This is a genomic window from Streptomyces sp. NPDC057137 (assembly GCF_042670825.1).
Lineage (GTDB): Bacteria > Actinomycetota > Actinomycetes > Streptomycetales > Streptomycetaceae > Streptomyces.
On sequence record NZ_JBHUUW010000016.1, the window covers coordinates 34,244 to 91,914 of the forward strand.

The window sequence follows — 57,671 nt, forward strand, 5'->3', positions numbered from 1 at the left end:
GAGTGTGGCCGCGCAGCGGTTCACCAACCTCAGCACCAGTCACCGGATCCCAGATCCGCACCGTCCCGTCGTTGCCGCCCGCAGCGAGCAGAGTGCGTCCGTCAGGCGCGGTAAACGCCACCACCGCAAACACGCCACCGATGTGACCACGCAGCGGTTCACCAAAAGCAGTACCAGTCAGAGGATCCCAGATCCGCACCGCACCATCGTCGCCGCCGGCAGCGAGCAGAGTGCGTCCGTCAGGCATGAGGAACGCCACCACCGCACGCACCCCACGAGTGTGACCATGCAGAGTCAGGTGCAGGGGGTTGGTGTTGAGCCGAGCCCAGGTGACTGACCAGGTGGGAAGGGTGTCGTCCGGCTCGCCATGTGACCGGTCGAAAGATCCAGTGGTTTGTGCGGTGGCGACTTCTCGGAGGCCACGGCGATCGCCTTGGCTGTTCGTGACGGCCATATGCTGCGAGGCCACCGCGCCGGCGATGGCTGGCGGGAGGGTAATTCGTCCGAAGGCGTGAGTCATGACCTGGCTGGTGATGCTAGTGGAATCAAGGCGGTCCAGCACACGGGTGCGTTGTGCGAGATATTCCCATGCCGGAAGTTTTCCTTGAGCCGCGTGAGCGGGTAGATGATAGATGACATAGGGGTTGAGTTCCGCTTTGGGCAGGCGAAAGTCACCATCGACGGTCAGGGCTTCCGTGATTTGTTGGTGGAGGTGCTCACGCTTCTCTCCAGCTGAGTTGAAGTGCTCAATAAAGGTTCGGTGGGCGAGCCGGTAGACGGTCTGCCCAGCCTCGGCGTCAAGCATGAGATAGGGCGCCGCATCTGCGGTCAAGTCATGAATTACCTCGTCGTTGATCGTCACGCCCATAGGAGCCACAGCAGCGGCGACCGTCGCCCAGATTCCGTCCCGGAGTGACAGCCCACGTCCTTGCGCGAGCGCCAAGGCATGGAGCAGGGGTCGAAAGGCTGGGTTACGCATCGAGAGCCTTTGTGCCGCGCGAGCAAAGAGATGTCTGTGGCTGCTATTGCGCAGGGATGTCAAGTCGTCGAGGAGGTCCGAGTCGTGGATAACCTCGTGTACAGCCAAGCGGGCATAGAGGAATTCCCGGCCACTGTCACCGAGTTCGGATGCTGCCATTGTGATCTGCTGGGATGACGCCGTGAGCCTGCCGAGTTTCTCTGCCGTCTCCAGTTTGCGGCGGACGTAGCGAACCATCGCTAGTGAATCGCGGTTTACGCTCACTACCGACTTTGCGAGGTCGGAGTCCGCGCCGTTCATGTCGAGTGCGTCAAGGAGATCCCCGTCCACTTGCGGCGGGAGATCGGGCCCCTCCTTGGTAGAACGGCGCGTTCCGATTACAACTCGCGTGCCAGGGACTTCGGCGAGACGACGGATGATCTGGTCGGCGATCACCAGCGGCGCGTGGGCCTCGTCAAGCGCGTCCAGCAAAACCCCGAAGGGCAGCGCGCGTTGTGCTAGCCCGCCGAGAAGCCACTCGATCTGCTCGTTCAGAAGCAGATCACGGGGTATCTCCCTGAGTTGAGCAGCGAGCGCGATGCGTGCGATCAGTTCTTGGGGGGTGGCACCGGATAAGTGGATGACAGCGTCGAAAGGATCGCTGGGACAGGGGACGCCCGCTGGAAGCGGTTGGAGGTGGCCGGTGCGGAGGAGGATGCTCCTAAGCTTGGGGCGGGTGTGGAGCAGGATGTGCCCCAAAAGCGCGGACTTACCTGAACCTGCGGTGCCAGTAACCACCAACATTCCGTCGGCACCGGTGTCAAGCCAACGCAGGATGGTGTCGCGCTCCTCCTCGCGCCCCTCGAAATACCAAGCGAGTTCGCCGAGTTCAGCACCCGTTGCCTTGGGGATGAAGTGACGTTGCTCGTCTGGCGGCAGCTGGTCGATGACCGCCTGGATCTCGGCGAGCACGTCGAGCGTTGTGGTGACTGCTCCGGCCGCTGCAGGGACAATCCTATGGAGCAGAGCTCGTCCCATTTTAGTGTGGGGCACGACCGGGCAACCGCGGAGGTTCCGTTGGAGTTCATCGCCGAGAGCCCGTAGATCAATGGTGCTGTCTGCCGCGAAAGTAGTGCCAAGGACAGTCTCCAAGGCGTGCCGGAAGGCACCAAGGTTCGCGTTCCCGTCCTCGGAGGTCGACACGAGCAGGAAGTTGCGCGGACCGTTACCCTTCAGCAACGCACGGGCGCTGAGGAGTTCAATAAAGCGGCCTGACTTGCAGGCATCGATGACCACGATGGCCCATGTTCCTTCTGCATCCGGGTGGTTCTGCCGAGCCGTCAGGTAGCTGAGGAAATCATCCGGTGAGATGCCGCTGTGGATAAGCGGGCGCGGACTGCCAGCGTGGGCGAGGAGGGCCATGTCCTCGCCGTCGCTCTCGCCATGGCTAATCCAGTAGAGGAAGGTGTTGCCATTGCTGGATGGGGTGGCCCATTCGCTCAGACGTTCCTGAACAGCGTCGGCGGTGCGTTCGCTCCCGATGACTTTCCAAGGACTCGGACTGGGCGCAAAGGCGGCGAGGGCCGCAGTGACAGCCTCGACTTCCTCAGCTGTATGCAAGGGCCGGTGGTATTTGTAGTCACTAATGTCGACGGGGAAAAACTCCAGCGGAGGGGGTGTCGGCATCAGGCGGCCTCAGCCCAAGTCCTCTGGCGCGAGGGCCAGGACCAGCTGGGTCACCGGGGCACTGCCGCCAGCGTCCAAGCGCACACGGTACAGGCCTATGTCCGACAGAATGATCTGGGCGGCCAGTTCGCCGTCGCGGCCCGATAGTCGCGGTCGAGCAATCGATCTGCCTGTCGCGACGTCCTCGACGCGACATGTCACCCCCGCCGGCGAGGGTCGACCGGTTACCCGCAGCATCCATGGTTGCTCGGCCATCACTCCCTCCTCAGGCAGGATCAAACCCAGATCGCCACTGCCCATTGGGGCCCCGAGGTGTTCGTCATGCTCGGTCAGCACTGCGTGGACGTAGCGGAGTGCTGTGCTGTTCTTGGCCAGGGCTCCGTGCTGGACTGGCAGATAGGTCGTGGAGTTGGGCGTGCTAGTCGATGCCGCGTCGCGGTAGACGGTGCCGTCGCCTGTTCTGTCTTGCCGGATCGGCACACCGTCGGCGTCCCGCCTCAGCATTCCGTCGCCGTGCGCCCGGAAGGCTTCGTACTGGGCATGGACGATGCCGTTGTCTATACGCAGACTCTGGACCGTGGGCTGGGCGATGCCGATCACAGCCCGGTGCCCAGGCAGTCCCGGGGCAGTCGTGCGGATGCGCTCCTGGAACTCCAGCGCACGGGCCGCCAGTTCCTTACTGCCTCCGATCGCTTCGACGATCTCGGGCGAGAGCCGCGCGATCTCCAATCCCTCGTCGAGGCAACGATAGCTGGGCAACAGGTCATGCACGCCCGGCAACGTGGCCGCCAGTGCCTGCATCCGTCGTGGCGGGAGAGCCGGCAAGGGCTTGGCGCGGTCGCCATTGAGGATGACCACGGCCTGGGCGGCACCGAGGAAGGGCGTGCCTAGGCTGATGACCGCGCGCGTATCAGGGATGAGGTCGGGTTCGCGGGCCAAGGCCGCGCGTGTAAGCAGACCGCCCATCGAGTGCGCCACAAAGACGAGACGAGGGGGACGGTCCTCGCATAGAGCCCGAAGATTCGCGCTTGCCTCGACTTGGAGGCACCACTGCAGAAGATGCTTTCGGGCCGCTGCCGCCAGCAACGCCCCGTTGTGCTCGACTGGCAAGCGCCAGTCATACGGGAAAGCCAGCACCGCTTCCGGGGCGGCAGCGGCCTCCGTAATGGTCCCCAGCAAGTCCGAGTACGGCTCAATTCCCCGCAGGAAGGGGGCCCAGGCAGGCCGGGTCAGCAGGCGAGTGGCGGACACTCTGCCAGTTCTGCCCTCCAGCTCCTCTTCCGTGACATGGAGACCTTGCAGGCCGTCCCCACGCCGCCATGCCCGTTCCAACACCCCGACGTCCAGCCCCCACAGCAGGTTTCCCGTCTTGGCATCTCGTAGTTCACTGCCCATGATTCCAGGGACGACGATCACCGCATCCTGGGTGACGTCTGGACTCACCGACGGCCGCGGGCTCCACACGCGTTCGCTCCCCGACTGGGAACCCTGCCAACTACTCATGGTCAATAACCATATCGACCATGAGTAGCGGGGAGGGTGCGATCGACTGGACTGGGCCAGTGGGGAACCAGCGCAGGACCAACTCGTAGACGCCGAGGCACGGTTCAAGTACCAGGCGTAGCGCCGCAGGATGACGCTTCGCCTTACTTTCGGAAGAGGAACCGATCAGACTGTGCAGCAGGTGTCCCAGGCCACAGTTCGATGTCCGAAGATTTTGCTCGCGATCGGAGTGGCATCCGGCCAGCGAGGCTCAGCCATGGTCGGCCGCTTGGCATCCTCAACCGGCTGGAGTCCGGTCGAACGCCGTTGGTCCTACTCTGGCACGCCTTGCGAGTGAAGCGGCCGTATGACGTGAGCACGGTCACCTGTCATGCGCAGCCATTCAAGTCATGCACCAGTCTGAATCGCAACCGCCGCCACCTTCATCGTCGGGCCACGATTCAGCTTGATCGGCCGGTATAGCGTCCGCGAGGGGCAAGCCGAAGCGGGTGAGGTTGGCCGCGTCCCTGCCGATGGCCTCACGGCGCACGTTCAAGACCGCTTCGAGCTGAACTGACTTGGCGAACAGCTCTGGTTCATTCCTACGTTGCTGCTTCCAGGCTTCGACGGTCCGAAACGGACAGAAGAAGCAAGCACTCTTGGGTGGGACGGGCAGCCCGGCTTCGGCAATTATGTGCTCGCAGTCGGATCTGCGCAGACCGAGATCGAGCAGTGGGTACTCGATCTCCTCGTATGGCTCTTTTCTACGTCTGTTGGCGCGATGAATCTCGTCGAGCGAGATCCCGATGCCGACAGTCGCTGGATCCCGCACGGTAGCTCCGTATTCCCGAAGCCACCGCCCGATGACCTTGATCTTGAAATCTGCTGTACAGGACCTACGGCCCGGCGCCCCATTGGCCATGCGCACGGGGACGGGGATCGAGCGCGTATCCGGACGGTTGAGCCTCTGCCAGAGGGTCTCCGTGGCGCCATCGCGCCGGCGACGATGCAGCTGCTGGAGGTCGAGGCCGGCGCCTACGGCGTATGGCACTGCGACGTCACGGATATACGCCAAGGTCGCGGGGTGCTCGCTATCGTCCCCGACGTTGGCGAACAGGAAAGTCGAGTAGTCAATGTGCCCTTGGGCAGCGAGGACGAGGAGGGCCGTCGACTGAACGCCGCCCCCGAACGAGATGACTCTCAAGTTCTCACGTCCCCGTTTGGGACCCTCTCCATCGGAGGCAGAGGCGACGGATGATCGGTTAGGCGGGCGTTCGCATTGGGGCATGACAGGGAGACTCCGGGGGACGCTTGATCGAAGCACGAGAGACTCTATTGACTCAGACTCCGAGGTCAAGTGTTACTCTCATGATGGCTGAAGCGCCACCCCAACGCGGAAAGGTGTGACCCCGATGGAGGCCGAGCATCGGACGGGAGCGGCTAACCTCAGCGCTTGGGCCGGATCACCACGGACAGCCCCTCCGCGAGCGCCTGGGATACAAACTGCGCAGCTTCCGCCTCTTCACCTGGCTGGAAGGTCTGCGACAGAGGCAACGGCTTGTTCGGCGGCGACGACGGATGCGTCGTCTTACGGCCGCGCGGCTTTTGTGGTGCGTGGCCGCCGGCTCTGACTCGCTCGACATCTTCTGCTCTGACATCACGCCCGCGACGGGCGGCATCGTTCAGGACCGTTTCCAGGAGCCAGAGAGGGGATCCTGACAGTGAAAGGTCAGGCTCGGCAATGGTCTTCCGGTTACGCCAACGAGAGATGGTCTGCTCATCAACATGGCAGACCACAGCGACCTCCTTGATGCCTAGGATCACGGGTAAGCGGGACTTGTCGTCGACCTCGTACCCGTCAGGCTGGCGTTCTCGGTATGCACGCAACCGATCGCTAGTTGCCACGCGGCCCGAGTGTCCGTCGAGACGCAGGACGGTAGCGAGCAACCAGTACGGATTTCCAGAGGCAAGAAGGTCTGGCTCCGGGAGGGTCCCTTCGGTACGCCAGAGCTGCGAGGTCTGCCGCTTGACGTCGTAGAGTGCGGCAATCTCGGTATGGCCGAGCAGGTATGGGGTACGCGCCGCAGCCATGCCCTGCACCCTTTCGATAGTCGCGGCAACCAGTACCAGGCGGGCTAAAGGTAACGCTCCTGGCCCCCAGTATCAGCTGGCCTCGCCGAGATCTGGCACTAACACCTCTTTGGACCCACAGTCGCATCGCCATGGGTACAGGACTGCGTCACATGACCTGTCGACCTTGCCGAATCTCCCACGGGCCGATGGGCACGAGATGGATCTCGTCAAAGTAACGCAGCCACTCGGCGATTGTCTCTGTGAACCTACGGGCCCGCTCCTCCGTGCAACCGACACTGCCCATCAGTTCTCGCTGGACATCGTCCATATTGAGACGTCCCGCCTCAACGAGGCGCTGGACTTCAGGAATAGCCCGGAGTCGGGACAGGACGACATTGCCAAACGCCTGCTCACCCAACCCTGGAGCCACGTCGAGGGCCGCGAGATCCCGAAGGATCCCGGCAAGTACATCGCGGCCAATCTTGCCGTGTCGTCCGTTGTACACGCCATAAAGCCTTGTCGGATTTCTGGTCTCTGGCAGCCATGGAATCGGGCGTTCGTCATGGCCAGCGACGAGCACTCGCGGAGCTTCCTCGTCTGCTTGGAAGAGGTCAGCCTGTTTCCTGATCTGATGCGCAAGGTCTATCGTACCGGGGACCCCCGTGTCCTTGATAACACGGAGCAAACGCTGCACTTCGGGGTGCGCCGTACTGGTTTCGATCAACAGCTCGATGTTCGAGTCGGGAATAAGGCCTGTGGCCTTACCCGTGAGGTTCGCCGACCCAATCAGGCATACATCATCAGCAGCGTAGAGCTTGGCGTGCAAGTTGTGACACAACGCGATGGAAACGCGTCCGTCGGCCGCTGCCAGGTCTGCGATTTCCGGATCCGAGACACCTGCAGCGACTTCGGCGACCGACCAGCGAGTGACACACTGAATGTCCTGTACGTGGCTTGGGATAGCAGCGAGGGCAGCCTCAAAAACGCCCTTCTTTATAAATGGGGCAGCCAGGACGACCCGCTGAGTCGCACAGGCAAGCACCTGCTCGATCTGCCGCCAGATGTGGTCCTCCCTCACTCTTCGTCCTCGTCGTCTGCGTCACTGGCGCCGAGGAACTCACTGGCGATTCGACCCCAGTCCTGGCGCATCTGCTTGGCACGCTTGCGAGGCAGTTCCGGCTGTTCGTCCTCGAAGCGCGCCCAGGAAAAGAGAAGGAGCTTGAAAGCGCTGGCTGCGCTGGCGAGACGCTCGGCGAGCTGCTCTCGCGTGGCACCCTCGATGTCGGAGTCGAGCACCGCGATCAAGTCGCTGTAGACAGCGTGGTCCATGTTCAGGGCAACCTGCAGCACACCCGGGATGTACTCGACGTTGAAGAATGACGGAGAGTCAGGGTTCCGGCTGGTGATCAAGCGAACGTGTTTGCCTTGCGACATGGTCTCTTCGGTGATCCGCCTTGCGTCCACCGGAGTGTAATGATGTGTCTCCACAAGGCTTTTAAGCTGCAGCTCCTTGCTCTCCTCCGTGGTGATCTCTTCGGAGAGCTTGGTCGTCAGACTCGGCTGAGTCTCACGACTGCGGCGCTTGACCGCTTCTTCAACCTTGCTTTCAACCGCTTCATGCCGTTTGCGGCTTGTACCTGTCCCGAGGGTCTGTACATCCAAGTCTGATCGGAGTTTCCCGATCAGCTTCTCCCGAATATGGTAGACGATCTCGATGAGAGGAAGCCGTGGATTTCCCTCATCCCGCAGCTGCTCGCGGAACTCTTCCCAGGATAGTCCTGCAGCATCATCTCTCCAATTAAAGTTCGCCAGGCTGGAGAAGGTAGTGGCTGCCTGCTTGTTGTTGGTAACGCCGAAGACCTCGTCGAGGGCCGGAGGAAAATCGATTTCGATGCCCCACCATCGCTCAACCGGGCTAGAAGGGTTGACCCAGCCCGTGTCGAGGTCAAGTTCCCGGTCGGCACGGATCAGCGAAATACCGAGGTTCCTTCTCGCGTGCCTGCCCCAAGGCGTGTCACCAGGATTGAGACTCGACGAGATGGTGGTGGGCCACCGGGCACCCTCAACGTCGGGCCGACGCGCGGCATCTACCGCAATGGAGGAACGGACGAGGACGGGGTAATCCTTGCCGTCTGGAGCTCGAACCCAAAACCGTTCGACGCCGATCTCGCCAGCGTTCCCCCCTCCGTGGGCGCGGAACATCGGTCGCACGTCGAAGGGTTCGGGTGTTGCGCTCGGGGTCATTAGGTACAGCGGGTCGTTGATCCTCGCATACCGGCAGCCCGGCAGCTGAGCCCAACCTCGGGCGGGGACGAGCTTGATGCGCGTCCCCTTCGCGATCAGACGCCGGTAGATGCGTCCGATCAAGGCCTCCGTGTTGTTGAGCGTCGTTTCAGCGCCCCGCCACTGCACCCGCTCCAGCTCGCTCCACTGCACGAGGGTTCCGGTAGGGCCGAGACCCTCAGCCAGCGCCTGCCATTCGTCTGGGAGACTATCGGGCTTGGGTTCGGGTACCTCTTCAAGGCCCCCCGTGGCAATTTGCTTGAGGTCGAGATAGGTACGGAGTGCGTTATCGGGACCGTTCGTCCATGACCAGACATCAACCCGATCACACTGAGAGATGCTGGAGTTGGGCAGCCCGACGCCAAAACGCCCTATCCCGTTGCGACCCTGGCGGGTGCCAGCGCCAATACGCAGGGAGTGCCGAAGCGTCTCCGCGCCCATACCGCTGCCGTTGTCCAGAACAGCGATCTTCTCGATACGATGCCGCCCCCTCAATCCGGGCCGGTCGACGGCCTCCACGGCAAACAGCTCGACAAGTTCGGCGCCGGCCTCGATTCCGTTGTCGATCAATTCGGCGATGGCATGAGCCGTCGACTTATAGCCGCTGTCCTGCAGTGCCTTGACCGTTAGATCCGGCGTCACGATCGAGTACTTGGATGTCATGGGGCCTTCCACACGTCTTCCCAGTTGGTGAATGCGTCTGCCACGTCTCCGAAGCCCGGGAGTGTGGGATCAACAACGGTCACTACGTCGCAAGTCGGGGTGCCGCCGGCTTTGGGCCCGCGGATGACCCGTCCGACCATCTGGCTGTAGAGCACGAGGGAACGGGTGGGTCGTGCAATGACAGCAGCACTCGCCGCCGGAGCGTCGAATCCAGTTGTGAGAACACCGTAGTTGGACAAGACCATCGGCCGAGTACCGGTGCCCTTGAAACGGTTGATGACCCGATCGCGGTGCCGTGGTGAGGATTCGGCGGTGACCTGTTCGGCGTCGAGTCCGAATACGGACAGGATGGCGACCAGCAGTCGGCTGTGTTCGACGGAGGCGGCGAACAGCAGGATCCGGCGGTGATGCTGGCTCAGGTCGAGGATGGTGCTTACCACCTGCAGGTTCCACTGCACGTTGTCGGCGAGCCGCCCGATCAAAGCTTCGGGGATATCAAAGGATGCGGCCAGTGCCTGCTTGTCCCGCGTACTGAGCTGCATGCCGGAATCGGCAGCCACGGTGCGGAAGTCCGGCCGTGCGAGGTACCCCTGCTCAATGAGGGCGGTAACAGGGTTGTCGTAGCCGTCGATCTCCAGCATCACCTTCTGGCGTGCGAAGAAATCGGACAGCTTCTCGTCTTCGGAAATGTTGGCCCAGGTGCGGCCCGGGGTGGCTGTCAATCCCATCAAGCTAGCGTCGCTTCGTAGCGTGAGCGAATCGACAATCCTGCGGTAGGTAGGGGCGATGGCCTGATGGGCCTCATCGAAGACCGTGAGCGTGGCGGTTAGGGCTAGCCGGTCCAGGAAGGTTGGATCAGCCTTGGCGGCTGCGATGGCCTTGTCGAGACCGAGCACAACGATCCCGTCCTTCACGCCACCGAGATCGGTGGGGGCATCGCCCCACATCCGAAGGACGGTGATTTCACGGTTGCCGAGGGCGCCCCACGCCCGCTCGAATTCCAAGGCGGCCTGCTCCAGAAGCTCTCGGCCACGAGCCAGCCACACTACGACGGTCGGCTCACCATGTCGCAAATGGTCGCAGATAAGGTTCATGCCGGTGCGGGTCTTCCCGACGCCAGTCGGCAAATGCAGCACGGCCCGGCGTTCCCCGGAGTACAGCAGTCGCCGCACCTTGCTGGCAGCGAGCCGTTGGTGGGGGAACATCGCGTAGGCGGGCTGACTGCTGCTGCGGAAGGACACGGGGGCTTCGGGCGCCCTGTCGACGACCAGGCCGAGGAAGCCGAGGAGCGTACGGCGCTGTTCAAGCGACCACGGTTGCCCCTCAAGGAAGGTGCCCAGTTTCTCTGTACCTTCGAAACCGAGCCGGCCAGCGAGTTCGGCCCGCTTGGCATCGGGCATCAATTGCAGGAGCTGCGCTCTCTCCTCAGGGTTGCTGATCAGCTGTTCTGGCGACACGGCCGAGGCTGCAACCTTGCGGAGAGTCTCCTCGGTCCCGTTCCCGCCATGAAGCAGATCGAGCAGCTCGCAGGCGTGCTCACCGAGCAGTCTCCTCACATAGGCCACGGGAGCTGCGTCGAGGAGCGACTGAAACGCGATACCCGGAGAGCCGGTCATGGTGTTCCCTGACTCGTGCCTGCCTGACGAACGCCCGGAATTTCCCGCAACCTTGGTCCCTTGTCTCTGCGTGCGTCACATCACAGCGCGTAAGTGCGCCACGACCTGCACACAAACCCTAGTAGGGACCACGGACACTCGCAGGACCCTCGACGGAATCGGCAGCAGGGGCTCTCACCAGCCTAGGCGATCTGACCATCGGAGAACTCAACTCCATCTTCCCGGCGCCCGCTTCAGCTGTGGAGATCAGCCCCCACCCATGCGAACATTAGTTCTCAAGAGTGCACGCGACACGGGCACCGAACTGCACAAACCTGACCGGTTACCACGCCTGCATCCTCGCCCGGCTAGGATCTCGATGTACTACTGGTGGAATCCGTCGCACCAGACGACGACTTCCCCCAGCTCGGCGAACAGAGCGTTGCAAGGCGGGGTGGAACATGACAGAACAGGATCTTGATTCAGATCTGGCATACCTGGACTACAACGCGACCGCGCCGACACGACCCGAGGCCGTCGCGGCCACTCTTGACGCCATGCGCACCGTGGGAAACGCCTCAAGCACACACCGCTCAGGGCGCGATGCGGCACTGCGCGTCGATGTGGCCCGTCGTCAGGTGGCCGATCTACTCAACTGCTCTCCCGGAGAGATCGTCTTCACCTCCGGGGCCACCGAGGCGAACAATCTCGCCCTACGGGCAGCGTTCAGTGCGGGCGGGGCCCTCGTGACGAGCACGGTCGAACACCCCGCAGTACTGGAAACCGCAAGGGCCCTGACAAGCGACGCCCCCGAGTCCCTCGTGCTGCTATCGGTCGACGACGACGGCCTGGTGGATCTGGACGGCCTCCACCTCGCGCTCACCGCAAGTAGCGTAGCGATCGTTTCGTTGATGGCCGCCAACAACGAAACGGGCGTCCTGACGGACCTCGCCCCGATCGTCAAAGCTGCTCATGCGGCCGGCGCCCTGGTTCATACCGACGCGACTCAGATGGTCGGCAGGTTGCCCATCGACCTGCTGGAGAACGATGTGGATCTGCTGTCGCTGTCAGCTCACAAGTTCGGGGGGCCGCAGGGCGTCGGTGCGCTGTTTGTTCGCCGTGGCATTGCCCTGCCGTACCGCCCACTGATCTTCGGCGGCGGACAAGAGCGCGGCTGGCGGGCCGGAACCCTAAATGTCGCCGGTATCGCGGGTGCGGGTGCAGCAGCAGAAGCCTCCCGCCGCGACCTGATCAGCGATGGAACTCGAATCGCACAATTGCGTGACTCCCTGGAACGTGCGCTCGTTGAGCAGGTCGGCGATTGCCGGATCAACGGCGCCATCGGTCAACGCCTTCCTGGGGTTACGAGCATCACCTTCCACGGCGCACCGGCTGATGCAGTGCTCGCTGCCATGCCGGACGTGGCGGCCTCGGAGGGGAGCGCGTGCGCGGCCGGAGCGCCAACTCCCAGCCATGTACTCCTGGGTATGGGGCGCAGTCGGGAAGAAGCGGACTCCACGGTGCGGTTGTCCCTGGGGTACGCCACCACGGAGCACGATGTGGATCGGGCGGTGCCCTCCATCGTCCAGGCTGTACGGAAGGTGCGAAAGCTCCTGTCAGTCCCACTCTGATTTTACGCATGAGCCTTGAAATTCACCGAAAACTGAACGGACACGGAGAAATCCCGTATGTCAGATACTCGGCTCGCGGAAGCCGCTCACTCTTCCTTCGCGCGCCATGAGACGTTCGCGCCACGCTTTGGGTGGCTCCACAAGGCGTACATGCAGGTGAAGGACAACCCGGAGACGTTCCTCGCGGATGACGCTCCAGTGCAGCTCGGCGTCGGCAAGAACATGGTCTATTCCATGCGCTACTGGTCCCGGGCGTTCAAGCTCACCCGCGAGCATTACGGCGACGACACCAATTCGCGCGCCATGTTGTCGTTCCCGACGTGGGAGGCGCGGTGGCTGCTCGACGAAAAGGGAGCCGACCCCTATCTGGAAGAAACCGGTAGCCTGTGGTTGCTGCACTGGTGGCTCCTCTGCTCCCGGCCGGGTGCCAAGAGCTGGGCTCCGGCTTGGTATGTCGCTTTCCAGATCGCGCCGTTCTCCCGGTTCACAGCGGAGGATCTGACACAGCTGATCGTGCGTCACGTCAACCTGTCCTTCCCTGAAGGGCCGGTGGAAGCCTCCATCGCCAAGGACGTCGACTGCATCACCAAGATGTACGCCCCCGCGCCCCGGGGGAAGATCGGTGCCCCAGGCGCGCTTGAGGACTTGCTCGCCTGCCCCTTCCGTGAACTCGGGCTACTGGAGCAGGTTGGGCAGCGGGGCAAGATGGAATGGCAGTTCACCACCGGTGTTCGCACCTCTTTGCCAGCCCGGATCGTGGCGTACGCCTGCCTTGACTACGCGGCCCGCACGACCCGCGGTGCTGGCTCCATCTCGCTCGCCCGCCTCGCCAACGAACACGGGGGTCCCGGCCGCGCGTTCCGTATCCGCGAACCGGATATCGCCGCCGCCCTAGAGAAAGTCTCCGGTGATCACCCGGGGCTGCAGATCGTCCAGACGATCGGGCAGCAAAGCCTCGCGTTCTCTTCTGATCCGTTCGAGTTGGCCTGGGACGTCTTGGACGATCAGTACGACAGGGTCCGGTCACGGCCGGGGTTCCCCACCCGCGAGGAGTGGGCACGCGAGTACCCCAAGCTCGCGGACGCCGAGAAGCGCGAGCGAAAGAACCAGGACGCCGTCGAGCCACAGCTCGCCCTGACTGAGGAGAACGTGTGACCACCGCGACCCCCACGCGGCGCAGTGCCGCCGGCAAGACCCCTGGTGGCCCGCAGTTCCCCACTGGCATCGCCTTGGTCGGCTCTCAGATGCGCTCGACCAATCTGGAACGCGACGTCCAGACCGAGCTGCACTCTCTCTACATCGGCACGCGTGCAGTCGACGTGCTCGAACGCGTTACGAGTTCCCTCGGTAATTTGCGCCGTCCCCGGTCCTGGTCCTTCACCGGACCCTACGGTTCCGGCAAGTCCACCCTGACCAACCTCATCGATGCACTCCTTGGCCATGACAAGGTCCGCCGTACCGAAGCGGAGTCCCTGCTCGGCGCCACCAGCCCCAGCCTCGCCAAGCGTCTGCCCGCCGGCCGGGAGCAGCTCGCCCCGGCCGGCTTCCTCGGCGCCGTCGCCACAGCCCGCCGCGAGCCGCTCGTCGCGACGCTGACGCGGGCTCTCCACACCGCTGCCCAACGCCGCTGGAAGACCCGCCCGCCCAAGGCAGTCGCTGCAGCCCTTGCCGCCTGCACCGACCCCGCAACGACGTCGCCGCAGGACATCCTGAACGCCGTCGAGGCCCTGTGCGCGCTGCAGCCGCTGCTGCTGGTCATCGACGAGTTCGGCAAGACCCTTGAGCACCTTGCCGGACACAGCGAGTTCGCCAGCACCAAGGACGACCTGTTCCTGTTGCAGGAACTCGCCGAGAAGAGCGCCGGCGATCAAGGTCTGCCGCTGTTCATGATGACGCTGCAGCACATGTCGTTCATGGACTACGCCGCCCGCTCCAGCGAACTGCAGACCCGCGAGTGGGCTAAGATCCAGGGCCGGTTCGAGGACATCACCTTCACCCCGCACATTGGCGACGCCGTCCAGCTGATGCGCCGCCGGCTCGACCAGTCTGCTGCTCCCGAGTCCGGCCAGAAGCTGATCCGGGCCCAGGCCGAGGCTGCCGAGAAGGCCTGGGAACATCACGGCCTCAACACTGTCGTTGGCCTCAAGGCCCAAGACTTTGCGGACCTCTACCCGCTGCACCCGCTGACCGCGGTCGCGGCCCCTCTCCTCGCGGCTCAGATCGGTCAGCACGACCGCAGCCTGACGAACTTCCTCAACAGCGACGAGCCCAACACGGTCCGCCGCTCGCTGGACCTGTTCTCGCTCGCCGAACCGCGCCGGGCCAGCACCATCCAGTTGCCGCAGCTGTACGACTTCTTCCTCGACTCCGGCCGTACTTCCCTCCTGGCCTCCACCAACGCAGGCCGCTGGATCGAAATCGAAGCCAGGGTCACCGAGGCAAACGGACTGCCCACGGCCGATCAGAACCTGCTGCGCACCATCGGCATGCTGAATCTGATCGACTCGGACGGTGCTCTGCGAGCGACTGCCGCCATGATCTACTTTGCGCTGCACGAGCCGTCCGACGGGGCGGACGCAAAGGCTTTCGCCGCCCTTGAGGAGCAGTTGCAGAGCCTGGTGGATCGGGGCTTCCTGGTCCACCGCAAGTTCAACGGTGAGTACAGGGCGTGGCTCGGCACGGACGTCGACATCGACGGTCGTCTGAAGGACATCACCAACCATCTCGACAACACGTACGTCATCCAAAGGCTCGGCGAGTATCTTCCGCAGGCGCTGACCGCCGGCCGCCACAGCCAGGTCACCGGGATGATGCGCGCCCTGTTCACCCGCGTCACCGGCCCTGAGACCAAAAGCGTCAAGGGCCCTGACGAGCTCAATGACCACGCTGACGGACTACTCGTCTTCCACCTCGGCACGACCGAAGACCGGCCCGTGGTCAAGTCCTCGCTGCCGGTGGTGCTCGGCGTCACCGAGGAACCAGAACTCGTCGTAAGCGCTGCGACGTACCTCGTAGCCCTCCAGGAGCTGCTGCTCGACAAGTCGTTGGACCCAGTGGCACTGCGTGAGATCAGGGAACGCACAACAGGGGCCAAGCGCGAGCTGCTGGAACTGCTCGATGCGGCCTTCTACCCGCAGACCCAGCGTGCGACCTGGCGGCTGTGGCGCTCGGGGATCTCTGCCGACGACAACGAAGGTGAGGTGATCGAGGGCCGCAGCCTCAGCGGCCTGGCCTCAATCGCCTGCGACCGCGTTTTCTCAGCCACCCCGCACATCCGCAATGAGATGCTCGGTCGCCACGAACTCACCAGCCAGGGCGCCAAGGCCCGCCGCGAACTACTCACCGCGATGCTGCTGAAGTCCGGTGAACGCTATCTCGGTATCGCCAAGCACCCAGCCGAGCGTGCCATGTACAGCGGGGCCCTGGAGTACATGGGCCTGCACCGGGAGAACACGGGCACCCCCGCCGACGACTCCTCCACCTCCTTGTTCCCTTACGGCTTCTCCCGTCCTGGCGACTCCCACCCACACACCCTCGCGGTCTGGGAGGCTCTGGAGGCGTCACTCACCGCAGCGAACAAGCGCACCAATCTCGACGAGATCTTCCGCGCCCTAATGGTGCCGCCCTACGGCGTCAAGGCCGGCGCAGTGCCGCTGTTGGTGGTCACTGCACTGATCCTGCGCAGCCAGGACGTAGCGCTGTTCGAGGAGGGTACATACCTGCCCCGGCTTACACCCGACATCGTCGAGCGCATGCTCAAGGCATCGAAGCGCTTCTCCGTAAAGTCCACGCCGCTCGGCGACGGCCTGCGCCAGAGCGTCGTAAAGAACCTGTCCCTTGCGCTGAAGGTGGACTCTCCACGCTCTCAGGCTCTCCGCAATCCAGCATTGCTCGCGGTGACCCGAGCGCTGATGGAGCGGGTGATGGTCCTGACGCCCTACGCCCGCCGCACCAAGCGCATCAGCCAGGACGCCATCGCTGTCCGAACCGTCCTGCTCACAGCTCAGGACCCGGACGACTTGCTCTTCCACACGCTGCCGCAGGCCTTGGGGCTCGACCCGATCAATCCTGAGGCCCGGATCAGCAGCAGTGGCAACAAGGGATACGCGGAACGGCTCGCTGCCGCAGCGGAGGAACTCTCCGGGGCGGAGAGGGCACTGCGTGCCGAGGTCGTCGAGACCATCAGCCGCGAGTTCCGCGTCCCCTCCTCGCTGCCGAAGCTTCGCCGTGAGCTTGCCGCACGGCTCAAGGGCTTCGCCGGCGTCTCCCTGAGCCTGGAATTGCGGGGCTTCGTCTCCATCGCGCTCAACGAGTACCTGTCGGACGATGACTGGATCGATCCACTGATCGTCCGGCTGTCGAACTCAGCCCTCGGCGACTGGTCCGACAACGATGCTGTTGTCTTCTCCCGACGCGTCAAGGAGATGGCTTCCGCCCTCGACCGGGTCAGCCACCTCTACGAGAACCGCGAACAGAACACCGACCAGACCGAGAACCTCCAGGCACGGCTTCTCACTCTGACGGACAACGACGGCGTCGAACAGCGGACGCTGATCTACGTCCCGGAGCAGTCCCGGCAGGAGGCCGAAAGTCTCGCTGTCAGTGTCCTGGAGCAAGCTAGGAACATGCTCGGTCCGGACGGCGCCCGCATTCTGCTTGCCGCCCTCGCCCAGCGCGTAACCGAGCCCGCTACCAACACCGAAGCCGAGAGGACGGAGTGACCATGACCGACGACACCACTCCCAAGAAGAAGGTCCGGCACGTCCTAGGCCTGTCCGGCGGCAAAGACTCCTCCGCATTGGCGATCTACATGCGTGACCGAGTGCCGGAGATGGAGTACTTCTTCTGCGACACCGGAGCCGAACTGCCGGAGACCTACGAGTATCTCAACAAGCTTGAGGCAGCGGTCGGCAAGCCCATCACGAGGCTGAACACGGACCGGGACTTCGACCACTGGTTGGAGGTCTACCAGGGCACACTGCCGAGCCCCCAGATGCGCTGGTGCACCAAGAACCTGAAGATCAAGCCACTGGAAGAGTGGGTCGGCGAGGACGAGGTGATCTCCTACGTCGCCATCCGCGCGGACGAGAACAGGCTCGGCTACGTCAGTACCAAGCCCAACATCACCGCGGTCTTTCCTTTCCGCGAGGACGGCATCGACCGCGAGGGCGTCGGTCGCATCCTCGACGAGGCTGGTACCGGTCTGCCGGGCTACTACGAGTGGCGCACCCGCTCCGGCTGCTACTTCTGCTTCTTCCAGCGCAAGCACGAGTGGGTCGGGCTGAAGGATCGTCACCCCGAGCTGTTCGACAAGGCCGTGGCGTACGAGGAGAAAATCCGGCACCAAGGGACCGCCATGCAGGGGCGCGACTACACCTGGTCACAGGGAGAGTCCCTGCACCAGCTGATAGAGCGTCGGGAGGACATCGAAGCGAAGCATCAGGATGCGCTCGATCGTGCTGCGAAGCGCGTGAAGCCGAACCGGCCGCTGCTGGAGGTCCTGTCCGACGCCCTGGATTCGGAGGACGACGAGGCCGGCTGCTCGGTCTGTCATCTCTGATTGACCCCAAGTTTCCTAGTAGGCCCCGATGGTGACGGTTGATCACTATCGGGGCCTACTTTCTTCTCATCGCACCGACTGTCAGTGCCGCGTGTAAGGATGTTCCTTCATCTACCGCCGCTGCAGCCGGAGTGCATTGAGGATGGCGACACCAGACACCCACGAGCGCTCCGTCATCCGCCACCGCGCTGAAGCCAGCCCTTCGCTGGACATCCGACTCGGCATCGCTCCCATGCTCGATGTCCCGGCCCACAAAGTCCTGCAGGACGACCTGGAGGAGCATGCCTCCCTCTGGGAACACGCCCTCGCGGTCGAAAGCCTCGGCAGCGCACTACCTGACGAGGCCGGGCTATACATGTTCGTCTGGCGCCCATCGATCAGGCTCGCGATGGCTGACGACTCCTGGAGCAGCTTCCACCAAGTTCTCTACATAGGGCAGGCAGGTGGATCAGGCCAACGCGGCAACACGCTCCGAAACAGGTACAAGGACTACAAGAAGCACCTTCGAGGCAACCCCGAGCACCTCTGGACCGAGGAGCCTCCAACCACCCGGTCCGGCCGACTCACGCACTACCTTGCCCTTCGCCCGCTGGAGTTCTGGTTCGCCACAGTTGAAGACCGCGCCAAGATCAAGAACCTAGAGGCCCGATTGATCAACTTGTACAACCCGCCCCTCAACAACCAGAACCGGCCGAAGCTTCGTGGCCGGCTCAGCAGCATCCCCCAACCTGCCCTGCGCGACAGCTGACTTCAGCATCCCGACATCGAGGAAGACATGGCATCCAAGACCTTCGTCCCCGCCTTCAAGGCCCAGGTGGGCAACTGGACCTACTACTCCTGCCTGATGAGCTACGCGCAGGTGGCACGCGAGATCAACTTCGCGCATGAACTCGGGGGAAACCAGGACCTCGGCACCATGATCCAGCGAGGCGTCGGAACCCGCACAGCGCAGATCACCGATTACTTGCTGAGCAACGAGAACCGTTTCCTCGGAGCCATCATCATCGCGGTCTGGGGCGGGGACCCCAACTACCTTGAAGTAACGATGGACACGGACGATGCGAACCAGGCAGTTCTTGCCGGCCTCGACCGCAACTTCGGCGTCCTCACTTTCGACGGAACGCAGCAGTTCTTCGCCCTCGACGGTCAGCACCGGCTCAAGGCGATCAAGGACGCGATCAAGCGTGACCCCGACTTGGGCGGGGAGGACATCAATGTCATCGTCGTACCCCACTTCGACACCCCGGACGGACGTCGACGCACCAGGCGGTTGTTCACCAACATCAACCGCAACGCCAAGAGCACCAACGCGCAGGAGAACATCGCGCTCGACGAGGACGACAGCTTCGCCATTCTCACCCGCCGCCTGCTCGATGATCACCCCTTCCTGAGCCGGGACAAGGTCGTCCTCGTGTTCAGCAAGGTCGGTCAGGATGGCGAACTGGTCCTCGCCCAACGCTCGATCACCGCCACCAGCCCATCCTGGAGCACGATCGGTGTGCTCTACGATGTCGTCAAGGAGATCGGTTTCGACCTCCCGTGCACCGCGGAGCAGTCGACGCAACGGGCCACGGACGATCTCCTCGACCAGAGCTACGATCTCCTCGCGACACGCATCCAGGATCTCCTTGATGCCTGCGGGAACCTGCGCCAGCGCTACCTCACCGCCCAGGCCCCCAAGGACGTGCGCGCACCGAAGGGCCGCGATGGTGCAGGGCACCCGTTCATGCGGCCGGCGGTACAGGTACAGGTTGCTCGGGCCGTGCGGCACATCCTGGAGCAGGAAACGCTGGAGTGGGAAGAGCTGATGAAGCGCCTCTCAGCTCTCGACTGGAAGATGTCAGCAGCGCCCTTCTCATCCATGTGGATCGAGACTCCCGAGGGCAAGCAGCAGGGCAAGATGGCCAGCGGCAAGGACCACACCCAACTACTCCACGACCTGCTTCTCGTCCACCTCGCCCCGCGCACAAAGGTACAGATCAGCAGGGCACTTCGTTCCTACTCCGACCTCATGAAGACCAAGTACCCGGTCTCGGTGGAGTCGTTGACTGCCCTTCTTCCGATCGACGCTGACTGAGCCAACCAGCACCTCAAGTGGCCTCCGGTGAACGGGCTCACTAGTACAGGACTTTGCTGTTCTTCCTGGCAGGATCGATCTGGGCGAGCGTTGCGGTCTGATGGCAGCACACGCGGCGTGGTCTTCGTGGACCGCCCCTCCAGCAGTGTTTAACCGCTACGGATAGCGACACCAGTGGGGCAGGCTGCCACGTGCACTTTTGCCGCAGCCCCAGAACACCCGCTAGCTGCTTTCGATTGCATCTCCTGTAGTGATCACGGGAGGGGGCGCTGATGACCGACCTGAAACTGTTCCGGGTGGATGCCAATGGCCGGGACATCGAGCTGCAGGGCTCGACGGTGGCGCTGGAGGTGGAGCTGCAGCGCCGAATCGAGGCAGGGCTGGAGTCGATGCTCGGCATCCGCTTCCTGGCGTCGGAGTACACGACGGGTCCATGGCACCGAGGCCGGATCGACACATTGGGACTCGACGAGAACAACATGCCCGTCGTGATCGAATACAAAAAAGGCTCCGAGACCGGGGTCATATCGCAGGCCGTCTCCTACCTGTCGTGGCTGGATTCGGCACGTCACGAGTTCGAGGCCTTGGTCAAGGAGAAGCTGGGCACCGAGGCGGCCGAAGCGATCGACTGGCGGAGCCCGCGGCTGGTTTGCATCGCGTCCGGCTTCTCGCACCACGACCGGGTCGCGGTGCACCGTCTGCACGAGCGGATCGACTTGGTGCGCTACCGCATCTTCGACGGCCAGCTGCTAAGCCTGCTGCTGATCGAGTCCACGCCTGGTTCGCCTCGCCCCGCTCCAACTCGGCGGCAGCAGCGGAAGCGGGAAGAGGCAGCCAGCGCCGACGGGGGTAGCGGGAAGCCCTCGGTCCAGGAGCGCCCAAGCGTTGCTCCTGCTTGCCTGCAGGACCTGTACGTCGAGTTGGACGAGGCTCTCACCGCTTGGGACGAGGTCTAGGTGGCTCTACTCAGGCACTACATCGCCTATCGGCGGATGGTGAACCTCGCCTCGGTGATCTTCCGTCCGAAGCACGAGGTGATCCTGGTTTACCTCCGACTCGAACCGGACACGGCCTCGTTGGAGGAGGGCTTCTCCCGCGACATGCGTGGCATCGGCCACCTCGGGACGGACGACCTGGAGGTCCGTATCTCTTCGGCGGCTGACCTGGAGAAGGCTGGGCCACTGATCAAGCGGGCGTTCGAGGCAGCCTGACGTAAGCGGAAGGGCGGCTGGTACATCGATGTCTCGATGTACCAGCCGCCCTTTTGCGTCTGCGGACCGCCGGTCCCGGCCTGTTGGTCTCATGCTCAGGCCTCCGGCCCCACCCGACGCCAGGTGGCGCCGTAGACCGCCTTCGAGAGCGCCCTGCTGCTCACACCAATCACACGCGCAAGATGATCCACTGAAGCGCCGTTTCGCACCTGCCGCCGGGCATCACGCACCCGTTCTTCCCCTCCTTCCGCATGCAACGCAAGGTATCGGCGAGCACGACGGATGTTCCTACTGTAAGAGCGCCTTGATCGTGGCTCCGGGCTGCTGCTTAAGCATTCGACCCCTGATCGACTCCCCACGACAGCGGGCTCCACAGCACTGTCGCGGTCGGTTTGAAGCACAAGGAACCTGCCGACCCTCCTGGGCGGCGGGGCCTTGGCGAGGCGGGCAGATCGCGCCCTTGCCCTTGAGAAGCTGGATGCTCTCCTCCTGGACGTCACGGGTGAAGCCCCCCGACGCCGGCACCTAAGCGTAAAACGTTCACGCCCGGTCCCTCTGCGGTAATGAGGCTCTTCGCAGTGAGGGTGCAGTCGGGCTGCGCACGTGGCTGACGTTCGACGCTCGCTCAGCCTTCCTCGTCGCGTTCCTCCTCGTCCTCGCGCCGACGGCGCACTCGCTCAATGATCCCGCTGGAGAGCTTGCCCTTTGCCGAGTTGGCCCGGTCGAGGGTCTCGTTGCCGAGGCTTCTGGCGGCGCCGACGCCCTTCGCTCCTGTCTCAAGCGCCTTGTCCCTCACCTCTGCCACCGCGACCGCCCACCGTCTCGTCTCCGACGGCCGACGACCGGAATCGATCCCGAGCCGCTCGTGAAAGTCATCGACGCCGGTCACGACATGGTTGCTCGACTGGACCACAGCCGGGGACTTGGTCGGGTGCAGCAGCACCTTCTCGTTGGCCGCGCTGGCGGCTGCGTTCATCCGGGCCACCAGACGCTCGGTACTCCGCGAGATGAGATCCAGCCGCTTCTGCCGGGCAATCCGAATGCCGAGGCGATGCCGGTCCAACTCCTCCGGAGCCGCGTCCAGCACCCGGTCGAGTTCGAGCACGGCGATCGCGTCCTGCAACTGGAAGCAACAAGCCAGAACAGCGAGCCACTCCTGAGCCTTGGACTCGGCTTCCTTGGCCGCCTCGGCGAGATCACCGATCTTCGCCTTGCGCTCCATCTTCTCCGCAAGTGCGTCGAGTCGACGCAACGCGTACACCTGGGTCGTCGCAATCGTCCCCGGCGCGGCCTGCACCTTCGACCACGTGATCTCGGAAACCCGGCCCACCTGCTCCCGGATGGTCATGGCTTCCTCGATCACGAGCTCAGCTCCGATCATGTCCGACAACGCCGCGTCCTCCTGAGCGCGGAGCACGTCGTCGACCTTCTCGTCGATCGTGGCGAGATAATCGGTGATCTCGTCCATGGTCTGCTGCATCGCGAGCTGCGCCATGATCCCCGCAGCCTGAGCGAGAACCGCGGGGTTACCCAGAAACGATCGGGGGCCGCTCGCGAATTCGACAAATCCCCTGGCCTGGCCCTTGGGCCCCTTCACCACACCTGTGCTGAGACCCGTCTTCGAGCTTTCCCTCAGCCCGTACTTCTTGACGACCTGTGCCGACTCCCGGGTCAGCTTCACCCAGCAAGCGGATTCGGCGGCAATGTCCGAACCTGCCTGCGCGACCACAGCCCCGGTACCGGCGACGGACTTGAGCCGTCGCAATCCAAGGTCGTCCTTGGACGTCAGTCCCTCCGAGACGAGGAAGCGTTCGACATCCGCCTCACTCCCGATGACCGTCAGTCCGTCACCGTCGCTGATCAGCTGAATCTCGTTGTCCATCCGGCTGATTCTTCACCAGCCGCCGTATCGGCTCGCCCGTTTTATGGAAACTCCCCAACAGCGTCGCTGCCGACAGCCCGAGGGACACGGACCCGCACCCCCTTCACCTCCGGCGCGACAGGCCAATTCACTTGAGCTCACTCGACCACCGCTTTGCACGCCCCCTGCACGCGTGTCCACCGGTTGTCCACCGGCGGCCCGGAAAAGCAAAAGCCCCAGATCACGGCGAGTGAGTTCTGGGGCTTTCACAGAGCCGCCTTCGGGATTCGAACCCGAGACCTACGCATTACGAGTGCGTTGCTCTGGCCAACTGAGCTAAGGCGGCAAGCTGCGGAGTTGTCTGTCCGCGCACGGTCAGGTTCGCATCAGCAGCGGCGCCAAGTCTACAGGGTTCTTGGGGGTGCCCCGCACCAGTCCTCGGGTGGGGAGGGGGGTGTGGTCAGCACTTCTTGCCGTTCTTCGGTGGGGTGCCTTCGATGAGGTACGTGTTGATCGCCGTGTCCACGCAGTCGCTGCCGCGGCCGTACGCCGTGTGGCCGTCGCCGTCGTAGGTCAGCAGGACTCCCGAGGAGAGCTGGTCGGCGAGGGACTGGGCCCACTTGTACGGGGTCGCCGGGTCGCGGGTGGTGCCGACCACGAGGATCGGGGGTGCGCCCTTCGCCTCGATGCGGTGGGGGGTGCCCGTCGCCTTCGTCGGCCAGTAGGCGCAGTTCAGCGAGGCCCAGGCCAGGCCCGTACCGAAGACCGGGGAGGCCTTCTGGAAGGACGGCACCGCCTTCTCGACCTCGGTGGGTTTGGTGTAGGCCGGCGGGAGGTCCAGGCAGTTCACCGCCGCGTTGGCGTACATCAGGTTCGTGAACGAGCCGTCGCCCTCGCGTTCGTAGTAGCTGTCCGCCAGGGCGAGGAGCCCGGAGCCGTCGCCGTCCATCGCGCTGCTGAGGGATTCGCGGAGGCCGGGCCAGGCGGACTCGTCGTACATGGCGTTGATCACACCCGTCGTCGCCAGGGACTCGCCCAGTTTGCGCGGCTCGCCGGTCGGGATCGGCTTGGCGTCGAGGGCGTTGAAGAACGCCTTCATACGACGGCCCGCGTCGGCCGGCGACCCGGTGCCCAGGGGACAGTCCGGCTGCTTGACGCAGTCGGCCGCGAACGCCTCGAAGGCGGTCTCGAAGCCCGCCGTCTGGTCGCGGTTGAGTTCGGCGGCGGGCAGTGAGGGATCCATCGCGCCGTCGAGGACGAGGCGGCCGACGCGGGTGGGGAAGAGTTCGGCGTACGTGGCGCCGAGGAACGTGCCGTACGACGCCCCGACGTAGGTCAGCTTCTTGTCGCCCAGGACGGCCCGGAAGATGTCCATGTCTCGGGCGGCCTCGACGGTGGAGACGTGCGGGAGCACCTCGGCCGAGCGCTTCTCGCAGCCTTGCGCCAGCTTCTTGTAGGAGTCCGCCAGGAGGTTCCGCTCGGCCTTGTCGTCGGGTGTCTGGTCGACCTGGGTGAAGGCGTCCATCTCCTTGCCCGTGAAACATTCGACGGGCTCGCTGCGGGCGACTCCGCGCGGGTCCATCGCCACCATGTCGTACCGGGCGCGGACCGGGGCCGGGTAGCCGATGCCCGCGTAACCCTGGAGGTAGTCGATTGCCGAGCCGCCGGGGCCGCCCGGGTTGACCTGGAGGGAGCCGAGGCGCTTGCCGGGGCCGGTGGCCTTCGTGCGGGCGACGGCGAGTTTGATCTCGGTGCCGTCCGGCTTGTCGTAGTCGAGCGGCGCCTTCATCGTGGCGCACTGGAAGCTGGGAACACCGCAGTCACGCCAGTTGAGCTTCTGCCCGTAGTACTTCTTCAGGTCGGCCGGCGCCCCTGACTCCGCCGACGCCGTGCCGGACGACGACGAACCACCGGAAGTGCAGCCGGAGACGAGCAGAACGGCCGCTGCGAGCCCGGTGGCGGAGAGACGGAAGAGGCGCCTGAAGTCCATTCGAGGAGCCTAGCCGTCGGACGGTGACTGTCCCTTTTCTGTGTCCGTACGGGTGACTCCCCCGAGGTGACTCCCCCGCCGGACGGCAGAACCGGCTCAGCCGGCCCGCAGCGACACCGTCATCGCCTCCACAGCCAGCAGCGGCGCCACATTGCGGTCGAGCGCCTGGCGGCAGGCCACGATCGCCTCTATCCGGCGCAGTGTGGCCTCCGGGGTCGACGCTCTCGCGATCCGGTCGAGCGCGTCCCGTACGTCCTCGTTGGCGAGGCCGATCCGCGAGCCGAACTGGATCGCCAGGACGTCCCGGTAGAAGCCCGTCAGATCGGTGAGCGCCAGGTCGAGGCTGTCCCGCTGCGTACGGGTGGAGCGGCGCTTCTGCCGGTCCGCCAGGTCCTTCATGACTCCCGCCGTACCGCGCGGCATCCGGCCGCCCGGCGCGGCACCGAGGGCGGCCTTCATGTCCTCGGTCTCCTTGACGTCCACGTCCTCGGCGACCTGTTTCGAGTCCTCGCCCGCCGCGTCGATGAGTTCCTGGGCGGCCCGGAGGCAGCCGCCGATGTCCGCGACGCGCAGCGGGACCTTGAGGACGGTGGCCCGGCGGGCGCGGGCCCGTTCGTCAGTGGCGAGACGGCGGGCGCGGCCGATGTGGCCCTGGGTGGCACGCGCGGCAGCGGCGGCGGCCTCCGGCTCGATGCCGTCGCGCCTCATCAGGACGTCCGCGACGGCGTCCACGGGTGGCGTACGGAGCGTGAGATGGCGGCAGCGGGAGCGGATCGTGGGCAGGACGTCTTCCAGAGAAGGGGCGCAGAGCAGCCAGACCGTACGGGGCGCGGGCTCCTCGACGGCCTTCAGCAGCACGTTGCCCGCGCCCTCGGTGAGACGGTCGGCGTCTTCGAGGACGATGACCTGCCACCGTCCGACGGCCGGGGAGAGCTGGGCCCGGCGGACCAGCTCCCTGGTGTCCTTGACGCCGATGGAGAGCAGGTCGGTGCGGATCACCTCGACGTCGGCGTGCGTACCGATCAGGCTCGTGTGGCAGCCGTCGCAGAACCCGCAGCCGGGCACACCGCCCAGCGCGCGGTCCGGGCTGGTGCACTGAAGGGCGGCGGCGAAGGCCCTGGCCGCGGTGGAACGGCCGGAGCCAGGCGGGCCGGTGAACAGCCACGCGTGCGTCATCTTCGTCGCCTCGGGCGGCGGGGTGCCCGAGGATTCGGCCGTGACACGGGCATCCGCGTCACGCGCCGCCGCGGTGAGCGTCTCGGCGATGCGGTCCTGCCCGACCAGGTCGTCCCATACGGTCATGCGCCGTCACCACCTCCGAGTCGCGCGCTTCGGCATCCGGACCGGGATCGGGACCGGATGCCGACTTTCGAGATCCATTGTGGGGCCAGGGTCTGACAATCCCGTCCCACCTGGGCGGAGGCCGACATTCCAGCCCCCGGCCCCAGCCCCCTCCTGATCCGACTCTCAGCGACCGCCGCGCGCCCTGCCCGTGGTGCCGTCGTCATCGTCGTGCGGACCGAGCAGTTCGTCGGCGAGGGTCGGAAGGTCGTCCAGCGGAGTCTCCTCCGCCCAGTCCGAACGCCGCCGGGCCGGCCGCCCCGGATCGACCTGCGGCAGCTCCCGCGTCTGGTCGTTCCCCGCCACGGGCGACGCCGGCGCCGAACCCCGCTCGCCCTCCCGGAAGTAGCCGGGCGGCACCCGGTCGGCCGGATCCGCGTCCCGTACGGGTGGCAGTACGGCCGTCTCGTCGGCCGCCCGATCCGCCGCTCCCGATGCCGACCCCGACCCGGTTCCCGGCCCCGGCCGGTCCGCCGGATCCGGAACCTTCGGGATCACTCGCGTCTCGTCGTTGTCGGCGACCGGCTCCGCACCCGACGGCCTCGGCACCTCCTGCGTCGCGTCGTCCGGGGCAACGACCCGCTTCCCCCCGGCGGCGCCCTCCGACGGCGGCTTCACGACCGGCGTCGGAACCGTCAACTCGTTGTCGGACTCGGCACGTTCGGCCGGTGCGGATTCCGCGGACTCCGCGGACTCCGCCGACTCGGCAGCTTCCGCAGCCCGCGCGGCCTCAGCGGCCTCCGCCGCAGCCGCCGCCTCCGAGGCCTCCGCCAGCCGCCGCGCCTCCTCGGCCCGCAGCAGCGACTCCTCCGCCCTGCGTTGCTTCTCGCGCCGCCGCTCCTCGGCCTCGGCCCGGAGCCGGCTCTCCTCCTCGGCCAGCCGTCGCAGCCGCGCCTGCTCAGCCTGTCGCGTCGCTTCCTCGGCCTCGCGCCGTACGCGCTCCTCCTCGGCGAGCCTGCGCGCCTCCTCGGCCCGCTCCCTCGCCTCCATCGCCTGCCGTTCGGTCTCGCGCTGCCGCGCCTCCTCCAGCTCGCGGCGCTTGCGCTCCTCCTCCTCGGCCCGGAGCTTGGCGAGCTGCGCCTGCCGCTCGCGCTCCTGGCGCTCCTCCTCGGCCTTCCGCGCCGCCTCTTCCTCCGCCCGGCGCCGCGCCTCCTCGGCGGCGGCCTTCCGCGCGTCCTCCTGGGCCTGCACCTCGGCGGCGGACAGCGGCAGCATCTGGTCGAGCCGGTGCCGCACGACGGTGGTGACGGCCTCGGGCTCCTGCGCCCCGTCCACGACCAGATAGCGGCCCGGATCGGCGGCGGCGAGCGTGAGGAAGCCGTCCCGTACCCGCTGATGGAATTCGGCGGGCTCGGACTCCAGCCGGTCCGGCGCCTCCGTGAAGCGCTCGCGCGCCGCCTCGGGCGAGACGTCGAGCAGCACCGTCAGGTTCGGTACGAGACCGTCCGTGGCCCAGCGCGAGATACGGGCGATCTCGGTCGGCGCCAGATCCCGCCCGGCACCCTGGTAGGCCACGGAGGAGTCGATGTAGCGGTCCGAGATGACGATCGCGCCGCGCTCCAGGGCGGGGCGTACGACCGAGTCGACGTGCTCCGCGCGGTCGGCGGCGTACAGCAGCGCCTCCGCGCGGTTCGACAGACCGGCGCTCGACACGTCCAGCAGGATCGAGCGGAGCCGCTTGCCGACCGGCGTCGCGCCGGGCTCGCGGGTCACGACGACCTCGTGGCCCTTGGCGCGGATCCACTCCGCCAGCGCCTCGACCTGGGTCGACTTACCGGCGCCGTCGCCGCCCTCTATGGCGAGGAAGAAGCCGTTCGCCGCCGGGGCCTGCGCCGGGTCGGCCCCGCCGCGCAGCGCGTCACGCAAATCACGCCGCAGCGGTACGCCCGACCGGTCGTCGGTCTTGGCGAGTACGACGGCGGCGACCGGCAGCAGCAGCGCACCGACCAGCATCAGTGTGAAGGCGGCGCCGCCGTGCGCGAAGACGAAGTCGCCGGAGGCCAGCCGGTGCGGTCCGATCGCGGCGGCCAGTACGGGCGCCACCACGGCGCCGACCGCCACGTAGACCCTTACGACGGCCTGGAGATGGTCGGTCTGCCGGCCGCGCCGGAACTCCTCGGTCTCCTGGTCGATCAGCCCGTGGCCGGTGTTCGCCGCGACACCGGCGGACACACCGGCGAGCACCGCGACGAACAGCACGGTCGCCGTGTCCGGTACAAGTCCCATAACGAGCAGCGCGACACCGGTGAAGGCGATCGCCAGCGCGAGGAGCCGACGGCGGGAGAATCCGGGCAGCACCTTCGCGGCGCCGCGGATGCCGACTCCCGCGCCGCCCGTCAGCGCGAGGATCAGCAGGGCGAAGGTGACAGGCCCGCCGCCCAGGTCCTTCGCGTGCAGTACGGAGACGGCGGCGGCGGACGCGATGGCCGCGGCGACGGTCGCACAGGCGACGACGAGCAGCGGCAGCGCGCCCGTACGGCCCTTGTCCGGGCCGGTTCCGGTCGTCGGGCGGCGCATGCCTTCGAGGGGCGAGCGCGGGCGCGGGGTGTGGCCGCCGGGCAGCTCCAGCATGAACAGGGTCGACACGGACGCGGCGAACAGACCGGCCGCGACGTACGAGCCGAGGGCCGCCTGGTGCAGCGAGAACCACTCGACGCCCGTACCGAGCAGGTTGCCGATCAGTGTGACGACGAGCAGGACGGCTGCGGCCGCGGGGATCGCGACGAAGCCGGTGCGCAGCGAGAGCCGGCGCAGCGCGTCGAGGTGGTCGGGCAGCGGGCGTACGGCGGCGCCTTCCGGCGGCGGGGGCGGGAGCAGGGCGGGCGCCGCGCTCTCCTTGGCCACCGTCCAGAAGCGCTCGGCCACGCCGGCGACGAAGACCGTACTAAGAAGGATGGGCAGTGCGTTGTCGGGGCTCCAGTCGAGCCAGAGCGGCGCGACGATGAGCAGCGCGAGGCGTACGCCGTCGGCCCCGATCATCGTCCAGCGACGGTCCAGCGGACCGCCCTTGGCGCCGTCCTTGGTGCTGTCCTTGGCACCGTCCTTGGTGTCGGTGGCCGCCTCCGGCTTCGCCCCGGACCCCGCCCCGGAACCGGACCCGGGTGCGGTGAGGGCGGAGAGCGGTCCGAGGAGTACGGCTCCGAAGAGCACTGTGGCAAGGATCCGGGCACCGAACACCGCTGCGACGGCGAACGCCACACCCCGGTATCCCGTCCCGAACGAGCCCTCGGCGACCGCCGCCTGCAACGACAGCAGCAGAAGCACGAGCAGGGCGAGTGCATCGCCGATGCTGCCCACGAGCTGTGCGCCCCACAACCGCCGTAGCGGGGGAAGGCGCAACAAGGCTCGTACGGCACGCTCTCGTGAGTCTGCGGCAAGTGCGTCGGAGTCGGAGGTGGGGCTCACGACCGTTGGCTGCTCGGCTCGCGTCATCCGCCCAGCCTATCCGGAGCCCGCCGGTCCTCGGAGGCCCGCCCGAACAAACGACCGCCGCACGGGTCTCCGGGTGATCCCGGTGGAGACTTCGTGCGGCGGTCACGCTTCCGTACAGAGGCGCGTGCGGTGGCGCGTACAAAGGCGGGGGCAGAGGTCCGTACGTCCCTCTCCCGTCCTACTTCGTCCTACTACTCGTCCGCGTTCGAGCCCGCACGGGACGACGACGCCGTCGACTTCTTCGCGGCCGTCGACTTCGTGGCGGTCTTCTTGGCGGCCGTCGTCGTCTTCTTCGCCGCGGTCTTCTTCGCCGTCGTCGTCTTCTTGGCAGGAGCCTTCTTGGCGGCGGCGGTGGTCTTCTTCGCCGGAGCCTTCTTCGCCGTCTTCTTCTTGGCGGGCCCCTTGGCGCGCTTCTCGGCGAGCAGCTCGTAGCCGCGCTCCGGCGTGATCTCCTCGACGCTGTCGTCCGTCCGCAGCGTCGCGTTCGTCTCGCCGTCCGTGACGTACGCCCCGAAGCGGCCGTCCTTCACGACGACCGGGCTCCCGCTCACCGGGTCCGTGCCCAGCTCCTTCAAAGGAGGCTTGGCCGCCGCCCGTCCGCGCTGCTTGGGCTGGGCGTAGATCGCCAGCGCCTCGTCCAGCGTGATGTCGAAGAGCTGGTCCTCGCTGGTCAGCGACCGCGAGTCGGTGCCCTTCTTGAGATACGGGCCGTAGCGGCCGTTCTGCGCGGTGATCTCGACGCCCTCGGCGTCCGTACCGACCACGCGCGGCAGCGACATCAGCTTCAGCGCGTCCGCCAGCGTCACCGTGTCCAGCGACATCGACTTGAACAGCGAGGCGGTCCGCGGCTTGACGGCGTTCTTCCCGGTCTTGGGGGTGCCGTCGGGCAGGACCTCGGTCACGTACGGGCCGTAGCGGCCGTCCCTGGCCACGATCTGGTGCCCGCTCTGCGGGTCGACGCCCAGCTCGAAGTCGCCGCTCGGCTTGGCCAGCAGCTCCTCCGCGTACTCGACCGTCAGCTCGTCGGGCGCCAGGTCCTCGGGCACGTCGGCCCGCTGGTGGCCCTCCGCGTCCTTCTCGCCGCGCTCGACGTAGGGTCCGTAGCGGCCGACGCGCAGCATGATGCCGTCGCCGATCGGGAAGGACGAGATCTCGCGGGCGTCGATCGCGCCGAGGTCCGTGACGAGCTCCTTGAGCCCGCCCAGGTGGTCCCCGTCGCCGTTGCCTGCGGCGGCTGCGGCGGTCGCGGCGGCAGCCGCACCGTCCGAGTCGTCGCCCGTGCCGAAGTAGAAGCGCTTGAGCCACGGCACGGACTGCGCCTCGCCCCGCGCGATGCGGTCGAGGTCGTCCTCCATCCGCGCGGTGAAGTCGTAGTCGACGAGGCGGCCGAAGTGCGTCTCCAGCAGGTTCACCACGGCGAAGGAGAGGAACGACGGGACGAGCGCCGTGCCCTTCTTGAAGACGTAGCCGCGGTCGAGGATCGTGCCGATGATCGACGCGTACGTCGACGGGCGCCCGATCTCGCGCTCTTCCAACTCCTTGACCAGCGAGGCTTCGGTGTAGCGGGCCGGCGGCTTGGTGGCGTGGCCGTCGACGCTGATCTCTTCCGCCGACAGCGCGTCGCCCTCGGCGACCTGCGGCAGGCGGCGCTCGCGGTCGTCCAGTTCGGCGTTCGGGTCGTCGGCGCCTTCTACATAGGCCTTCATGAAGCCGTGGAAGGTGATCGTCTTGCCGGACGCGGAGAACTCGGCGTCCCGGCCGTCGCCCGACGTGCCGGCGATCTTGACCGTGACGCTGTTGCCGACCGCGTCCTTCATCTGGGAGGCGACGGTCCGCTTCCAGATCAGCTCGTAGAGCCGGAACTGGTCGCCGGTCAGACCGGTCTCGGCGGGCGTACGGAAGCGGTCGCCCGAGGGACGGATCGCCTCGTGCGCCTCCTGCGCGTTCTTGACCTTGCCGGCGTACGTACGCGGCTTGTCGGGCAGGTAGCTCGCCCCGTACAGCTGCGTGACCTGCGCCCGCGCCGCCGAGATCGCGGTGGCGGACAGGGTCGTGGAGTCCGTACGCATATAGGTGATGAAGCCGTTCTCGTACAGCTTCTGCGCGACCTGCATCGTCGACTTGGCCCCGAAGCCCAGCTTGCGCGAGGCCTCCTGCTGAAGCGTCGTCGTACGGAAGGGGGCGTACGGGGAGCGGCGGTACGGCTTCGACTCGACCGAGCGGACGGCGAACGACGTGTCCTGGAGGGCGGCGGCCAGCGCGTGCGCGTTGGCCTCGTCCAGATGCAGGACCTGGTCGGACTTCAGCTGTCCGTCCGAGCCGAAGTCGCGGCCCTGGGCGATACGGCGGCCGTCGACAGCCGACAGCCGGGCGTTCAGTACGGAGGGGTCGGAGGCGTCGCCGGTACGGCCGGTGCCGAAGGTGCCTGTCAGGTCCCAGTACTCGGCGGAGCGGAAGGCGATGCGCTCGCGTTCGCGCTCGACGACGAGCCGGGTGGCGACGGACTGGACGCGGCCGGCGGACAGGCCGCGCATGACCTTCTTCCAGAGGACCGGCGAGACCTCGTAGCCGTACAGCCGGTCGAGGATCCGGCGGGTCTCCTGCGCGTCCACCATCAGCTTGTTCAGCTGGCGGGGATTGGCGACGGCGGCCCTGATCGCTTCCTTGGTGATCTCGTGGAAGACCATCCGGTGGACCGGGACCTTGGGCTTCAGGACTTCCTGAAGATGCCACGCGATGGCTTCGCCCTCGCGGTCCTCATCGGTGGCGAGGAAGAGTTCGTCGGAGTCGGCCAGCAGCTCCTTGAGCTTTCTGACCTGGGCCTTCTTGTCGGCGTTGACGACGTAGATCGGCTGGAAGTCATGTTCGACGTCCACACCGAGACGGCGCACCTCGCCGGTGTACTTCTCGGGCACCTCGGCGGCGCCGTTCGGGAGGTCGCGGATGTGCCCGACGCTCGCCTCGACGACATATCCCGGGCCGAGGTAGCCCTTGATTGTCTTCGCCTTGGCAGGCGACTCGACGATGACGAGTCGGCGGCCGGCGTGTCCGGTCTCGCTGGTCGGGGACAACTTCGCTCTTCTCTCCGGTCGGCACTCGGTGGCCCGTACAGCCTTACCGCGGTACGGCAGTACGGCACCGCAGGGCAGGACATGCCCCGCTATGACGCTGCTTCGCTGCGGAGTGTGACGGTACAACCCGCCCCCGTGTCAAACGGCGAAAGACCGCAACGGCCACTCGAACGGTAACCCGAGTCCGCACCTTTCTGCCGCCCGGAGCCTTGTGCCCGCCGCGCAGGACGGCGTACGAGCGCCGTACGGAGCGGGTCGGCGGCGGACCGCGGGGAGGGCTCCGCCGCAGGTCCCGGGGGTCGGCGGAGGGCATACCCCGGGCGGGATCCCGGCGGGATCCGGCGCCGTACGACTCGTCGGGCGCGCCGGTCCCCGAAGGGCGCCGGCCACGCCGGAGGGGCCGGGGATCAGATCCGGCCGAAGCACCAGAGGCCGAGGGCGACGAACGACACGCCCGCGAGGGTCGCCAGCGTGATGGATGTCGCAGGGCTCACACCGTGCGCCACCGGGGCGCGGTGCAGCACGCGCGCTCCCGTCCACACCAGCAGTGCGGCTCCGAACAGCGCGAACGCCGCTCCCGCGAAGATCGCCGGCCCGCTCTCCATGCCCGTACCCCGTTCGATTCGCGGAGCCGAGCGGCTCCGGAGGCAGAGGCTGGCACCCCGGTGCGTCATTGGCGCGAATTCCGCGTGAACGGCGCGGGGGTTCACTCGCGCGGCGTCCGCCGGGTGCCGGTACGGGCTTCGGCGTCCGCCCGCACGGAGGCGCCACCCGGCGCGCGCCGTACGGCTCCCGCTCCGGCACCCGCCAACTGCGGCCGTACGGTCTCCGTCGGCTGGACCAGGCGAAATACGCCACGGCAAGGCCGGCCGATGGTCGGGGGACCCGCGTCGGATCAGGCCCCGGGGGCGGCCACCGGCAGCAGGAAACCCTCCTCCACCAGCACCCGGATCGCCTGCGGCGTGCGGTCGCGCAGCTGCACCGGGTCCTCCCCGACGAGCTGGGCGATCGCGTCCAGGATCCGCCCGGCGCTCAGCGAGCCGTCGCAGACCCCGGCGAATCCCGCGGCGACCGTGTCGACCTTCGTCGCCCTGCGCATACCGCGGTTCTGACGGAGCACCACATGCTCGGGGTCCTCCGCGCCGGGCAGCCCGACCTGCTCCTGGACGACCTCGGGGGCGAGCGCGAAATGCGCGGTGAGCAGGGCGGCGTCGTCGTGCGCGCGCAGATAGTCCTGGCGCTCGAAGTGGGCCCGTACGGTCTCGCCGAGCGGCTGCTCGACGGGGTGCGGCCACTCCTCCACGACCACCGAGGGGCGCTCGGAGCCCGACTTCCTGAGGGTGATCCAGCCGAAGCCGACGGCCTTGGTCTTCCGCGCCTCGAACTCGTCCAGCCACGCCTCGTAACGCGCCGCGTACGCCTCCGGGTCCGCCCGGTGGTCGCCGCTGTCGCGCAGCCACAGCTCCGCGTACTGCGTCACGTCCTGCACCTCGCGCTGCACGATCCAGGCGTCGCAGCCGCGCGGTACCCAGGACCGCAGGCGGTCCTGCCACTCCTCGCCCTCCACGTGCTGCCAGTTGGCGAGGAAGTGCGCGTAACCCCCGTCGGCGAGGCGGTCGCCCGTCTCCTGGACGAGCGTCCGGCACAGGTCGTCGCCGCCCATGCCGCCGTCGCGGTAGGTGAGCCGGGCGCCGGGGGAGATCACGAACGGTGGGTTCGACACGATCAGGTCGTACGTCTCGCCGTCGACCGGCTCGAACAGCGACCCCTCACGCAGCTCGGCGGCGGGCGCGCCCGACAGGGCGAGAGTGAGGCGGGCGCACTCCAGCGCACGCGGGTTGAGGTCGGTGGCGGTGACCCTGGTGGCGTGCCGGGCCGCGTGCAGCGCCTGGATGCCGGACCCGGTGCCGACGTCGAGGGCACTGGCGACCGGCGTACGAACCGTGAGTCCGGCCAGCGTCGTGGAGGCCCCGCCGACGCCGAGCACCACACCCTCGCCGTGGCCGATCGCGCCGGAGGCGCCGCCGACCGCGCAGCCGAGGTCGGAGACGATGAACCAGTCCTCTCCGTCCGGGCCGCCGTACGGCCGTACGTCCACGGTGGCGCTGACGAGCGTGCCGTCCTGACCGCCGGGCGTACCGCCTTCCGTGGCGGCATCGGCGGCGGCTTCCGTACCGCCTTCCGTGGCGCCGACCTCCACGACCCAGCCGTCGGCCAGGCACTGCGACAACGGGAGCGCCGCACGGACCCGCTCCGCGGGGACGGGCCGCTGGAGCAGAAAGAGCCTGACGAGCGTTTCGAGCGGGGTGTCGCCGCGGGTGGCCCGCAGGGCGGGCACCGTCTCGCTGCGGGCCAGCGCGGCATAGGCGGGCGCGCCGAGCAGGTCCAGCAGGCCGTCGACGGTGAAGTCGGCGGCGAGCAGGGCGTCACGGAGTCGGGGCGAGTGGTCGGGCGCGGGAAGGCTGGTCGTACTCACGATTCCATTGTGGCGGCTCCCACCGACAAACGCCCGCGGCCCGGCTCCCCGGGCGGGGTGCCGGGCCGCGGGTTTCGCGTCCGAGAGCGGTACTGCGAGGCGTACGTACTACGGCGCGTTCCTCTGACGAATCGACAGGAGAACTCGCCTTCACATCAAGCACATCAAGCACACCAAGGGCTCGCGGGCTCAGGACGCCTTGTCGCCGGACGGTTCCGTCGACGGCGCGTCCGATCCGGTCTCGGCGGGCGCGGACGTCTTCGGCCGCTGGCAGCCGGGCTGCTTCGCCATCGCCGCACCGACATCGCCGGACTGCAGCTTCTGCAGCGCCTCGTCACCGCTCTTGCTGAGCTTGTCGAGTTCGTCGGCGACGCCCTTGAGGCCGTCCGCGAACTTCGCCTGGTCCTTGGTGTCGAGGTCGTCGACGTCGGTCTTGAGCCCCGCGTACGCCTTGGAGGTGGCGTTGAGCTCGCTGACGGCCTCCTTCTGGGTCTTCTCGCCGTCGTCGACGGGCGGGGCGCCCGCTCCGTTCACGGCGGTGCCCAGCGCCTTGTAGGCGTCCGAGATGGACTGGAAGGCAGCCGCGTCGGTCTTCTGGACGTCGGCGGGCTTGCTGCTGTCCGAGGTCGCCTGCTGGATCGAGGCGTTGGCGTTGGCGATCTTCGTCAGCTGCGGCTGGACCTGGTCGCAGACCTTCTTGGCCCAGTCGTTCACCTTGCTGTCGCTGTCGTCGCTGCACCCCGACAGCGCCATGAGCAGTACCGAACCGCCGGACAGTGCGGCTGCGAGCTTCTTGTTCACCGGATTGGGTCCCTTCCAAGGCTCTCGGCCCCGGAACATACACGCCAAGTGGGCTACTACCGCATGCCGAGTGTCCGTTCAATGGGCTATTGCAGCCATTTGCACCAAGGGAGAGAACCCTCACGCCGCCCGCCTCCACGGCGCGGCAGGCAGACGGGCGGCGCGTCAAGACGTGCCGCCCGCAAGCCAGTTGCCATGCCGTGGCTACGAAGCCACCGCCGGATCAGGTGACTTGGTCGTCCCGTCGCCGGATCCGCCTCCTCCCTCGCCGCCGTCGTCGTCCACGGTCACCGAGCGCCGCTTGGAGACGTACACGGCCCCGACGATCACGGCGATGGCCAGCACCGCCACCACCGCGCGCACCCCGGCGTTGGCGTCGTCCCCGTAACTGAACTGCACCACCGCCGGTGCGATGAGCAGCGCCACCAGGTTCATGACCTTCAACAGAGGGTTGATCGCCGGTCCCGCCGTGTCCTTGAACGGGTCGCCGACGGTGTCGCCGATGACGGTCGCGGCGTGGGCGTCGCTGCCCTTGCCGCCGTGGTGGCCGTCCTCGACGAGTTTCTTGGCGTTGTCCCACGCCCCACCGGAGTTGGCGAGGAAGACGGCCATCAGCGTGCCGGTGCCGATCGCGCCGGCCAGGAACGAGCCGAGGGCGCCGACACCGAGCGAGAACCCCACGGCGATCGGGGTGAGTACGGCGAGCAGACCGGGCGTGGCCAGCTCGCGCAACGCGTCCTTCGTACAGATGTCGACGACGCGCCCGTACTCCGGCTTCTCCGTGTAGTCCATGATCCCGGGGTGCTCGCGGAACTGCCGCCGCACCTCGTAGACCACCGAACCGGCCGACCGCGAAACGGCGTTGATCGCGAGCCCCGAGAAGAGGAACACCACCGCGGCGCCGAGGATGAGTCCGACGAGGTTGTTGGGCTGCGAGATGTCCAGGCTCAGACCCATCTCGTCGGCCTTCGCCCCCACGTCCGCCACGGCCGTGGCGATGGCGTCGCGGTACGAGCCGAAGAGCGCCGCCGCCGCCAGTACGGCGGTCGCGATGGCGATGCCCTTGGTGATGGCCTTGGTGGTGTTGCCCACGGCGTCGAGGTCGGTGAGCACCTGCGCGCCCGCGCCCTGGACGTCCCCGGACATCTCGGCGATGCCCTGGGCGTTGTCGGAGACGGGACCGAAGGTGTCCATGGCGACGATGACGCCGACGGTGGTGAGCAGTCCGGTGCCGGCCAGCGCCACCGCGAAGAGCGCCAGCATGATCGACGTACCGCCGAGCAGGAACGCCCCGTACACGCCGAGAGCGATCAGGAGCGCCGTGTAGACGGCGGACTCCAGGCCGATGGCCACACCGGTCAGGACAACGGTGGCGGGGCCGGTGAGCGCCGATTTGCCGATGTCGCGCACCGGGCGCCGGTTGGTCTCGGTGAAGTAGCCCGTGAGCTGCTGGATGAGCGCCGCGAGCACGATGCCGATGGCGACGGCGACCAGCGCGAACGTCCTCGGGTCACCGGAGTGCGAGGTGATCTCCTCGGCGGTCACTCCGTCCAACTCCGCGTACGTGGACGGGAGATAGGTGTACGCCGCAACGGCCACCAGGACCAGCGAGATCACCGCGGAGATGAAGAAACCGCGGTTGATCGCGGTCATCCCGCTGCGGTCGGAGGGCCGCGGAGCGACGGCGAAGATGCCGATCATCGCCGTGATGACACCGATCGCCGGGACGATCAGCGGGAAGCCGAGCCCGAAGTTGCCGAAGGCCGCCGTGCCGAGGATGAGCGCGGCGACGAGCGTCACGGCGTACGACTCGAAGAGGTCGGCCGCCATACCGGCGCAGTCGCCGACGTTGTCCCCGACGTTGTCGGCGATCGTCGCCGCGTTGCGCGGGTCGTCCTCGGGGATGCCCTGCTCGACCTTGCCGACGAGGTCGGCGCCGACGTCGGCGGCCTTGGTGAAGATGCCGCCGCCGACACGCATGAACATGGCGATCAGCGCCGCGCCGAGGCCGAAGCCCTCCAGCACCTTGGGGGCGTCCTCGGCGTACACGAGGACCACACAGGAGGCGCCCAGCAGTCCGAGGCCCACCGTGAACATTCCGACCACACCACCGGTGCGGAAAGCGATCTTCATTGCCTTGTGCGCGACGGCTGTCAGATCCTTTTCCGGTTCGCCCTCCGCCGGGGTCGCCTCTCGCGCGGCCGCGGCGACGCGCACATTGCTGCGTACGGCGAGACGCATGCCGAAGTATCCGGTGGCCGCCGAGAAAAGCGCACCCACCAGGAAGAACAGTGAACGTCCCGCGCGTTCCGACCAACCGTCGGCCGGAAGCAACAACAACAGGAAGAACACCACGACGGCGAAAACGCCGAGGGTGCGCAACTGCCGTGCCAGATAGGCATTCGCGCCTTCCTGTACGGCCGCCGCGATCTCCTTCATGGAATCGGTGCCCTCGTCGGCCGCCAGCACCTGACGGACCAGCCGCTGGGCGACGAGCAGCGCCGCCAGCGCGATGACCGCGATGACGATCACGATCAGTCTGTTGCCGTCCGTGAGTATCGCGGCAGCGAGAGAAGTGGGGTGCTCGGACAGTTGTGGATCGATGTTCCCCGCCATTCGTCCTCCTTGACGCTCAGCGCTCAAGATGGACGGATTGTAGGGAGCGGAAGCTGATCAAAACAGAGCGCGCCGCGTGTAATTGACCTTGACTTACGGAGCCGCAAATGATCGGCCCCCGGAAAGCGACCAGAAATGCGTAATGGGATGAACGCATTGGTCGGTGATCAATTCTCGCGGAGAAATAGAAAAGGCCCTGCTCAGCAGGGCCTTCAAAGAAATTGGATCACGCTCTCACGGTCGCCCCGGCGGGGGGCCTCCCCGGACGGGCAGGCCGCTCGCCGTGGACCGTACGCACACGCGCATTTCAGGAGAGCGCGACCGCCGAGGCGGTCGGCCAGCTCATCCGGATGACGCCGCCGTGATCGTCGGAGGTCACTTCCACGTCGTCGACGAGGCCGCTGATGACCGCGAGGCCCATCTCGTCCTCGCCGTCGCCCGTGTCCGTCTCGTACAGATCGCCCGCGAGGACGGCCCTGCGGGAGACCGGTGTCTTCTCCGCGGCGGCCGAGGTGCCCGGGGTGGGCACCTCGTCACCGACCTCGATGGAGAAGACCTTCTCCTCCTCGGTCAGCACGACCCGCACGGGCGCGGTGATGCCGTGGCTGCGGTGCAGACCGACCGCGCGGCTGCACGCCTCACCGACGGCGAGCCTGACCTCGTCCAACACTGCTTCGTCGACACCGGCCCGGCGCGCCACGGCAGCCGCCACCAGACGGGCCGTCCTGACGTGCTCGGGCTGGGCGCTGAAGCGGAGTTCAACGGTGGCCATGCGATCCCCCTCAGACGTACGAGCGTGCGAATCTGGGGCTCGGGTGCCCCGGGCATGACGCCCGGTGCCCCCTGCCCTTCCTTCCGAAAGCCTCCGGCCGGCCTCAGTCGGTGGCGGCGACGGCCTCTTCGACCGTGGTGTGAATGGGGAACACCTTGGTCAGGCCAGTGATCCGGAAGATCTTGAGAATGCGCTCCTGGTTGCAGACCAGACGCAGCGAGCCCTCGTGGGCACGCACACGCTTGAGTCCACCCACGAGCACGCCGAGACCGGTCGAGTCGAGGAAGTCCACGCCCTCCATGTCGACGACCAGGTGATAGCTGCCGTCGTTCACCAACTCGACCAACTGCTCGCGCAGCTTGGGCGCGGTATACACATCAATCTCGCCACCGACCTCGACGACCGTACGGTCGCCACCAGGGCCGGACACATTGCGAGTCGACAGGGACAGGTCCACGGATCCTCCAGCACCTTGCAATCGAGCGGTCGCCCCTCGGGTCTCTCCCGACGGAGCCAGGGGGCGTATCGCCAGCCGCGATGGCATTCAATCACTTACCGGCAGCCATGCACGACGCCTTAGGACCATTGTCCGCCACGCCAGTGACACACTCGGTGCCGATGGCCACGAATCACGGTCCCGGCAGGCCGCCCGAGAGCGGGGACTCCCGCCCCTCCCCCAGTACGGTCCTGGACCGGCTCACCGCGGGGGCGGGCCGGGCTGCGCGCATCACCCATACGGAGCACTTGCCCCCGCGTGCGGGCAGACATGCAGTCTGGCCCGATCGCATCCGGCCGGAAGTGATCAACGCCATTCAACTGGCCGGGGTCGACCACCCGTGGGCCCACCAGGCCGCCGCCGCCGAGCACGCCCTGGACGGCGAATCCGTCGTGATCGCCACCGGCACCGCGTCCGGCAAGTCCCTCGCCTATCTGGCGCCGGTGCTCACCGCGCTCCTGGACGGCTCCGAGGCACCCAACGGTCGCGGCACGACCGCCCTGTACCTCTCCCCGACGAAGGCGCTCGCCGCCGACCAGCGGCGTGCCGTGAAGGCGCTCGCCGCGCCGCTCGGCAACGGCGTGCGCCCCGCCGTGTACGACGGCGACACCCCGGTCGAAGAGCGCGAATGGGTACGCCAGTACGCCAACTACGTACTCACCAACCCCGACATGCTCCACCGCGGGATACTCCCCGCCCACCCCCGCTGGTCCTCCTTCCTGCGCTCCCTGCGCTACGTCGTCATCGACGAGTGCCACACCTACCGCGGCGTCTTCGGCTCCCATGTCGCCCAGGTGCTGCGCCGCCTGCGCCGCGTCTGCGCCCGGTACGGCTCCGACCCCGTCTTCCTCCTCGCCTCGGCCACCGCGGCCGAGCCCGCGCTGGCGGCCGGGCGGCTCACCGGCCTGCCCGTCCACGAGGTGGCCGACGACGCGTCACCGCGCGGCGAGGTCGTGTTCGCCCTCTGGGAGCCCCCTCTCACCGAACTCCACGGCGAGAAGGGCGCGCCGGTCCGCCGCACCGCCACGGCCGAGACGGCCGACATCCTCACCGACCTGACCCTCCAGGGCGTCCGTTCGGTCGCCTTCGTACGGTCCCGGCGAGGCGCCGAACTGGTCTCCGTCATCGCCCAGGAACGCCTCGCCGAGGTCGACCGCTCCCTCGTCCGACGCGTCGCCGCCTACCGGGGCGGCTACCTCCCCGAGGAGCGCCGCGCCCTGGAGCGCGCCCTGCACTCCGGCGAGCTTCTCGGCCTCGCCGCCACCACCGCCCTGGAGTTGGGCATCGACGTCTCCGGCCTCGACGCCGTCGTCATCGCCGGCTATCCGGGCACCCGCGCCTCCCTGTGGCAGCAGGCGGGCCGCGCCGGACGCGCCGGACAGGGCGCGCTGGCCATCCTGGTCGCCAGGGACGACCCGCTGGACACCTTCCTCGTCCATCACCCCGAGGCGCTGTTCCAGCAGCCCGTCGAGTCGACCGTGCTCGACCCGGACAACCCGTACGTCCTCGCCCCCCACCTGTGCGCGGCCGCCGCCGAACTGCCGCTCACCGAAGCCGATCTGGAACTCTTCGGCCCCGCCGTGCCCGAGCTGCTGCCGCAGCTCGTCGAGGCGGGCCTGCTGCGGCGGCGTACCACCGGCTGGTACTGGACCCGCCGCGAGCGGGCCGCCGATCTCGCCGACATCCGGGGCGAGGGCGGCCGACCCGTCCAGATCGTCGAGGAGGGCACCGGCAGACTGCTGGGCACCGTCGACGAGGCGGCCTCCCACACCGCCGTGCACGACGGCGCCGTCCATCTGCACCAGGGCCGCAGCTATCTGGTGCGGCGGCTGGACCTGACGGACTCGGTCGCGCTCGTCGAGGAGGCCAGTCCGCCGTACTCCACGACCGCGCGCGACACCACCGCCATCTCCGTCCTGGAGACCGACACCGAGATCCCCTGGGGCGGCGGGCGCCTCTGCTACGGCTCCGTCGAGGTCACCAACCAGGTCGTCTCCTTCCTCCGCCGGCGGCTCATCACCGGCGAGGTCCTGGGCGAGACCAAACTCGATCTGCCGCCCCGTACGCTGCGCACCCGCGCCGTCTGGTGGACCGTCACCGAGGACCAACTCGACGCGGCCCGGGTCAATCCGGAACAGCTGGGCGGCGCCCTGCACGCCGCCGAGCACGCGTCCATCGGGATGCTCCCGCTGTTCGCGACCTGCGACCGCCGGGACATCGGCGGCGTGTCCGTACCGCTCCACCCGGACACGCTGCTGCCGACGGTCTTCGTGTACGACGGCCACCCCGGTGGTGCGGGCTTCGCGGAACGCGCCTTCCACACGGCGCGTGAATGGCTCACCGCGACCCGCGAGGCGATCGCCTCGTGCGAGTGCGAGGCGGGCTGCCCGTCGTGCATCCAGTCCCCGAAGTGCGGCAACGGCAACGAGCCCCTGCACAAACGCGCGGCCGTACGGCTCCTGGGCGAACTCCTGAAGTCCGCCCCGCCGCCGGATACCGCGGACCTGGCGGACCTGCCGGGCCCGCGCACGGCCGGAGCCGAGGTCACGAGCTAGGTCCTGTCGGGCGGATCTTCGTCGGCTCGCGGACCGGGACAGCCGCAGGCCGCGCGTCCGGTGGGCCGGCCCGGGACCTGACCGTCGGGGTGTACGGGCCGAAGGCCGCCCGTGCGGTCACGTCGGCGATCTCACCGGCCACCGCGCACCGCACCACCTGCGCGCCCTGCGCCCCGGCCACCTCGGCCGCCCGCGCGCAGGCGGCCTCCGCTCCCCGCAGCGCGTGTCCGGCCGCCGCCAGCGCCGCCAGGTCCGCCGCCGAACCCGCGCGGTGCCTGGCCACGACCGCCTGGCCCATGGCGAGGATCACCGCGAACACGACACACAGCGCGGTCGCCGCCATGGCCGCCCATACCGTCGCCGACCCTCGATCACGGTTCATGGAGCCGCTCCGCGCGTCGCCGTGTCCTCGGCCGGTGCCACCGCTTCCGCGGCGAGCGTCAGCGCGATACCGCGCGGCCCGGGGGTCGGCGCCTCCACCCGCACGCGCCACAGGTCGGCCGACCGCCCCATCGTGACCTCGGCGCCCTCCGGGGCGGCCGAGCGGGCGGCTTCCAGCGCCGCGCCCGGGGGCTCGGACCGGGCCGCGGCCCGCGCCCCCGCCCTGGCGGCGTCCACGCACTGGATCTGCGCGGAGGCCGCCATCAGGGCCCACAGCAGCGCGGCGACGAACACCACCAGCGCGGGCAGCGCCACGGCGGCCTCCGCCGTCACCGACCCCCGGTCGCCGGGGTCTCCGACCGTCCCGGACTCAGAACTTCGCATCGAGGGCGTTCCCGATGACCGATTCCAGGGCGCCGGCGACGGGCCCACTGGTGATCACCTTGTAGAGCACCGCGGCGAAGCCGCACGCGGCGAGAGTCCCCACGGCGTACTCGGCACTCACGATTCCGGAGTCCGTCCGCGGGCCGGCACGGAACCGGAACCCGCTGCCGACCCGGACCCTGCTCCGGCGCAGCCGGCTCATCCCGCTCGCCGCCTCCACCACACGCCATGCCCGTCGTCCCGACGGTCCCACCGGCATCCTCATGTCAACCTCCCGTTGGATCAGCACAGTTGGATCAGCACAGTTGGTTCAGCACAGTTGAATCTGCGGACTCGCACCGGCTCAGTTGCCGCGCAGCAGCCCGGTCGCCAGGCCGATCACCACCGGGGCCACCCCCACCGCCAGAAAGGCGGGCAGGAAGCACAGCCCCACCGGAGCGGTGATCAGCACCTGGGCCCGGCCCGCGCGGGCCGCGGCCTGCCGGGCCCGTTCCGCCCTGAGGCCGTCGGCCAGCCGGGAAACCGGCTCCGCCGCCGGCGCTCCCGTGGACCCGGCCCGCTCCAGACAGCGGGCCAGCTCCGCGGCTCCCGGTATCTCGCCGAACCGCCCCCACGTCTCGACCGGTTCACCGCCGAGCCGCAGCGTCGCCGCCGTACTCACCAACCGCTCGCCCACCGGCCCGCCCAGCGACTCCCCCACCGCCTCCGCCGCCTCGCGCGGGCCCGCCCCGGCCGAGACGCAGGCGGCCAACAGGTCGGCGGCGAGCGGCAATTGCCGCGCGGCCTCGCCGACGGCCTCGTCCGTGGCCGCGCCGGAGTCCGGCTTACGCGTACGCAGCCACCGCCCGACGCCGTACGCCCCTGCGAACCCGACCACCAACCCGGCCGTCCCACCGATCAGCGCCCAGCCGAGACACCAGGCCCCCAGCGGCGGGCCCCACCGCCGTAGCCACGCTCCGCACTCCGGCCGCACGCGCCGCCGACCGGGCGCCACCTCCAGGGCCAGCAGCGCCACCATCCGTCCGCGCGCGGCCCGTTCGCGCCGCCACCCCGACCAGGCGAGGACCACGGACACCACCGCCGCGAACAGTGCGGCGGCCACCCACAAGCTGTGGACGAAGTCCCCCTGTGCGAGCCGCCCGTTCATGACGCCACCCCGCCCCGGACGATCCGCCCGGCCCACCAGAAGCCCATCGCCTCCAGGAGTCCGCCCACCACCAGACAGCCCAGACCAGCAGGGGTGTGGAGCAGCACGTTCAACGGGTCGGCGCCCATGGCCCAGCCCATGACCAGTCCCGCCACGGGCAGGAGCGCCAGCACCACGACCGTGGACCACGCACCGGCCAACTGGGCCCGCAGGGACTCCCGCTGGTCCTGCTGGGCTCGCAGCGCGGCACGCAGCCGATCCAGACCGGCGGCCAGTCCCGCCCCACCGTCCACCGCGACCCGCCAGCAGGCCGCGACCCCCACGAGACCTTCCGCACCCGGTCGCCGGGCGGCTTTGCGCAGGGCTTCGGGGACATCACCGCCGAAGCGGGCCGCCGCGACCACCAGGGCGGGTTCCGGGCCGCTCAGGTCCCGGCCGACGGCCCTGACGGCTGTCGTGAGCGCCTCGGCCGGTTGCGCCCCGGCCCTCAACTCCCCGACGAGCACGTCACAAAGACCTCGCACGGCCCCGGCATGTCGCTCCACCGCGCGCCGGTGCGCCGCCGCCCGCAGCCGCCGCCTCACGAGCGGCACCGCCACGGCACCGGCGACCAGCGGCAGCACCGACTCGCCCCACAGGGCGAGCGCCAGAGCGACGGGCAGACAGAGCCACTCCTTCCCCAGCCCCGCCAGCCGCTCGCGGACCACCCGCGCCGCAGGCCCAGCCTTACCGCCGCTGCTGCCGCTGCCTGCGATTCCGGCGATTCCGGCGCCGAACAGCAGCTCCGCCCGCCTTGTGGCCCGACTCCGGTCCACCTGCGCCCAGACCTCCAGCAGCACCAGCACCGCGCACAGCGCCGCGTAGGACAGGGTCATCGGCATCGGCATCAGGGCTGCCACCCGCGTCACAACGCACCCCCGATCAGCGACCGCAGCCTCGGCCAGCCCCGCTCGTACGCGAACCTCTCCGCGCCCCAGCGCAGCGCGGGCACCGGCACCACCAACCCCGCCGTATCCCGCTCCAGCACATGCACCTCGGCGATACGACGCCGCCCGGCCCGGTCCCGTACGAGATGGATCACCACCGACAGCGCCGCCGCCAACTGGCTGTGCAGAGCCGCCCGGTCGAGACCGGCGGCCGTCCCGAGGGCTTCCAGCCGCGCGGGCACATCGGCGGCGGCGTTCGCGTGAACCGTCCCGCAGCCGCCCTCGTGGCCCGTGTTCAAGGCGGCCAGGAGAGTAGTCACCTCAGCTCCTCGCACCTCCCCGACCACCAGCCGGTCGGGCCGCATCCGCAGCGCCTGCCGCACCAGGTTCTCCAGGGTCACCTCGCCCGCGCCCTCCTGATTCGCGGGCCGCGCCTCCAGACGGACCACGTGCGGGTGGTCGGGCCTCAACTCCGCCGAGTCCTCGGCCAGTACGATCCGCTCACGCTCCCCCACCAGGCCGAGCAGGGCCGCGAGGAGGGTTGTCTTTCCTGAGCCCGTGCCCCCACTGATCAGGAACGACACCCGGGCCTCGATCAGCGCCCGCAGCAGCCGCTCACCGCCCGGCGGCACCGTCCCGGCGGCGGTCAGTTCCGCCAGGGAGAAAGCCCGGGGGCGTACGACCCGCAGGGACAGACACGTCGATCCGACGGCCACCGGGGGCAGCACCGCGTGCATCCGGGTGCCGTCGGGCAGCCGGGCGTCCACCCACGGGCGCGCGTCGTCCAACCGCCTGCCCGCCACGGCGGCGAGCCGCTGCGCCAGCCTCCGTACGGCCGAGGCGTCCGCGAACGACACGTCCGTCAACTCCAGCCCGCCTCCCCGGTCCACCCAGACCCGGTCGGGCGCCGAGACCAGCACGTCCGTCACGGAGGGATCGGCCAACAAGGGCTCCAGCGGCCCCGTCCCGACCAGCTCGCACCTCAACTCCTCAGCGGCACCGAGCACTTCCGTGTCCCCCAGGAGCCTCCCCTGGGCCCTCAGAGCCGCCGCCACGCGTGCGGGGGTCGGTTCGGCCCCGCTCTCCGCCAGACGCTGCCGTACGGCGTCCAGGAGCGCTCCACCGACCTGCGCTCCCCTGGCGCGTGTCACGGCGCTCACGCGGTCACGCTCCCGTCCCCGGCGCCCGCGAGCGCCCGCTCCCAGAACGCGGCGCAGAACCGCGCCAGCGGACCCCGCGCGCTCGCCCCCGGCGGTGACCCGGTCTCCTGAGCCGCCAACAGACCCGGCTCCACGGGAAGTTCACCCACGAGCGGCAGCCGCAGCGCGTCGGCCACCCAGTTGTCGTCCAGCCCGGTCGCGTACGGCCCACGGACCACCGCCCGCAGGTCCGGCAGGACCATGCCCACCAAGGACGCCACCCGGCCGGCGGCCGCGACGGCCCGCAGCTCCCCCGGTACTACCAGCAGACCGACGTCCAACTGCGCCAGCGCCTCTGTGGCGGCCTCGTCGATCCGGCGCGGAAGATCCACGACCACGACGCCGCCCCGTCTGCGGGCCGCCGCGAGGACGGACCGCATGGCCGCCGGCGGGACGAGCACGGAGTCTCCGCGATCCCAGCTGAGCAGACGCAGATCGTGCAGCCGGGGCAGCGACTCCTCCAGCGCACCGCCCGCCACTCGCCCCTTGGAGGCGGCGAAATCCGGCCATCGGCGGCCCTTCGCGCGCTCACCGCCGAGCAGCACGTCGAGCCCCCCGCCGAGCGGGTCGCCGTCGATGAGCATGGTGCGCAGGCCCTGGCGGGCGGCCGTGACCGCCAGGGCGCAGGCCAGCGTCGAGGCCCCGGCCCCGCCACGGCCGCCGATCACCCCGACGGTGAGCGCGGGCCGCCCCACGCCTTCGGCGACGTCGGCGATCCGGTCGACGAGCCAGCTCTCCGCGTCGGGCAGGCGCAGCACGCTGTCGGCACCGATCTCGACGGCCCGCCGCCATACGTCCGGGTCGTCCTGGTCGCGGCCGACGAGCAGCACCCCTCGGCGCCGGGTGGCGGACCGGCACCGTACGGCCGCGTCGTCGCCCACCAGCACGAGCGGTGCGGACTCCCACCCACCCCGTCGCTCGGGCACCGAATGGTGCACCTCGGGCTCGGCGCCCGCGGCGGCGCACAGCCGCAGCAGATCATCGAGCAGGTCGACGTCCTCGGTCACGATCAGCGGTCCGGCCCGGCGCCCTTCGGCGACCGGCGAGCGGTCGGACGTCCTGAATCCAGCCATTTACTCCACCCCCTATTCCCGCGATCCCAGATCAACGTCCGCAGCCGCGCCGAAGGCGCTCGCCCACACGATGCGGAGACACCTCAAGGGCATCCGCTCAGTGGGCTCTCAGCGATCTCGCAGTGATCCGGCATCGGTCATTCCGGCTACCGCGAACTTTCGCGGTCGGAAATCACCGTGCATCGCGCGGAAAAATCGTGTGGATCTTGCTCAAAAGCTGTGGACAACTCGCCGGTTGTGAATATCTCCGTAGCTCATACCGGTGACTTCCGAGAGCAGCCTGGCAACTACGCACAGTGACGAGTAGAGTGCGAATCAGCTCCGCGCACGCGAAGCGCCATGAGGGGAGGGGATGCGGGGTGGCCACGGGCCCGAGCGTCAGAAACGCGTCCGGACATGCGACGACCCCCGCCGGGGGGGAGAGCGGGGGTCGTCCCCCAGACCGACTCGGGGGGGGGGAGGAGCCGGACCAGGTGAGCACGGTCGCGAACGATCCGTGACTTCCATGGTGTACCCGAGAGCCTTCTCAGGCAAACCCACGCGCCGTACCTTACGCCGAATGGTGGGCGCCTATGCTCGACATCGTGGAAAACCACTCCTTGCCTCGCACAGCGGCCTTCTTTGACCTGGACAAGACGGTCATTGCGAAGTCGTCGACGTTGACCTTCAGCAAGTCCTTCTATCAAGGCGGACTGATCAACCGCCGAGCCGTACTGCGCACCGCATACACGCAGTTCGTCTTTCTCGCGGGCGGCGCCGATCACGACCAGATGGAGCGCATGCGCGAGTACCTCTCCGCGCTCTGCAAGGGCTGGAACGTCCAGCAGGTCAAGGAGATCGTCGCCGAGACGCTGCACGATCTCATCGACCCGATCATCTACGACGAGGCCGCCTCCCTCATCGAGGATCACCACACGGCCGGACGTGACGTGGTGATCGTCTCCACATCCGGCGCGGAAGTCGTCGAGCCGATCGGCGAACTCCTGGGCGCCGACCGGGTCGTGGCGACCCGCATGGTCGTCGGGGCCGACGGCTGCTTCACGGGTGAGATCGAGTACTACGCGTACGGGCCGACCAAGGCCGCGGCGGTCAAGGCGCTCGCCGCGTCCGAGGGGTACGACCTGGACCGCTGCTACGCGTACAGCGACTCCGTCACCGACCTCCCCATGCTCCAGTCGGTCGGGCACCCGTACGCGGTCAATCCCGACCGGGCGCTGCGTCGCGAAGCGACGGCCCGTGATTGGCCGATTCTCGTCTTCAATCGGCCGGTCCGGCTCAAGCAGCGGCTGCCCGCCTTCTCCATGCCCCCACGGCCGGCGCTCGTCGCGGCGGCAGCGGTGGGCGCGGCGGCGGCCACGGCGGGACTGGTCTGGTACGCGAGCCGGCGGCGCCAGGCGGCCTCGGCGTGAGCCGCACACCGATCACACCGGCCACACCGGTCACACACACCAACCACAGCCGGGCGTTTCATCCTTATTTGAACCTAAAAGTAAAGTCGAGGAGCGAGGGCTTTCGCTTCTTCCCGGACAGGAGTAGAAAGGAATCAACGGCCCGCGAGACCAAGGACATCCGAGAGGACGACCTGTAACGCACGAAGGCCCCACGGACCGAGCATGAAAACCGAGTACCCACGCGACGTCGACCCGTCGATTACGGGCCAGCCGCACCAGGTGACGGGCGAAGTACCCGACCTGATGGGCAAACTACGAGGACGCTTGGTAACTCGGTGGACGTGCCAGCGGCGGTACCTCTCCGGTACCGCCGCATTTCTGTTCCAAAGGACGCACCCTAGGCCGCGCCGCGCTGCAGCGCCTCACAGACGGCCGTCGACTCCCTGACACCCAGCTCGACCGCGCGCCCGCAGTGCGTGATCCACGCCGCCATCCCGTCGGGCGTCCCCGACAGATAGCCGTCGAACGCCGCCACGTACGCGGCACGCCCCAGCTCCGCGTGCCCGACCTCGGACGGGCAGATCGACTTGGGGTCCAGCCCGCTGCCGATCAGCACGATCCGCTCGGCGGCCCGCGCGACCAGGCCGTTGTACGAGCCGAAGGGGCGCAGCGCCAGCAGTTCGCCGTGCACGACGGCCGCCGTGACGAGCGCGGGCGCCGAACTCCCCGCGATCACCAGGCCGGAGAGCCCGTCCAGCCGTCCGGCCACCTCGTCGGCGGCGGGCAGCGGCGCCTCGATCAGCGGCTGGGGACTGTCGGGCCCCGGCGTCTCGACGACCGGTTCACCGGCCAGCCTCGGCCGCCCGACCGTCTCCCCCGCGACCACCGCGGCCTCCCCGGCCACACCCGTACCAACACCCACACCCGTATCAACGCCGACGCCCGCACCGGCACCCACGCCCGCGCCACCGGCCGCCACCAGATGCAGCCGGGCCAGCACCCGCACCGGCGACTGCCGCCAGATCGAGAGGAGTTGGCCCGCCTCGGCCGTCAACCGCAGCGCGGCTCCCACCGTCAGCGCGTCCGACGCGGCGCCGAAGTCGCTGCGCCTACGCACCTCTTCGAGCGCCCAGTCCGCGCCGGAGAGCGCCGCCGATCCGCGCGCGGCACGCAGCGCGGCCTCCGAGGTGACCTCGTTGCTGCGCCGTCTCATCACGCGGTGCCCGTAGACCAGGTCGACCGCCTTGCGCACCGAATCCACCGCGTCGGGGACGCCCGGCAGGGAGCCCAGAGCGGCGAGAGGGTCATGCCCTCGTGGAGCGGACGAAGCGTTCGGAGCTGTCGTACTCATAGGTAGCAAGGCTACGCGCCCATAGCGCACGCCCCACGTTGGAGTGGTCTTCTTCACCCGAAGTGACAGCGCACAGCGACATGGCCACTACGCTAGGTGAACATGAAGATCGCTTTCGTGGGTAAGGGCGGCAGTGGCAAGACGACGCTGGCCTCGCTCTTCATCCGCCATCTGACCGCCAACGAGGCCCCCGTCATCGCGGTGGACGCCGACATCAACCAGCATCTCGGGGCCGCCCTCGGTCTCGACGAGGCCCAGACCGCCGCGCTGCCGGCGATGGGCGCGCATCTCCCCCTCATCAAGGAGTATCTGCGCGGCACCAACCAGCGGATCACGTCCGCCGATTCGATGATCAAGACGACGCCCCCGGGCGAGGGTTCCCAGCTCCTCCGGGTCCGCGAGCCCAACCCGGTGTACGACGCCTGCGCCCGCACCGTCCGGCTGGACGACGGCGACATCCAGCTGATGGCCACGGGGCCGTTCACCGAGTCCGACCTGGGGGTGGCCTGCTACCACTCCAAGGTCGGCGCGGTCGAGCTCTGCCTGAACCACCTCGTCGACGGCCCGGACGAGTACGTCGTCGTCGACATGACGGCGGGCTCGGACTCGTTCGCGTCGGGGTTGTTCACCCGGTTCGACATGACGTTCCTGGTTGTCGAACCGACGCGTAAGGGCGTGTCCGTCTACCGCCAGTACAAGGAGTACGCGCGGGACTTCGGCATCGCGCTGAACGTCGTCGGCAACAAGGTCCAGGCCCAGGACGACGTGGACTTCCTCCAGGACCAGGTGGGCGACGACCTGCTCGTGACCGTGGGGCACTCCAACTGGGTGCGGTCCATGGAGAAGGGCCGCCCGGCCGCCTTCGAGCTGCTGGAGGCGGAGAACCGCGTGGCGCTGCAGGTCCTGGAGGACGCGGCGGAGGACTCGTACGCGGACCGCGACTGGGAGCGCTACACGCGGCAGATGGTGCACTTCCATCTCAGGAACGCGGAGAGCTGGGGCAATGCGAAGACAGGCGCTGACCTGGCCGCACAGGTCGACCCGGCGTTCGTGCTCCGCGAGGACGTGGCGGTTCCGCAGCCGAGCTGAGCGCCGCGGTGGTACGGGCGGCACATCGTCGTGCCGCCCGCACCACCGCGCTCACCGCGCTCACCGCGCTCACCGCTCGCAACGCCCGTACCCCCGGGCGCTCGACTCAGTTCGCGGCCGGGTCCCCTTCGGGGCCCGAGTCGGAGCCCGAGTCAGGGCCGGAGTCAGGGCCGGAGGAATCCGGGCCCGCGTCCGGGCCGTCGGCAGCCTCGGAGGCCGGGTCCGAATCCGCCGGGGCCGCCGGTGAGGCCGGGGCCGTCGGCGGCCTGGGAGCCGTCAGATACGACTGCCAGCCGGTCGCGGGCTTCTGGCCGACACCCAGCTCCCGCAGCCTTTCGAGCGTCTGCGGGTCCTGCGCGTCCAGCCAGTCCGCGAGTTCCTTGAACGTCACGCACCGCACGCCGTCCTTCACACAGACGGTCTTGATCGTCTCCTCGACGGCGCGCATGTACGTGCCGCCGTTCCACGACTCGAAGTGGTTGCCGATGATCAGCGGCGCGCGGTTGCCGTCGTACGCGCGGCCGAAGGCCTGGAGCAGGCCGTCACGCATCTGGTTGCCCCAGTACTCGTGCTGGGACGGGTCGCCGTTGACCGTCTTCGACTGGTTGAACATGAAGTTGTAGTCCATCGAGAGCGTCTCGAACTTCCGGCCGGGCACCGGGACGAGCTGCAGCGGGATGTCCCACATGCCCTCGGTCTTCTTCGGCCAGACCTGGTTGCCGACACCGCTGGAGTCGTAGCGGAAGCCCATCGTCCGCGCCGCCCGCATCATGTTCTTCTGCCCTTCCAGGCAGGGGGTGCGGGCGCCGACGAGTTCCTTCTCGTAGTCGAAGGGCAGCGGAGCCTCGGTCGTCAGGCCGGTGTTGCTCTTCCAGTTCTTCACGAAGGCCTTGGCCTGGCTGATCTCGCTCTTCCACTCCTCGACGGACCAGTTGCCGACCCCGCCGTCCGCGCCGCAGAAGTGCCCGTTGAAGTGGGTGCCGATCTCGTTGCCGTCCTGCCAGGCGGCGCGCAGCTCGCGCAGGGTGTTCTTGATCCCCTCGGTGTCGTTGAAGCCGATGTCCGAGCGGCCGGCGGCGTGTTGGGGCGGGCTGTACTGCTTGGACTTGTCCTCCGGCAGCAGATAGACACCGCTGAGGAAGTACGTCATCTTCGCGTCGTACTTCTTGCCCACGTCGCGGAAGTGGGAGAAGAGCTTCTGGCTGTCCTCCCCGGCGCCGTCCCAGGAGAACACCACGAACTGCGGCGGCTTCTGACCGGGCTTCAGGCGCTCCGGCTTGAGGACGCCGGGCTGGGCGCCGGTGTACGCCGTGGAGCCGTCGCCGATGAGCCGTACCGCGCTCTTGGCCGGCCCCTTCTTCGCCCCGTGGGCGCCCTCCTCGGCCTTGGTCCCGTCCTTCGGTTCCGGTGAACCGGACCCGGAACATCCGGCGAGCCCCACGGCCAGCGCCGTCACGACCACGCCGCAGGCGATCCTCTTTCTGGCGGCCAGCATCCGCCCACCTCTTCCCTCAGGTTCTGTGCGTTGGAGCGCCGGAACGCCGAAAAACGCCGAGCACGGCGCCGAGCGCCGACAACGTCGCACTGGGACCCGAGGGGATCCGGTATGACAAGCCGGACAAAATGACTAATCACCGTTGCGGGTGAAAGTTTGCCCCATTTGCCGGGAAAGTCATGCCACAATCTTTACTCTCCATTACGATCCATTTACTGAGCGTTGATAAATCCCGCCGCTGCACGCCGTGACTCACGGCCGCGTCACCTGTTCCGCGACCGCGCCGCCCCGGAGGAGACGGGAACCATGTCTGCCTACGTCCCCACCCGCGAAGACCCGCCCGACCGCCCCGATCACCCCGGCCAGACCGAGCGGTCCGACCGCCCTGGCCGGTCCGACCACGCAAAGAGCCCAAAGAGCCCACGGAGCCCGCAGAGCCCGCCGCCCGGCCGGTGGCGAGGGTTCCGGATCGCCGGGGCGGACTTCTCCGCCTCCATCTCGGTCTTCCTGATCGCCCTGCCGCTCTCCCTCGGCATCGCGCTCGCCACCGGCGCGCCCCTCCAGGCCGGTCTCGTCGCCGCGGCCGTGGGCGGTCTCGTGGTCGGCCGCCTCGGCGGCGCTCCGCTCCAGGTCAGTGGTCCGGCAGCGGGTCTGACCGTCGTCACGGCCGATCTGATCCAGCGGTACGGCTGGCGCACCACCTGCGCCATCACGGTGCTCGCGGGTCTCGCCCAACTCGGTCTCGCCGCCCTGCGCGTCGCCCGCTCGGCACTCGCCGTGAGCCCGGCGATCGTGCACGGCATGCTGGCCGGCATCGGTGTCACGATCGCGCTCGCCCAGCTGCACATCGTCCTCGGCGGCACCCCGCAGAGCTCCGCCGTCGCCAACGTCCAGGGTCTGCCCGCCCAGTTGGCCGGTCTGCACCCGGCCGCGGTCTCCGTGAGCGCGCTGACCGTGGTCGTTCTGCTCGCCTGGCCGCGTATCCCGGGGCGTACGGGCCGGATCCTACGGAAGGTGCCCGCCGCCCTCGCGGCGGTGGCGGCGGCGACCGCCGTGGCCGCCCTCGTGGGGCTGCGCCTCGACCGCGTCGACCTGCCCTCCTGGAGCAGCCATGTGCTTCCCGAGCTGCCTCAGGGGCCGGTGCTGGGGCTGATCGCCGCCGTTCTCACCATCACCCTCGTCGGCAGCGTCGAGTCACTGCTGTCCGCGGTCGCCGTCGACAAGTTGGTGGCCGCGCGCAAGGACCCGGACGTCCAGATCCCACGCGCCCGGCTCGACCGGGAGCTGGCCGGACAGGGTGCGGCGAACGTCGTCTCCGGGGCCCTCGGCGGACTGCCGATCACCGGGGTCGCCGTCCGCAGCGCGGCCAATGTGGCCGCGGGCGGAATCAGTCGGAACTCGACCATGCTGCACGGGCTGTGGGTCGCCGTCGCCGCACTCTTCCTGGGGTCCGTGCTCGACCTGATCCCGCTGGCCGCGCTCGCCGCGCTGGTCATGGTCATCGGCGTCCAGATGGTCAGCATCACGCACATGCGCACGGTGCGGCGCAATCGCGAACTGCTCGTCTATGCAGGGACGCTGGCCGGTGTGGTGTTCACCGGCGTCCTGGAGGGGGTCGCGATCGGAATCGCGCTGGCGGTCGCCGTCGCGCTGCACCGCCTCACCCGGACCCGGATCACGCTGGACGAGCAGGAGGGCGTCCACCGGCTGCGCGCGCGGGGCGAGTTGACGTTCCTGGCCGTTCCACGGCTGAGCCGTCTGCTGCACCAGGTGCCGCAAGGAAGCGACTGCGTGGTCGAGTTGGACGGGTCGTTCATGGATCACGCGGCGTACGAGGCGCTGCACGACTGGCAGGTCGCACATCTGGCCCAGGGCGGCACGGTCGAGTTCACCGGCAGATCCGGGGACCGTATCGCCGAGCCCGCCGAGCCGGTGACGCAGTCGAGCACCTGCTGCCGGCCGTGGACACCGTGGCGCAACCACCACTGCGGCGATCCGGTGGAGCAGCGGCAGACGCCAGGGCGGAAGACGGATGAGGTACGGGTTTCGAGCCGGGTCCAGGCCGGCGGCCAACTCGCCAGTGGGCTCAGCTCGTTCCAGCGCAACACGGCTCCGCTCGTACGGGGCGAGCTGGCGCGGCTGGCACGCGAGGGCCAGCAGCCCTCCCAGCTCTTCCTCACCTGCGCCGACTCGCGTCTGGTGACAAGCATGATCACTGCGAGCGGCCCCGGCGATCTGTTCACCGTCCGCAATGTCGGCAATCTGGTCCCCCTTCCGGGGGAGAAGGGCACGGAGGGGCAGGACGACTCGGTGGCGGCGGCGATCGAGTACGCGGTCGATGTCCTGCGGGTCGAGTCCATCACGGTCTGCGGCCACTCCGGCTGCGGCGCGATGCAGGCCCTCCTCAACGCCCCGGCCAACGCCCCGGCCAACGCACCCGCCGGCACACCTGCGAACGGACTCGCCGACGCACCCGTCGACTCACACCCCGGCGCACCCGCCACCCGGTCCGCACAGGAAGCCCCCGCGCCGCCCTCCCCCCTCACCCGCTGGCTCCGGCACGGCCTGCCCAGCCTGGAGCGGATGAGGAGCCGCGAGCACGCCTGGGCCCGGATCTCCGGGCGACTGCCGGCTGACGCGGTCGAGCAGCTCTGTCTGACCAATGTCGTCCAGCAGTTGGAGCATCTGCGCGCCCACACGGCGGTGGCCCGGGGCCTGGCCGAGGGAAGGCTCGAACTGCACGGCATGTACTTCCATGTCGGCGAGGCGCAGGCGTATCTGCTCGCGGCCGACGGACAGCCCGACGAGCTGCCCGAGGGACAGTCCGACAGCACCGACAAGGTGTTCAACCGGGTCGCCCCGACGGCTTTCGAGGAGTCGCGCGCCTGAACCGGCGGCCCGCCGCATCCGTGAGAATGTGTGGCCCCGTTCCCCACCACAGCCGGGGAACGGGGCCACTTACTCGTACGCCGACCCATAACTCCACTCGTCAGTCCGGCCGCATAGGTCTAAACCAATTTCCTGAAGACCCTTGTCACCCGGGCATCTGCCTGATGAGCTAGGCCCGGGGACACATAGGACGCCCTGGGAAAGGGAGATGTCGTGAGCAACAAAAGCCTGGCCAACCTGCTCAAGGAGGAGACGGGAGTATGAGCGAGAACTCTTCCCTCTCCAACCTGCTCAAGGAAGAGCGGCGGTTCGCGCCACCGGCCGAGCTGGCCGCGAACGCCAACGTGACAGCGGAGGCGTACGAGCAGGCCGCGGCGGACAGGCTTGGCTTCTGGGCCGAGCAGGCCCGGCGGCTCACCTGGGCCACCGAACCGACCGAGACCCTCGACTGGTCGAACCCGCCCTTCGCGAAGTGGTTCGCGGACGGCCGGCTCAACGTCGCGTACAACTGCGTGGACCGCCACGTCGAGGCGGGCAACGGCGACCGGGTCGCCATCCACTTCGAGGGCGAGCCGGGCGACAGCCGTGCCATCACCTACGCCGAGCTGAAGGACGAGGTCTCCCGGGCCGCGAACGCGCTCACCGAGCTGGGCGTGACCAAGGGCGACCGGGTCGCCATCTATATGCCGATGATCCCCGAGACGGCCGTGGCGATGCTGGCGTGCGCCCGCATCGGCGCCGCGCACTCCGTGGTCTTCGGCGGCTTCTCGGCCGACGCCGTGGCCTCCCGTATCCAGGACGCCGACGCCAAGCTCGTCATCACCTCGGACGGTGGCTACCGGCGCGGCAAGCCGAGCGCGCTCAAGCCCGCGATCGACGACGCCGTCGCCCGGTGTCCGCAGGTCGAGCATGTCCTGGTGGTACGCCGCACCGGCCAGGACACCGCCTTCAGCGAGGGCCGGGACGTGTGGTGGCACGACATCGTCGACCGCCAGTCCGCCGAGCACACGCCGGAGGCGTTCGACGCCGAGCACCCGCTCTTCATCCTGTACACGTCCGGCACGACGGGTAAGCCCAAGGGCATCCTGCACACGTCGGGCGGCTACCTGACCCAGGTGGCGTACACGCATCACGCGGTCTTCGACCTCAAGCCGGAGACGGACGTCTACTGGTGCACGGCCGACGTGGGCTGGGTGACCGGTCACTCGTACATCGTGTACGGGCCGCTGGCCAACGGCGCGACGCAGGTCATGTACGAGGGCACGCCCGACACCCCGCACCAGGGGCGCTTCTGGGAGATCGTCCAGAAGTACGGCGTGACGATCCTCTACACGGCGCCGACCGCGATCCGCACGTTCATGAAGTGGGGGGACGACATCCCCGCCAAGTTCGATCTGACGTCGCTGCGCGTCCTGGGCTCGGTCGGTGAGCCGATCAACCCCGAGGCGTGGATCTGGTACCGGCAGAACATCGGCGCGGGCAAGACCCCCGTCGTGGACACCTGGTGGCAGACCGAGACCGGCGGCATGATGATCTCCCCGCTGCCCGGCGTCACCGCCGCCAAGCCGGGCTCCGCGCAGCGCGCGCTCCCCGGTATCTCGGCGACCGTCGTGGACGACGACGCCAACGAGGTGCCGAACGGCGGCGGCGGATATCTCGTCCTCACCGAGCCGTGGCCGGCGATGCTCCGCACCATCTGGGGCGACGACCAGCGGT

Annotated in this window: 38 protein-coding genes, 1 tRNA gene and 1 pseudogene (1 of these 40 cut by a window edge); 12 read left to right on the plus strand and 28 right to left on the minus strand. The window is 68.1% G+C overall.

The window, feature by feature from the left end; genetic code table 11:
- The 7 genes from ACFT9I_RS15890 to ACFT9I_RS15920 form a co-directional block, all read right to left on the minus strand.
- Nucleotides 1-2,644, minus strand: a 2,644-nt coding sequence (locus ACFT9I_RS15890; RefSeq protein WP_382564571.1) for an NACHT and WD repeat domain-containing protein, incomplete at its 3' end; no start/stop codon positions are given.
- A 9-nt stretch (nucleotides 2,645-2,653) separates the two neighbouring features.
- Entirely contained in the window at nucleotides 2,654-4,147 is a 1,494-nt protein-coding gene (locus ACFT9I_RS15895) for a hypothetical protein (RefSeq protein ID WP_382564572.1), read from the minus strand.
- A 382-nt stretch (nucleotides 4,148-4,529) separates the two neighbouring features.
- Nucleotides 4,530-5,330, minus strand: a complete 801-nt coding sequence (locus tag ACFT9I_RS15900) for a phosphoadenosine phosphosulfate reductase (protein WP_382564574.1) — start codon at nucleotides 5,328-5,330, stop codon at nucleotides 4,530-4,532.
- A 242-nt stretch (nucleotides 5,331-5,572) separates the two neighbouring features.
- Entirely contained in the window at nucleotides 5,573-6,217 is a 645-nt protein-coding gene (locus tag ACFT9I_RS15905; RefSeq protein ID WP_382564575.1) for a hypothetical protein, read from the minus strand.
- Between the two features lie 148 nt (nucleotides 6,218-6,365).
- Entirely contained in the window at nucleotides 6,366-7,277 is a 912-nt protein-coding gene (locus tag ACFT9I_RS15910; RefSeq protein WP_382564576.1) for a phospholipase D family protein, read from the minus strand.
- The gene (locus tag ACFT9I_RS15915) at nucleotides 7,274-9,145 is read right to left on the minus strand and encodes an ATP-binding protein (RefSeq protein WP_382564577.1); all 1,872 of its coding nucleotides are present in this window, start codon (nucleotides 9,143-9,145) and stop codon (nucleotides 7,274-7,276) included. Before ACFT9I_RS15915 ends, ACFT9I_RS15910 begins: the two co-directional genes overlap by 4 nt.
- A complete protein-coding gene (locus ACFT9I_RS15920; protein ID WP_382564578.1) occupies nucleotides 9,142-10,761 on the minus strand; it encodes a DEAD/DEAH box helicase in 1,620 nt (539 codons plus the stop codon). The genes ACFT9I_RS15915 and ACFT9I_RS15920 overlap by 4 nt, the downstream gene beginning before the upstream one ends.
- 440 nt (nucleotides 10,762-11,201) lie before the next feature.
- On the opposite strand from ACFT9I_RS15920, the gene ACFT9I_RS15925 reads away from it, so the two are divergent.
- The 7 genes and pseudogenes from ACFT9I_RS15925 (at nucleotide 11,202) to ACFT9I_RS15955 (ending at nucleotide 21,219) form a co-directional block, all read left to right on the plus strand.
- Entirely contained in the window at nucleotides 11,202-12,371 is a 1,170-nt protein-coding gene (locus ACFT9I_RS15925) for a cysteine desulfurase family protein (RefSeq protein WP_382564580.1), read from the plus strand.
- A gap of 57 nt (nucleotides 12,372-12,428) precedes the next feature.
- Complete coding sequence (locus ACFT9I_RS15930) at nucleotides 12,429-13,526, plus strand: DUF4007 family protein (RefSeq protein WP_382564582.1); 1,098 nt, start codon at nucleotides 12,429-12,431, stop codon at nucleotides 13,524-13,526.
- Nucleotides 13,523-17,092, plus strand: a complete 3,570-nt coding sequence (locus ACFT9I_RS15935) for an ATP-binding protein (protein WP_382564584.1) — start codon at nucleotides 13,523-13,525, stop codon at nucleotides 17,090-17,092. The genes ACFT9I_RS15930 and ACFT9I_RS15935 overlap by 4 nt, the downstream gene beginning before the upstream one ends.
- A gap of 2 nt (nucleotides 17,093-17,094) precedes the next feature.
- The gene (locus ACFT9I_RS15940; protein ID WP_382564586.1) at nucleotides 17,095-17,931 is read left to right on the plus strand and encodes a phosphoadenosine phosphosulfate reductase family protein; all 837 of its coding nucleotides are present in this window, start codon (nucleotides 17,095-17,097) and stop codon (nucleotides 17,929-17,931) included.
- Nucleotides 17,932-18,073: 142 nt separating this feature from the next.
- Entirely contained in the window at nucleotides 18,074-18,679 is a 606-nt protein-coding gene (locus tag ACFT9I_RS15945) for a hypothetical protein (protein ID WP_382564587.1), read from the plus strand.
- Nucleotides 18,680-18,706: 27 nt separating this feature from the next.
- A complete protein-coding gene (locus ACFT9I_RS15950) occupies nucleotides 18,707-20,008 on the plus strand; it encodes a DNA sulfur modification protein DndB (RefSeq protein WP_382564589.1) in 1,302 nt (433 codons plus the stop codon).
- A gap of 272 nt (nucleotides 20,009-20,280) precedes the next feature.
- Nucleotides 20,281-21,219, plus strand: a pseudogene (locus tag ACFT9I_RS15955) (DUF5655 domain-containing protein).
- Nucleotides 21,220-21,844: 625 nt separating this feature from the next.
- Here the strand turns inward: ACFT9I_RS15955 and ACFT9I_RS15960 are convergent.
- From ACFT9I_RS15960 to bldG, 12 genes are all read right to left on the minus strand, one after another.
- The gene (locus tag ACFT9I_RS15960) at nucleotides 21,845-23,101 is read right to left on the minus strand and encodes a hypothetical protein (RefSeq protein ID WP_382564591.1); all 1,257 of its coding nucleotides are present in this window, start codon (nucleotides 23,099-23,101) and stop codon (nucleotides 21,845-21,847) included.
- 251 nt (nucleotides 23,102-23,352) lie between these two features.
- Nucleotides 23,353-23,426 (minus strand) — tRNA-Thr (locus ACFT9I_RS15965).
- Between the two features lie 114 nt (nucleotides 23,427-23,540).
- The gene (locus ACFT9I_RS15970; RefSeq protein WP_382564592.1) at nucleotides 23,541-25,070 is read right to left on the minus strand and encodes an alpha/beta hydrolase; all 1,530 of its coding nucleotides are present in this window, start codon (nucleotides 25,068-25,070) and stop codon (nucleotides 23,541-23,543) included.
- Nucleotides 25,071-25,166: 96 nt separating this feature from the next.
- Nucleotides 25,167-26,372 carry a DNA polymerase III subunit delta' gene (locus tag ACFT9I_RS15975; protein WP_382564594.1) on the minus strand — a complete coding sequence of 402 codons (1,206 nt, stop codon included), beginning with the start codon at nucleotides 26,370-26,372 and terminating at the stop codon, nucleotides 25,167-25,169.
- 165 nt (nucleotides 26,373-26,537) lie between these two features.
- Nucleotides 26,538-29,843 carry a dTMP kinase gene (tmk, locus tag ACFT9I_RS15980; protein ID WP_382564596.1) on the minus strand — a complete coding sequence of 1,102 codons (3,306 nt, stop codon included), beginning with the start codon at nucleotides 29,841-29,843 and terminating at the stop codon, nucleotides 26,538-26,540.
- Nucleotides 29,844-30,034: 191 nt separating this feature from the next.
- Nucleotides 30,035-32,914, minus strand: a complete 2,880-nt coding sequence (topA, locus tag ACFT9I_RS15985) for a type I DNA topoisomerase (protein ID WP_382564597.1) — start codon at nucleotides 32,912-32,914, stop codon at nucleotides 30,035-30,037.
- A 407-nt stretch (nucleotides 32,915-33,321) separates the two neighbouring features.
- A complete protein-coding gene (locus ACFT9I_RS15990; RefSeq protein WP_354606634.1) occupies nucleotides 33,322-33,519 on the minus strand; it encodes a hypothetical protein in 198 nt (65 codons plus the stop codon).
- 290 nt (nucleotides 33,520-33,809) lie between these two features.
- Nucleotides 33,810-35,390, minus strand: a complete 1,581-nt coding sequence (locus tag ACFT9I_RS15995; protein WP_382564599.1) for a methyltransferase — start codon at nucleotides 35,388-35,390, stop codon at nucleotides 33,810-33,812.
- A 189-nt stretch (nucleotides 35,391-35,579) separates the two neighbouring features.
- Nucleotides 35,580-36,191, minus strand: a complete 612-nt coding sequence (locus tag ACFT9I_RS16000) for a small secreted protein (RefSeq protein ID WP_382564600.1) — start codon at nucleotides 36,189-36,191, stop codon at nucleotides 35,580-35,582.
- A gap of 204 nt (nucleotides 36,192-36,395) precedes the next feature.
- Nucleotides 36,396-38,807, minus strand: coding sequence for a sodium-translocating pyrophosphatase (locus ACFT9I_RS16005; protein ID WP_382564602.1), 2,412 nt, complete (start codon nucleotides 38,805-38,807; stop codon nucleotides 36,396-36,398).
- A gap of 307 nt (nucleotides 38,808-39,114) precedes the next feature.
- Entirely contained in the window at nucleotides 39,115-39,579 is a 465-nt protein-coding gene (locus tag ACFT9I_RS16010; protein WP_382564604.1) for an ATP-binding protein, read from the minus strand.
- 103 nt (nucleotides 39,580-39,682) lie between these two features.
- The gene (gene bldG, locus ACFT9I_RS16015) at nucleotides 39,683-40,036 is read right to left on the minus strand and encodes an anti-sigma factor antagonist BldG (RefSeq protein WP_078075833.1); all 354 of its coding nucleotides are present in this window, start codon (nucleotides 40,034-40,036) and stop codon (nucleotides 39,683-39,685) included.
- An 80-nt stretch (nucleotides 40,037-40,116) separates the two neighbouring features.
- Between bldG and ACFT9I_RS16020 the strand changes: the two genes are divergently transcribed.
- Entirely contained in the window at nucleotides 40,117-42,630 is a 2,514-nt protein-coding gene (locus ACFT9I_RS16020) for a DEAD/DEAH box helicase (protein ID WP_382564606.1), read from the plus strand.
- Here ACFT9I_RS16020 and ACFT9I_RS16025 read toward each other — a convergent pair.
- The 7 genes from ACFT9I_RS16025 to ssd form a co-directional block, all read right to left on the minus strand.
- The gene (locus ACFT9I_RS16025) at nucleotides 42,620-43,012 is read right to left on the minus strand and encodes an Rv3654c family TadE-like protein (RefSeq protein ID WP_382564608.1); all 393 of its coding nucleotides are present in this window, start codon (nucleotides 43,010-43,012) and stop codon (nucleotides 42,620-42,622) included. The genes ACFT9I_RS16020 and ACFT9I_RS16025 overlap by 11 nt on opposite strands.
- Nucleotides 43,009-43,395 carry a TadE family type IV pilus minor pilin gene (locus ACFT9I_RS16030; RefSeq protein ID WP_382564610.1) on the minus strand — a complete coding sequence of 129 codons (387 nt, stop codon included), beginning with the start codon at nucleotides 43,393-43,395 and terminating at the stop codon, nucleotides 43,009-43,011. The genes ACFT9I_RS16025 and ACFT9I_RS16030 overlap by 4 nt, the downstream gene beginning before the upstream one ends.
- Nucleotides 43,382-43,597, minus strand: a complete 216-nt coding sequence (locus ACFT9I_RS16035; RefSeq protein WP_382564719.1) for a DUF4244 domain-containing protein — start codon at nucleotides 43,595-43,597, stop codon at nucleotides 43,382-43,384. Before ACFT9I_RS16035 ends, ACFT9I_RS16030 begins: the two co-directional genes overlap by 14 nt.
- A 141-nt stretch (nucleotides 43,598-43,738) precedes the next feature.
- On the minus strand, nucleotides 43,739-44,542 hold the full coding sequence (locus tag ACFT9I_RS16040; RefSeq protein WP_382564612.1) for a type II secretion system F family protein: 804 nt from the start codon (nucleotides 44,540-44,542) through the stop codon (nucleotides 43,739-43,741).
- Nucleotides 44,539-45,429: a type II secretion system F family protein gene (locus ACFT9I_RS16045; protein ID WP_382564615.1), complete on the minus strand. Its 891-nt coding sequence runs from the start codon at nucleotides 45,427-45,429 to the stop codon at nucleotides 44,539-44,541. The genes ACFT9I_RS16040 and ACFT9I_RS16045 overlap by 4 nt, the downstream gene beginning before the upstream one ends.
- A 17-nt stretch (nucleotides 45,430-45,446) precedes the next feature.
- Entirely contained in the window at nucleotides 45,447-46,628 is a 1,182-nt protein-coding gene (locus ACFT9I_RS16050; RefSeq protein ID WP_382564616.1) for a TadA family conjugal transfer-associated ATPase, read from the minus strand.
- Nucleotides 46,625-47,740: a septum site-determining protein Ssd gene (ssd, locus tag ACFT9I_RS16055; RefSeq protein ID WP_382564618.1), complete on the minus strand. Its 1,116-nt coding sequence runs from the start codon at nucleotides 47,738-47,740 to the stop codon at nucleotides 46,625-46,627. The genes ACFT9I_RS16050 and ssd overlap by 4 nt, the downstream gene beginning before the upstream one ends.
- Before the next feature lie 572 nt (nucleotides 47,741-48,312).
- On the opposite strand from ssd, the gene ACFT9I_RS16060 reads away from it, so the two are divergent.
- Entirely contained in the window at nucleotides 48,313-49,149 is an 837-nt protein-coding gene (locus ACFT9I_RS16060) for an HAD family hydrolase (protein WP_382564620.1), read from the plus strand.
- 379 nt (nucleotides 49,150-49,528) lie between these two features.
- On the opposite strand, the gene ACFT9I_RS16065 is transcribed toward ACFT9I_RS16060, so the two are convergent.
- Nucleotides 49,529-50,482 carry an oxidoreductase gene (locus tag ACFT9I_RS16065; RefSeq protein WP_382564622.1) on the minus strand — a complete coding sequence of 318 codons (954 nt, stop codon included), beginning with the start codon at nucleotides 50,480-50,482 and terminating at the stop codon, nucleotides 49,529-49,531.
- Between the two features lie 102 nt (nucleotides 50,483-50,584).
- Here ACFT9I_RS16065 and ACFT9I_RS16070 point away from each other — a divergent pair, with 102 nt between their 5' ends.
- Nucleotides 50,585-51,571: an ATP-binding protein gene (locus tag ACFT9I_RS16070; protein WP_382564624.1), complete on the plus strand. Its 987-nt coding sequence runs from the start codon at nucleotides 50,585-50,587 to the stop codon at nucleotides 51,569-51,571.
- 106 nt (nucleotides 51,572-51,677) lie between these two features.
- Here the strand turns inward: ACFT9I_RS16070 and ACFT9I_RS16075 are convergent, their stop codons facing one another.
- Nucleotides 51,678-53,066 (minus strand): hypothetical protein, encoded by a 1,389-nt coding sequence (locus tag ACFT9I_RS16075; RefSeq protein ID WP_382564626.1) that lies wholly within the window; start codon nucleotides 53,064-53,066, stop codon nucleotides 51,678-51,680.
- 306 nt (nucleotides 53,067-53,372) lie between these two features.
- On the opposite strand from ACFT9I_RS16075, the gene ACFT9I_RS16080 reads away from it, so the two are divergent.
- Nucleotides 53,373-55,955 (plus strand): SulP family inorganic anion transporter, encoded by a 2,583-nt coding sequence (locus ACFT9I_RS16080; protein WP_382564627.1) that lies wholly within the window; start codon nucleotides 53,373-53,375, stop codon nucleotides 55,953-55,955.
- A gap of 260 nt (nucleotides 55,956-56,215) precedes the next feature.
- Nucleotides 56,216-57,671, plus strand: the 5' portion of a protein-coding gene (gene acs, locus ACFT9I_RS16085) for an acetate--CoA ligase (protein ID WP_382564629.1). Its footprint extends 503 nt past the window's final position; 1,456 of the gene's 1,959 nt are visible here — the first part of the coding sequence; it begins with the start codon at nucleotides 56,216-56,218; the stop codon falls past the right edge of the window.

Bases quoted from the DNA above. Each gene is read 5' to 3' on its own strand.
- ACFT9I_RS15895 (WP_382564572.1), bottom strand. From the start codon at position 4,147: ATGAGTAGTTGGCAGGGTTCCCAGTCGGGGAGCGAACGCGTGTGGAGC.
- ACFT9I_RS15905 (WP_382564575.1), bottom strand. From the start codon at position 6,217: ATGGCTGCGGCGCGTACCCCATACCTGCTCGGCCATACCGAGATTGCC.
- ACFT9I_RS15915 (WP_382564577.1), bottom strand. From the start codon at position 9,145: ATGACATCCAAGTACTCGATCGTGACGCCGGATCTAACGGTCAAGGCA.
- ACFT9I_RS15920 (WP_382564578.1), bottom strand. From the start codon at position 10,761: ATGACCGGCTCTCCGGGTATCGCGTTTCAGTCGCTCCTCGACGCAGCT.
- ACFT9I_RS15925 (WP_382564580.1), top strand. From the start codon at position 11,202: ATGACAGAACAGGATCTTGATTCAGATCTGGCATACCTGGACTACAAC.
- ACFT9I_RS15930 (WP_382564582.1), top strand. From the start codon at position 12,429: ATGTCAGATACTCGGCTCGCGGAAGCCGCTCACTCTTCCTTCGCGCGC.
- ACFT9I_RS15940 (WP_382564586.1), top strand. From the start codon at position 17,095: ATGACCGACGACACCACTCCCAAGAAGAAGGTCCGGCACGTCCTAGGC.
- ACFT9I_RS15945 (WP_382564587.1), top strand. From the start codon at position 18,074: ATGGCGACACCAGACACCCACGAGCGCTCCGTCATCCGCCACCGCGCT.
- ACFT9I_RS15950 (WP_382564589.1), top strand. From the start codon at position 18,707: ATGGCATCCAAGACCTTCGTCCCCGCCTTCAAGGCCCAGGTGGGCAAC.
- ACFT9I_RS15960 (WP_382564591.1), bottom strand. From the start codon at position 23,101: ATGGACAACGAGATTCAGCTGATCAGCGACGGTGACGGACTGACGGTC.
- ACFT9I_RS15970 (WP_382564592.1), bottom strand. From the start codon at position 25,070: ATGGACTTCAGGCGCCTCTTCCGTCTCTCCGCCACCGGGCTCGCAGCG.
- ACFT9I_RS15975 (WP_382564594.1), bottom strand. From the start codon at position 26,372: ATGACCGTATGGGACGACCTGGTCGGGCAGGACCGCATCGCCGAGACG.
- tmk (WP_382564596.1), bottom strand. From the start codon at position 29,843: ATGACGCGAGCCGAGCAGCCAACGGTCGTGAGCCCCACCTCCGACTCC.
- ACFT9I_RS15990 (WP_354606634.1), bottom strand. From the start codon at position 33,519: ATGGAGAGCGGGCCGGCGATCTTCGCGGGAGCGGCGTTCGCGCTGTTC.
- ACFT9I_RS16005 (WP_382564602.1), bottom strand. From the start codon at position 38,807: ATGGCGGGGAACATCGATCCACAACTGTCCGAGCACCCCACTTCTCTC.
- ACFT9I_RS16010 (WP_382564604.1), bottom strand. From the start codon at position 39,579: ATGGCCACCGTTGAACTCCGCTTCAGCGCCCAGCCCGAGCACGTCAGG.
- ACFT9I_RS16020 (WP_382564606.1), top strand. From the start codon at position 40,117: ATGGCATTCAATCACTTACCGGCAGCCATGCACGACGCCTTAGGACCA.
- ACFT9I_RS16025 (WP_382564608.1), bottom strand. From the start codon at position 43,012: ATGAACCGTGATCGAGGGTCGGCGACGGTATGGGCGGCCATGGCGGCG.
- ACFT9I_RS16030 (WP_382564610.1), bottom strand. From the start codon at position 43,395: ATGCGAAGTTCTGAGTCCGGGACGGTCGGAGACCCCGGCGACCGGGGG.
- ACFT9I_RS16035 (WP_382564719.1), bottom strand. From the start codon at position 43,597: ATGAGCCGGCTGCGCCGGAGCAGGGTCCGGGTCGGCAGCGGGTTCCGG.
- ACFT9I_RS16040 (WP_382564612.1), bottom strand. From the start codon at position 44,542: ATGAACGGGCGGCTCGCACAGGGGGACTTCGTCCACAGCTTGTGGGTG.
- ACFT9I_RS16045 (WP_382564615.1), bottom strand. From the start codon at position 45,429: ATGCCGATGCCGATGACCCTGTCCTACGCGGCGCTGTGCGCGGTGCTG.
- ssd (WP_382564618.1), bottom strand. From the start codon at position 47,740: ATGGCTGGATTCAGGACGTCCGACCGCTCGCCGGTCGCCGAAGGGCGC.
- ACFT9I_RS16060 (WP_382564620.1), top strand. From the start codon at position 48,313: ATGCTCGACATCGTGGAAAACCACTCCTTGCCTCGCACAGCGGCCTTC.
- ACFT9I_RS16065 (WP_382564622.1), bottom strand. From the start codon at position 50,482: ATGAGTACGACAGCTCCGAACGCTTCGTCCGCTCCACGAGGGCATGAC.
- ACFT9I_RS16070 (WP_382564624.1), top strand. From the start codon at position 50,585: ATGAAGATCGCTTTCGTGGGTAAGGGCGGCAGTGGCAAGACGACGCTG.
- ACFT9I_RS16075 (WP_382564626.1), bottom strand. From the start codon at position 53,066: ATGCTGGCCGCCAGAAAGAGGATCGCCTGCGGCGTGGTCGTGACGGCG.
- ACFT9I_RS16080 (WP_382564627.1), top strand. From the start codon at position 53,373: ATGTCTGCCTACGTCCCCACCCGCGAAGACCCGCCCGACCGCCCCGAT.